Annotated in this window: 54 protein-coding genes and 3 pseudogenes (1 of these 57 running past the window's edge); 33 read left to right on the top strand and 24 right to left on the bottom strand. The window is 60.1% G+C overall.

Going from position 1 to position 56948, the window contains the following annotated elements; translation table 11 throughout:
* Positions 1-246: the 5' end (the start) of a glutathione S-transferase family protein gene (locus ACLKMW_RS16955; RefSeq protein WP_415725663.1), read on the bottom strand. 405 nt of this gene lie to the left of the window's left edge; only the first 246 of its 651 coding nucleotides appear in the window; the start codon lies at positions 244-246; the stop codon falls past the left edge of the window.
* A 464-nt stretch (positions 247-710) separates the two neighbouring features.
* Here ACLKMW_RS16955 and ACLKMW_RS16950 point away from each other — a divergent pair, with 464 nt between their 5' ends.
* The 17 genes from ACLKMW_RS16950 (at position 711) to ACLKMW_RS16870 (ending at position 17852) form a co-directional block, all read left to right on the top strand.
* Positions 711-2855 (top strand): ParB/RepB/Spo0J family partition protein, encoded by a 2145-nt coding sequence (locus tag ACLKMW_RS16950; RefSeq protein WP_415725662.1) that lies wholly within the window; start codon positions 711-713, stop codon positions 2853-2855.
* A gap of 209 nt (positions 2856-3064) precedes the next feature.
* On the top strand, positions 3065-3406 hold the full coding sequence (locus tag ACLKMW_RS16945) for a hypothetical protein (protein WP_415725661.1): 342 nt from the start codon (positions 3065-3067) through the stop codon (positions 3404-3406).
* Between the two features lie 88 nt (positions 3407-3494).
* Positions 3495-3887, top strand: coding sequence for a hypothetical protein (locus ACLKMW_RS16940; protein WP_415725660.1), 393 nt, complete (start codon positions 3495-3497; stop codon positions 3885-3887).
* An 86-nt stretch (positions 3888-3973) separates the two neighbouring features.
* A complete protein-coding gene (locus ACLKMW_RS16935; protein ID WP_415725659.1) occupies positions 3974-4603 on the top strand; it encodes a DUF1419 domain-containing protein in 630 nt (209 codons plus the stop codon).
* Complete coding sequence (locus ACLKMW_RS16930; protein WP_415725658.1) at positions 4587-5024, top strand: hypothetical protein; 438 nt, start codon at positions 4587-4589, stop codon at positions 5022-5024. Before ACLKMW_RS16935 ends, ACLKMW_RS16930 begins: the two co-directional genes overlap by 17 nt.
* A 139-nt stretch (positions 5025-5163) precedes the next feature.
* Positions 5164-5946, top strand: coding sequence for a hypothetical protein (locus ACLKMW_RS16925; RefSeq protein WP_415725657.1), 783 nt, complete (start codon positions 5164-5166; stop codon positions 5944-5946).
* A 105-nt stretch (positions 5947-6051) separates the two neighbouring features.
* Positions 6052-6444 (top strand): hypothetical protein, encoded by a 393-nt coding sequence (locus ACLKMW_RS16920; RefSeq protein WP_415725656.1) that lies wholly within the window; start codon positions 6052-6054, stop codon positions 6442-6444.
* A gap of 1 nt (position 6445) precedes the next feature.
* Positions 6446-6850 (top strand): hypothetical protein, encoded by a 405-nt coding sequence (locus ACLKMW_RS16915; protein WP_415725655.1) that lies wholly within the window; start codon positions 6446-6448, stop codon positions 6848-6850.
* A 211-nt stretch (positions 6851-7061) separates the two neighbouring features.
* The gene (locus ACLKMW_RS16910; RefSeq protein ID WP_415725654.1) at positions 7062-7640 is read left to right on the top strand and encodes a hypothetical protein; all 579 of its coding nucleotides are present in this window, start codon (positions 7062-7064) and stop codon (positions 7638-7640) included.
* A 518-nt stretch (positions 7641-8158) separates the two neighbouring features.
* Entirely contained in the window at positions 8159-12610 is a 4452-nt protein-coding gene (locus ACLKMW_RS16905) for a strawberry notch-like NTP hydrolase domain-containing protein (RefSeq protein WP_415725653.1), read from the top strand.
* 12 nt (positions 12611-12622) lie between these two features.
* Positions 12623-13681: a DUF7146 domain-containing protein gene (locus ACLKMW_RS16900; RefSeq protein ID WP_415725652.1), complete on the top strand. Its 1059-nt coding sequence runs from the start codon at positions 12623-12625 to the stop codon at positions 13679-13681.
* A gap of 249 nt (positions 13682-13930) precedes the next feature.
* Complete coding sequence (locus ACLKMW_RS16895) at positions 13931-14872, top strand: DUF2493 domain-containing protein (RefSeq protein WP_415725651.1); 942 nt, start codon at positions 13931-13933, stop codon at positions 14870-14872.
* A gap of 63 nt (positions 14873-14935) precedes the next feature.
* Positions 14936-15196: a type II toxin-antitoxin system prevent-host-death family antitoxin gene (locus tag ACLKMW_RS16890; RefSeq protein ID WP_352443212.1), complete on the top strand. Its 261-nt coding sequence runs from the start codon at positions 14936-14938 to the stop codon at positions 15194-15196.
* Positions 15186-15605: a hypothetical protein gene (locus tag ACLKMW_RS16885; protein WP_415725712.1), complete on the top strand. Its 420-nt coding sequence runs from the start codon at positions 15186-15188 to the stop codon at positions 15603-15605. The genes ACLKMW_RS16890 and ACLKMW_RS16885 overlap by 11 nt, the downstream gene beginning before the upstream one ends.
* A gap of 288 nt (positions 15606-15893) precedes the next feature.
* Positions 15894-16427: a hypothetical protein gene (locus ACLKMW_RS16880; protein WP_415725650.1), complete on the top strand. Its 534-nt coding sequence runs from the start codon at positions 15894-15896 to the stop codon at positions 16425-16427.
* A 702-nt stretch (positions 16428-17129) separates the two neighbouring features.
* The gene (locus tag ACLKMW_RS16875; protein ID WP_006205585.1) at positions 17130-17453 is read left to right on the top strand and encodes a DUF736 domain-containing protein; all 324 of its coding nucleotides are present in this window, start codon (positions 17130-17132) and stop codon (positions 17451-17453) included.
* A 57-nt stretch (positions 17454-17510) separates the two neighbouring features.
* Positions 17511-17852 carry a hypothetical protein gene (locus tag ACLKMW_RS16870; RefSeq protein ID WP_128304909.1) on the top strand — a complete coding sequence of 114 codons (342 nt, stop codon included), beginning with the start codon at positions 17511-17513 and terminating at the stop codon, positions 17850-17852.
* A gap of 118 nt (positions 17853-17970) precedes the next feature.
* Here ACLKMW_RS16870 and ACLKMW_RS16865 read toward each other — a convergent pair whose 3' ends face one another.
* Positions 17971-18378, bottom strand: a complete 408-nt coding sequence (locus ACLKMW_RS16865; RefSeq protein ID WP_352442679.1) for a hypothetical protein — start codon at positions 18376-18378, stop codon at positions 17971-17973.
* Positions 18375-19055, bottom strand: coding sequence for a ParA family protein (locus tag ACLKMW_RS16860; protein WP_352442680.1), 681 nt, complete (start codon positions 19053-19055; stop codon positions 18375-18377). Before ACLKMW_RS16860 ends, ACLKMW_RS16865 begins: the two co-directional genes overlap by 4 nt.
* Positions 19056-19546: 491 nt before the next feature.
* Here ACLKMW_RS16860 and ACLKMW_RS16855 point away from each other — a divergent pair, with 491 nt between their 5' ends.
* The 4 genes and pseudogenes from ACLKMW_RS16855 to ACLKMW_RS16840 form a co-directional block, all read left to right on the top strand.
* Positions 19547-19954: a hypothetical protein gene (locus tag ACLKMW_RS16855; protein ID WP_415725649.1), complete on the top strand. Its 408-nt coding sequence runs from the start codon at positions 19547-19549 to the stop codon at positions 19952-19954.
* On the top strand, positions 19951-22188 hold the full coding sequence (locus tag ACLKMW_RS16850) for a relaxase/mobilization nuclease domain-containing protein (RefSeq protein WP_415725648.1): 2238 nt from the start codon (positions 19951-19953) through the stop codon (positions 22186-22188). The genes ACLKMW_RS16855 and ACLKMW_RS16850 overlap by 4 nt, the downstream gene beginning before the upstream one ends.
* 411 nt (positions 22189-22599) lie before the next feature.
* Positions 22600-23028, top strand: coding sequence for an HNH endonuclease (locus ACLKMW_RS16845; RefSeq protein ID WP_415725646.1), 429 nt, complete (start codon positions 22600-22602; stop codon positions 23026-23028).
* 607 nt (positions 23029-23635) lie between these two features.
* Positions 23636-23929: pseudogene (locus ACLKMW_RS16840) on the top strand (hypothetical protein); the annotation flags it as partial.
* Between the two features lie 21 nt (positions 23930-23950).
* Here ACLKMW_RS16840 and ACLKMW_RS16835 read toward each other — a convergent pair.
* Positions 23951-25612: a PHP domain-containing protein gene (locus ACLKMW_RS16835; RefSeq protein ID WP_415725711.1), complete on the bottom strand. Its 1662-nt coding sequence runs from the start codon at positions 25610-25612 to the stop codon at positions 23951-23953.
* 102 nt (positions 25613-25714) lie between these two features.
* Positions 25715-27613: a DNA ligase D gene (gene ligD / locus ACLKMW_RS16830; RefSeq protein WP_415725645.1), complete on the bottom strand. Its 1899-nt coding sequence runs from the start codon at positions 27611-27613 to the stop codon at positions 25715-25717.
* A gap of 432 nt (positions 27614-28045) precedes the next feature.
* Between ligD and ACLKMW_RS16825 the strand changes: the two genes are divergently transcribed.
* Positions 28046-28747, top strand: coding sequence for a Crp/Fnr family transcriptional regulator (locus ACLKMW_RS16825; RefSeq protein ID WP_415725644.1), 702 nt, complete (start codon positions 28046-28048; stop codon positions 28745-28747).
* Between the two features lie 86 nt (positions 28748-28833).
* The gene (locus ACLKMW_RS16820) at positions 28834-29079 is read left to right on the top strand and encodes a hypothetical protein (protein WP_415725643.1); all 246 of its coding nucleotides are present in this window, start codon (positions 28834-28836) and stop codon (positions 29077-29079) included.
* A gap of 398 nt (positions 29080-29477) precedes the next feature.
* On the opposite strand, the gene ACLKMW_RS16815 is transcribed toward ACLKMW_RS16820, so the two are convergent.
* The 12 genes from ACLKMW_RS16815 to ACLKMW_RS16760 all read right to left on the bottom strand — a co-directional run bounded on the left by ACLKMW_RS16815 (position 29478) and on the right by ACLKMW_RS16760 (position 42485).
* The gene (locus ACLKMW_RS16815; protein WP_415725642.1) at positions 29478-31619 is read right to left on the bottom strand and encodes a type IV secretory system conjugative DNA transfer family protein; all 2142 of its coding nucleotides are present in this window, start codon (positions 31617-31619) and stop codon (positions 29478-29480) included.
* 12 nt (positions 31620-31631) lie between these two features.
* Positions 31632-32657, bottom strand: coding sequence for a P-type DNA transfer ATPase VirB11 (virB11, locus tag ACLKMW_RS16810; protein ID WP_415725641.1), 1026 nt, complete (start codon positions 32655-32657; stop codon positions 31632-31634).
* Complete coding sequence (gene virB10, locus ACLKMW_RS16805) at positions 32654-34117, bottom strand: type IV secretion system protein VirB10 (RefSeq protein ID WP_415725640.1); 1464 nt, start codon at positions 34115-34117, stop codon at positions 32654-32656. Before virB10 ends, virB11 begins: the two co-directional genes overlap by 4 nt.
* Entirely contained in the window at positions 34117-34914 is a 798-nt protein-coding gene (locus ACLKMW_RS16800; RefSeq protein WP_023758693.1) for a TrbG/VirB9 family P-type conjugative transfer protein, read from the bottom strand. The genes virB10 and ACLKMW_RS16800 overlap by 1 nt, the downstream gene beginning before the upstream one ends.
* Positions 34911-35660 (bottom strand): VirB8 family type IV secretion system protein, encoded by a 750-nt coding sequence (locus ACLKMW_RS16795; protein ID WP_415725639.1) that lies wholly within the window; start codon positions 35658-35660, stop codon positions 34911-34913. The genes ACLKMW_RS16800 and ACLKMW_RS16795 overlap by 4 nt, the downstream gene beginning before the upstream one ends.
* 36 nt (positions 35661-35696) lie before the next feature.
* Entirely contained in the window at positions 35697-36740 is a 1044-nt protein-coding gene (locus ACLKMW_RS16790; RefSeq protein WP_352442693.1) for a TrbL/VirB6 family protein, read from the bottom strand.
* A gap of 183 nt (positions 36741-36923) precedes the next feature.
* Positions 36924-37658: a type IV secretion system protein gene (locus tag ACLKMW_RS16785; protein ID WP_023785080.1), complete on the bottom strand. Its 735-nt coding sequence runs from the start codon at positions 37656-37658 to the stop codon at positions 36924-36926.
* 9 nt (positions 37659-37667) lie between these two features.
* The gene (locus ACLKMW_RS16780) at positions 37668-38825 is read right to left on the bottom strand and encodes a transglycosylase SLT domain-containing protein (protein WP_415725637.1); all 1158 of its coding nucleotides are present in this window, start codon (positions 38823-38825) and stop codon (positions 37668-37670) included.
* On the bottom strand, positions 38809-41211 hold the full coding sequence (locus ACLKMW_RS16775; RefSeq protein WP_352442695.1) for a VirB4 family type IV secretion system protein: 2403 nt from the start codon (positions 41209-41211) through the stop codon (positions 38809-38811). Before ACLKMW_RS16775 ends, ACLKMW_RS16780 begins: the two co-directional genes overlap by 17 nt.
* On the bottom strand, positions 41208-41501 hold the full coding sequence (locus ACLKMW_RS16770) for a VirB3 family type IV secretion system protein (protein ID WP_023720449.1): 294 nt from the start codon (positions 41499-41501) through the stop codon (positions 41208-41210). The genes ACLKMW_RS16775 and ACLKMW_RS16770 overlap by 4 nt, the downstream gene beginning before the upstream one ends.
* A gap of 3 nt (positions 41502-41504) precedes the next feature.
* Positions 41505-41819 (bottom strand): TrbC/VirB2 family type IV secretion system protein, encoded by a 315-nt coding sequence (locus ACLKMW_RS16765; RefSeq protein ID WP_023720448.1) that lies wholly within the window; start codon positions 41817-41819, stop codon positions 41505-41507.
* 12 nt (positions 41820-41831) lie between these two features.
* Entirely contained in the window at positions 41832-42485 is a 654-nt protein-coding gene (locus ACLKMW_RS16760; protein WP_415725636.1) for a lytic transglycosylase domain-containing protein, read from the bottom strand.
* Positions 42486-42572: 87 nt separating this feature from the next.
* Here ACLKMW_RS16760 and ACLKMW_RS16755 point away from each other — a divergent pair, with 87 nt between their 5' ends.
* Genes ACLKMW_RS16755 through ACLKMW_RS16745 form a run of 3 tightly spaced genes read left to right on the top strand, consistent with a single transcriptional unit; the run spans position 42573 to position 43875 of the window.
* Positions 42573-43175, top strand: a complete 603-nt coding sequence (locus tag ACLKMW_RS16755) for a hypothetical protein (RefSeq protein ID WP_352656906.1) — start codon at positions 42573-42575, stop codon at positions 43173-43175.
* Positions 43172-43714 (top strand): thermonuclease family protein, encoded by a 543-nt coding sequence (locus ACLKMW_RS16750; protein ID WP_352656903.1) that lies wholly within the window; start codon positions 43172-43174, stop codon positions 43712-43714. Before ACLKMW_RS16755 ends, ACLKMW_RS16750 begins: the two co-directional genes overlap by 4 nt.
* Positions 43711-43875, top strand: coding sequence for a hypothetical protein (locus ACLKMW_RS16745; protein ID WP_023774993.1), 165 nt, complete (start codon positions 43711-43713; stop codon positions 43873-43875). Before ACLKMW_RS16750 ends, ACLKMW_RS16745 begins: the two co-directional genes overlap by 4 nt.
* Here ACLKMW_RS16745 and ACLKMW_RS16740 read toward each other — a convergent pair.
* Together ACLKMW_RS16740 and ACLKMW_RS16735 are read right to left on the bottom strand one after the other, a co-directional pair.
* Complete coding sequence (locus ACLKMW_RS16740) at positions 43872-44183, bottom strand: hypothetical protein (RefSeq protein ID WP_415725635.1); 312 nt, start codon at positions 44181-44183, stop codon at positions 43872-43874. The two genes, ACLKMW_RS16745 and ACLKMW_RS16740, sit on opposite strands and share 4 nt — an antisense overlap.
* Positions 44184-44342: 159 nt before the next feature.
* A complete protein-coding gene (locus ACLKMW_RS16735; protein ID WP_415725634.1) occupies positions 44343-44465 on the bottom strand; it encodes a hypothetical protein in 123 nt (40 codons plus the stop codon).
* A 114-nt stretch (positions 44466-44579) separates the two neighbouring features.
* Here ACLKMW_RS16735 and ACLKMW_RS16730 point away from each other — a divergent pair, with 114 nt between their 5' ends.
* Both ACLKMW_RS16730 and ACLKMW_RS16725 read left to right on the top strand, forming a co-directional pair.
* Positions 44580-46193 (top strand): RcgA family putative transporter, encoded by a 1614-nt coding sequence (locus ACLKMW_RS16730; protein ID WP_415725710.1) that lies wholly within the window; start codon positions 44580-44582, stop codon positions 46191-46193.
* Positions 46183-47208: an RcgR family putative quorum lactone hydrolase gene (locus ACLKMW_RS16725; RefSeq protein WP_415725633.1), complete on the top strand. Its 1026-nt coding sequence runs from the start codon at positions 46183-46185 to the stop codon at positions 47206-47208. The genes ACLKMW_RS16730 and ACLKMW_RS16725 overlap by 11 nt, the downstream gene beginning before the upstream one ends.
* Positions 47209-47368: 160 nt before the next feature.
* On the opposite strand, the gene ACLKMW_RS16720 is transcribed toward ACLKMW_RS16725, so the two are convergent.
* Positions 47369-47905: a helix-turn-helix domain-containing protein gene (locus ACLKMW_RS16720; RefSeq protein WP_415725632.1), complete on the bottom strand. Its 537-nt coding sequence runs from the start codon at positions 47903-47905 to the stop codon at positions 47369-47371.
* Positions 47906-48021: 116 nt separating this feature from the next.
* Between ACLKMW_RS16720 and ACLKMW_RS16715 the strand changes: the two genes are divergently transcribed.
* The 4 genes from ACLKMW_RS16715 (at position 48022) to ACLKMW_RS16700 (ending at position 51326) form a co-directional block, all read left to right on the top strand.
* Complete coding sequence (locus tag ACLKMW_RS16715) at positions 48022-48624, top strand: hypothetical protein (protein ID WP_415725631.1); 603 nt, start codon at positions 48022-48024, stop codon at positions 48622-48624.
* A gap of 57 nt (positions 48625-48681) precedes the next feature.
* Positions 48682-49140: a hypothetical protein gene (locus ACLKMW_RS16710; RefSeq protein ID WP_415725630.1), complete on the top strand. Its 459-nt coding sequence runs from the start codon at positions 48682-48684 to the stop codon at positions 49138-49140.
* 335 nt (positions 49141-49475) lie between these two features.
* Entirely contained in the window at positions 49476-49772 is a 297-nt protein-coding gene (locus tag ACLKMW_RS16705; RefSeq protein ID WP_415725709.1) for a dehydroquinate synthase/iron-containing alcohol dehydrogenase family protein, read from the top strand.
* Between the two features lie 132 nt (positions 49773-49904).
* Positions 49905-51326, top strand: a complete 1422-nt coding sequence (locus ACLKMW_RS16700; RefSeq protein ID WP_415725628.1) for an aldehyde dehydrogenase family protein — start codon at positions 49905-49907, stop codon at positions 51324-51326.
* Between the two features lie 282 nt (positions 51327-51608).
* Here ACLKMW_RS16700 and ACLKMW_RS16695 read toward each other — a convergent pair.
* Both ACLKMW_RS16695 and ACLKMW_RS16690 read right to left on the bottom strand, forming a co-directional pair.
* A pseudogene (locus ACLKMW_RS16695) lies at positions 51609-52791 on the bottom strand (tyrosine-type recombinase/integrase); the annotation flags it as partial.
* Positions 52792-53025: 234 nt separating this feature from the next.
* Positions 53026-53157, bottom strand: coding sequence for a hypothetical protein (locus ACLKMW_RS16690; RefSeq protein ID WP_415725627.1), 132 nt, complete (start codon positions 53155-53157; stop codon positions 53026-53028).
* A 157-nt stretch (positions 53158-53314) separates the two neighbouring features.
* Between ACLKMW_RS16690 and ACLKMW_RS16685 the strand changes: the two are divergent.
* Positions 53315-53860, top strand: a pseudogene (locus ACLKMW_RS16685) (Na/Pi cotransporter family protein); the annotation flags it as partial.
* Between the two features lie 708 nt (positions 53861-54568).
* Here ACLKMW_RS16685 and ACLKMW_RS16680 read toward each other — a convergent pair.
* Both ACLKMW_RS16680 and ACLKMW_RS16675 read right to left on the bottom strand, forming a co-directional pair.
* Positions 54569-55735, bottom strand: coding sequence for a porin (locus ACLKMW_RS16680; protein ID WP_415725626.1), 1167 nt, complete (start codon positions 55733-55735; stop codon positions 54569-54571).
* Positions 55736-56124: 389 nt separating this feature from the next.
* Positions 56125-56948, bottom strand: an 824-nt coding sequence (locus tag ACLKMW_RS16675; protein WP_458575173.1) for an antitoxin Xre/MbcA/ParS-like domain-containing protein, incomplete at its 5' end; no start/stop codon positions are given.

Genomic DNA, 56948 nt, shown 5'->3' with positions numbered 1-56948 from the left:
CTCTGCGATATGAAGCACGATCGCGCCGGACTCGAACAGCGTGAGATCACCTTCCTCATAAGTCGGTATCTGCCCGAATGGGTTGCGCGCCAAATGCGCGGGCTCCCTGAATGTGCTCCACGGAGCGAGCCGCACTTCGTAAGGCTGGCCCACCTCCTCCAGCGCCCAGCGCACGCGCATGTCCCTCGCCAGCCCCTGGCCGCGATCCGGCGAGCTATCATCAAAGGCAGTGATCGTAATAGTCACCGCGTTTCTCCTTTCTCGCTCTGGGGGCGAGCCAAACTCGACGCCTTTGCTGCCAGTACGGAGCTTCCCGCTGCGCTAAAATGCTCTAGTTTAGCATAGCATCCGATGAACAAGACGAACGACACCGACGCCAGCCGACATATGCCTTGAATTTTTTTTGGCGTCCGACGCTTTCCGGTCTTGTCGAAAAATCCCAAAACATGCGCCAGCCTCAGCCATCTTAGCGTCTGTTTTAAGGGGCATCATTCATAGCGATAAGCGGCCGCAATTAAGGTCGGAAGCTGCCGTTTCCGTGGTGAACAGCACCACGATGCTTGACTTAGTCTTGGTGCCTCTTGCGAGTGGTGAAGCCGTTGGTTGGCCGGGAGTGCGGCCGCGAGAGGCAGAGGGCGGAGGGGAGGGTTCCTGACGGGTTTGGAGGTCCGGGGAGAGACCCTGGGCCGCCCGTCATGGAGACCCTGACCATGGCAAAAAGCGCCATTCAGAAGATCGCAATGAACCCCTCGGAGAACATCGCCTACGACAAGCTTGTCCTGTCGCAGGAAAATGTGCGCCGGGTGAAGGACGGCGTCACCATCGAGCAACTCGCCGAGGATATCGGCCGGCGCAAGCTCCTGCAGAGCCTGAACGTCCGGCCCGTTCTTGACGGAGGCGGCGAGGAGACCGGCGCCTTCGAAGTGCCCGCCGGCGGCCGCCGCTATCTCGCGCTCGGCCTTCTGGTTAAGCAGAAGCGCCTGGCGAAAAACGAGCCGATCCCCTGCATCGTCAATCGCAGCGGAACGACGTCGGCGGAAGAGGACTCGCTTGCCGAAAATGTACATCGCGAGAACCTGCATCCGCTCGATCAGTTCCGCGCGTTCAAGACACTGAGAGAGCAAGGTCTTGACGTCGAGGAGATCGCTGCTCGCTTCTTCGTTTCGGCAGCAACCGTCAAACAGCGGCTGCGGCTCGCCTCGGTGTCGCCAAAACTGCTCGAACTCTACGAGAAGGACGAAATCCGCCTCGAGCAGATCATGGCGTTCTCGATCTCCGACGACCATGCCCGGCAGGAACAGGTCTGGGAGCGCATCGCGGGCAACCCGCACATGCACGAGCCGTACTACATCCGGCGCCTGCTGACGGAGACGACGGTTCGCGCCGACGATCGTCGCGCCGTCTATGTCGGCGCCGAGGCTTATGAAGCCGCCGGCGGTATCATCCTGCGCGACCTGTTCGAGCAGGATTCCGGTGGCTGGTTCCAGGATGCGGCCCTTCTTGAGCAACTGGTCTTCGACAAGCTCAAGCTCGACGCCGAAACCATCCGCGCCGACGGCTGGAAGTGGGTCGAAGCGGCGATCAGCTTTCCGTACGGCCATACGTCCGGCATGCGGCGCATCTATGCCGAACCGGCGGAGATGAGCGCCGACGAGATCGCCCGATACGATGCGGTCAAGGCCGAGTACGATGCACTCGACGCAAAATATGCCGAGATGGAGGAGGCCGACCAGGAAATCGAGGACAAGCTGGATCAGCTCGGGACCGAACTTGACGGTTTTGGCGATCGTCCTCAGGTCTACGATCCGGTGCAGAAAGCCATCGCCGGTGCGTTCCTTACGCTCGGTGCCAACGGCCAGCTGCAGGTCGAAGCCGGCTTTGTCCGTCCCGGTGACGAGCCCCGGGAAGAAGTGGACGATGACGAGGAGGCCGACGCCGGAGATCGCGACGCTCCGCAGTCCGACGAGGACGGTGATGACCGAGTCGTCGTCAACGGTCGGTCCATGAACGGCGGATCCGATGCGGTCGAAGAGCCCGAGGAAGAAGGCATCAAGCCGCTGCCCGAACGGCTTGTCTTCGATCTGACCGCACAGAAGACCCTCGCGCTGCGTAACGCGCTGGCGAGTGACGTCGACATCGCCTTCGTCACGGTCCTCCACGTTCTCGTGCTGCAGGTGTTCTACCGATTCGGCAAGGACAGCTGCCTCGAGATCAACCTGACCAGCAACAGCTTCGGCCAGGTCCAGGGTCTCGGGGAGACCTCTTGGGCAAAGGAGATCGCCGAGCGTCAGGAGGCCTGGGACCGGGATATGCCGGACGACGCAACCGATCTTTGGGAGTTCCTGTTGGGTCTCGACGAAGCTAGCCGCAAGGCATTGTTCGCGCACTGTGCCTCGCTCTCGCTCAACGCCGTCGTCGAGCCCTGGAACAAGCGTCTGGGCGCTCTTGCCCATGCCGATGCGCTTGCCGCAACACTCGGCTTCAACATGGTTGAAGCAGGGTGGTCACCGACCGTCGACAACTATCTCGGACGCGTCACCAAGGCCCGGATCGTGCAGGCGGTGCGCGAGGCCCGCGGCGAGGACTCTGCGCAGCTGATCGACCACATGAAGAAGGACCTGATGGCCCGCGAGGCCGCCCGTCTTCTCGAAGGATCGAACTGGCTGGCCGAGCCGCTGCGACTTGCTGGTGACGACACGTCGGTCAACTCGGGTGAGACACTATCCGAGGATATGACGGACGAAGCAGCTCTCGACGGCGATGCCGCCGAGCTGCCCGCCTTCCTCGCCGACCCAGCGTCGGAGGAACCGTCCGTGGCCGAAGGGGACACAGACCGCCTCGAGGCCGCCGAGTAATCTGCCCTCCCGCTTCGCACGGGGCCCGGCATCACCGCCGGGCCCTTTCATTTTCGACATAGATGGAGATCCGTATGTCCGCTCATCTCGTTTACGATAACGCTCCGTTGGGGAGCATCATCCGATACTTTGATTCAACGCCCAAACCGCCTTCCCGCTTCATAAAGAAGCCCTCCGTGTAGGAGACCCGCAACGGCACCGGGTGCCTGGTGAAGAAGGAGCCGCCAAAAGCGCGCGCCACCTATAGCGCGCCGGCGTATTTCACACTGCATGAAGGCGATTTTGGAGAATCCGGCGTTGTCGTTGTCTCTGTCCGTCGGACCTACTCTGTTGAGAGCGACCTCCGTTTCGAGATCGTCGAACGTCCTTCGATCGGCATGATCCGTGTCCTGAAGGATCTCGGCGACAGCCCGGAATTGTTGCATCTTGCCAGGGACCGCGAGGCGGCCGAACGCTGGCTCGCCAACAATCCGTACAGCCGCGCCTATCTCGAAGAGGTCTCCGCCAACGAAGTCGGCGCCGACATCATCGAGGGCCGCTCGGCCGCCTGACTTCCACATCGCATAAACCCAACCACCCAGGACAGGCCCGGGATCGCGCAAGCGATCGCCGGGCCTGTTCCGTTTCATGGAGATCGACATGTTCGACTGGACCAGGAGCTGCTCCTATGACGAGCAGCAGAAGAGACGCTTTCACACGACGGCGCGCTCACGGCTGAAGAAGCTTGCCGCAGAACTTGCCCTGCCGCCGGGCAGCTATGACGTTCGTTCAAATAAGGCGGGCATCGCCGTTTCCGGCGAAGTGACCCTGCACCACACCGCCGTTTACATCCAGGTCGGTCAGTTCGGTATGTCCTCCGGCCACGGCATCCTGATCCGCACCTGCAAGGGGCGCAAGGACTATACCGGCGGGGCCAACCACTTCGTCGCGCTGAGCATGCTCGACGACATTCCGGCGCTCGCTGCGGCCGTCCGCGCCATCACCGGTGTCGGGTGCGACGCCGCACAGTCCCCCCATCGCCGCGCCGCCTGAAGAAGCCCACCGTTCCCGCACCCGCCGACCGTCTTCCGCCGCGCGCCACCGCACGGCGGGAGGCTCGGCTATTCCGGAGACATGCCATGCTTATCCATCCTCCGTTCCGAAAAGTTTTCGAGGGCGTCGCGACGCGGTCGCAAATGTTTGCCCTCTTCAATCGCCATAGCGATGCGCCCAAAGTCGATCCCCTATCCGGCACGCCATATGCTTCGGAGTGGTTCGAGATTCAGGCTAGCGAATACCATTTCATGCTCGGCCTGTTACCGCCGCTCTTCCAGAGAACCGGCATGTTCGGGATGTCCGAATACAAAGCGGGCAACGTCACCAGCGTCTTCTTCGCGATCAGGATCCGCGGCCGCGAACGCTGGTACCACGGCTTCTGCGATCTCACCGACAGGAGCAGTCCCGACGCCATGCGGGCGGCGATCATCGCCCATGAGACCGGCGCGGTCGATAGCATGACACGCGAAGAAAAGCTCGAGGCTATCTGGTCAGCGACACACGCCGACTTCAAAGGCATCGCCGGCGAGACCAACCCCGATGCGCGGCCGCCACAGCATCATGGCAAGCGGACCATCCTTACCTACGTCGCCGGGCAGGGCACCACCCTCAAGCTTCTGGACGATCTGACCGACGAAGAGATCGACAGCCGCATGCCCGACGTCCGCGCGCGGCCACGGAAAGGACGGGGCAACGATGCTGAACCATCGTAAACCGTCGCCACCGGCAGAGAAGCCGACCGGGGAGGCGCACTCAACCTATACGGCCGATCTTGGCGTTCCGGATAGCCTCCGATACCGGCGCACACCGCCGGGCTCCCCGACGGTCGCCGATCTGGTGCGACCTGGAGATATGGTCTCGACTTCCTATAGCACCGGCGGCATTGTCACCGAGGTGAAGGAATATTTCTATGCCGCGCCGACCGGCGAGACCCTGTCCCATTTTACCATAGTCTACGTGCCGCCGGAGCGCGCCGCAAAATACCGCGATAGCGATCGACACTGGATCAACGAGTGTGTCGCGGTCGGCGACCGCATCCTGAAGCTGTTCGAGGCGAATGAGGACGAGGTCTTCGTTGTCGACCGTGCCCGATCGGTCGAGACCCCTCCTTTCCGTACCATCCTGATCGGCTAGAACCACCGATCAGAACTCATGGCAAACCGCCGCTTACGGCTTGCCGGCACCACTCCCAGCACTCATCGCGACGTCAAGCCGATCGATGCCCATTCGACGAGTACGATAGGGCGCCGATCTCATCATGAAAGGAAATACCATGGTCAGAAAAGCATTCTTTGCCGCCTTCATCATCGATGAAGAGAGCTATACGCCCGAGCCCGGACCCGTAGACTATCACTTCGTCGCCGCTGATCTCGCCCAGTCTGGCTTCGGCGAGCAGCCCGGCGTTTCGCACATCGTCGTCTGGAATTCCGCCGCCGACCTGATCGCCGATCATTGTCAGCGAGGTCCGATAACGGTCGACTACCTCTCTGGCGATCAATCCGCACCGCACCCGCGATTCCTGCACACGCCAGAAACCTGCCCCTCCAACCACAGCAACTATGCGGACGACATCGGCGCTGACCGCGGTGCCGATGTTAGCGCGACGTCGACTGTCGTCGCCAAACCGCCTGCGGGTGACGCACCATCGTTCCGTGACCAGCTCTTTCCCACGATGCGCGAAACGCTGGCCTTCGAATATTACGAGGTGAGACCCTGCATCGAGCGTGATCGTCAGGTGACTTCCTACCGCGACGAGGACGAGTTCGAAGCTGAACTTGCCAGGTCACCGCAGGCAGGGCGAGAGTTCCGTGCATTCTGGTCCCTCTATGGGGTGGACCGGAACACCACCTCCGCGATCGGCGACTTCGTCTCGAAGGATGCCGCTCATGAGGTGATGAACGCGATTCTCGCGATCCCGGCCGCGGCCCGCAAGGCTCTTCAGGCTGCACGACCGGCAGGCGGCGGGAGAAGCGATAGCATCGACCGGGCAATACGCTCCGCGACCGACTGGCTCGAGGACATGATCAACCAGTCCTCGAACGATCAGCGGATCTGACCTCAAACGTGACGTTTCCCTGCGCCATCGCCCGAAGCCCGGTCCCGCCGGGCTTTTCCATTTTTCGAGCCACCTCACGAAGACCTCCAACAAGGGAGAAACCCAATGTCACGCCTCAACGATCCGGAGAATTTCCGCGGTCGCGTCAATTACGCCGCTCAGGTCATCGCTTACGGACGACGTCCGACCCGTGCTTTCGACAATTGCTTCGAAAACTATGACGGAGACGAAGTCGCGACGGTGATCCTGCGCCGCTCGAAAAAGAACGCCCGTCTGGCCGCCAATCTTCATCGCTATCTCAACATGGCCTCCATCGAGGCCGCCGCAGACCGGCTCGCCGATGTTCCGACCCGCGGCTTGCCCGAAGTCGCCCGACAAACGCGGACCCGCCAGAAGGCCGAGTTCGATGCTTGGCTCGGAAAATCCGATGCCGTCGAGGCTGCCCGCCCAACCATGATGTCGGAAACGCCGACAACCGAAGAACATCGGAGCCAGTGAGATGATCGACACGACAGCTGAGCAAACCCGCTTCGAAGGCAAAATCTTCTGCTACGTCGCCATTCATTCGCCGATCAGCCGTGACGACCGGTTCGCCATCGGCATAGCGGTTCTTGGCGAGCCAGGCTATTCCTTCGCGTTGGAGCTGGAACTCTTCGCGACTTACAAAGAGGCTTCCATGCGCGCCGAGGAACTCAACGGCGTCTTCCGTTACAGCTTGGACGCCTGTGTGGCGATCGTCGCGGACACGATGATCCGCCAAAGGGAGCGCAGGCCTACTCTCCATCGACTTGGCGATCTTCTGCTCGACGCTGAGAAGGACGGGACGCTCGACCGTCTGGCCAAAGACGTGAGGCAGTCCGAGACGATCGCCGATTTCTGCGATGCCGTCCACATGTTGCGATGAGTCGAAACAATCCTGCAGGGCTGGTTGGAGAATGCGAGGCCCGACGAGCGCGTCGGTGGTGGCGGGAGATCAATACCTCGACCTGATCAGCCGCCGCTCGACGTGTCGCCCTGACGACGACACCCTTCTTCGACGAGAACGAAACCGCCGCCTTCCTTTCCCTGCCCGGCGCCTGCGTCGGGCATCGCTTTTTCATGATCGGAACAAGACCATGCCGAGATTCACCATCGAAACCACCTACCGAATGCCCTACTACCGACACGCCGTCTACAATGCCGCCACGTCCGAGGAAGCATGTCGCCTTGCCATCGAGGACGACGACTGGTCGTGTGAACTGCCGGACCATGAATGCGCTGGGCCCACCTATGTCACGGGGATCTGGAAAGGCGGTGGCGCCGCCTACGAGGGTAAGAACATCCCAGTGCCATCGCAATTCGACGAGACCATCCAACGCAAGGCCGACCACTTCACAGAACTGCTCGACCAGCTCGCTTTCGTCGCTCGACCCACGGGCGCTTCGGTAGTGGATTTCGAGCGTTGGCTGCCGAGGGCGATGGCGGCCGTGGAGAAGGCAAGGGGAACGCCGGGATCCCGAGCAGGACCAGCTGTCCACCTAGGGCCGCAACGCCTTTGGAAGACGTCGTTTCCAACGCTGCCCACGCGGCCATGTCTTTTCATTACGGCGGCTGGCCCATCTACGCGATGTAGCTGCCGGATGTTGCTGAGTGACCTCCGTCATGGCGACGGCCGGAGGCTGTTCGACCTGCTCCCTTTCGCAGTCCTGCAATGAATCGCTCTTTGCCGAGATGGCCGTTTCTGCAACTTCATCAGGTCGCGCTCGCGCGATTGTGACCTCAGGTTCCATCTCGTTTTGCGGAAGCTCTGGCTCGGCAACATCCGGAACAGCGGCAGACCGATCGTTCGCGATAACGGCAAAGTCTAGGTCGCCCCAGATCAAATGTCGTTTTGCGACATTGCCACGCTTCTTCTTCACTTCCACGACGAAAGGTCGGGCAGGCCGTCTCATAGATTTGGTCCTCGGTGAGAGCCGATCCGGTCAACGAATCGAAGTTCGTTTACTTCGATCACGCCCGGGGGTCCAGCAGCGCTCGACAAGCTGGACGCAGGCTTCAACGGCCTGCCTCGCGTAACCGTCAATGCGCTGAGCGTGGCGGCACACTGTAAGTGACGTGCCCGCCGTCTTTGGCGAAACAGCGGAGGGCGAGTGGGGGCCGGGAGGAGTGCGGCCTTGCCGGGCGGAGAGAGTGCGCCGGCTGGGCAGACACTCTCGCTCGAAGGACATCTCCCATGAACATTGTTACGAATACATCGACCGTTTCCCACACGGCCGCTCCCCTCACCGCGTCGGCACCCCGCGCCGTCGACGCCTCCCAGGCGATTTACCAGGCGGCGGCCCAGCTTCTGCCGTTCCTTGAACAGGGCAAACCCATCAGCACCGCAGTCCTTAGCGGCGCCATGACGGACAGCTTCGGCGGCACGGATGCGCAAGGTTTCTGGGTCTGGAAGCACGCCTACGAGGCGCTCGAAGCCGCCCAGGTTCAATTCCTCCGCCGCTTCGGCTCGGCGATCCTCTCTCGCTCATCTTCGCCGCAGGCGGCCCTGGCGATGATGAAACGCATCGCAGAGCTCGTTCCCACGCACACGCGGCGCTCCGACGAGAGTCAGGCCATGCAGCAGCTGTCGACCCCGCTGCCGCTCGCCTTTATCGCCGCACACGCTGCCGCGATTTCCTGTTCAGACCTCGTTCTCGAACCGTCGGCTGGCACCGGCCTTCTCGCCGTCCATGCCAACATCGCCCGGGCTTCGCTCGTGCTCAACGAGCTTGCCGCGACACGCGCCGATCTGCTCGGCCTGCTATTCCCCGATGGTGCGGTCTCCCGGCACGATGCAGCGCATATCGACGATCATCTCGATCCAGCGGTCGAACCCTCCGTCGTGCTGATGAACCCGCCCTTTACGGTGGGAGCCTATGTCGACGGCCATGTCGCCGATGCGGCTTGGCGGCATCTGTCGTCCGCCTTTGCGCGACTGCGCGCTGGCGGTCGCCTGGTCGCCATCACAGGCACCGGCCTTTCTCCCGAAAACCCCAAATGGCGGCCCGCCTTCGAACGGCTGCAGCAGCAGGGCAGGGTCCTTTTCACCGCTGCAATCGACGGGCGTGTTTATGCCCGTCATGGGACTACGGCAGAAACCCGCCTGACCATCATCGACAAGAGTCCGGCGCCCGACCCGACCTCATTCCCGGCATCACCGGGGAAGGCGCTGGATGTCGAGACGCTGCTCTCCTGGATCTCCGACCTCCCACCCCGCACGCCGGGCGGGTTCCCGGATTCGATCGGCGCACTGTCGAGCGGGATCCTGCGCCATGCCACCATGCAGATGGCGGCACGCGTAGCAGCGGGAGCGTCTATCGCTGCCACGGCCTCGGACCCCAAGCCGCGGCCAGTCCCCACGATTGCCCGGGCGAAGCCCGCCCGTCCGGCTATCCCGGTTAGCACCTCCGTCGTTCCACTCGCTTACGAACTGCGCGACTGGATGCCGGAAGAGGGCGGGCGGCTTTCCGACACGATCTACGAGCCCTACGCGCTCCAGTCGATCGACATCCCACGTACCAAACCTCATCCGACGCCGCTGGTCCAGTCGGCGGCAATGGCCGCGGTAGCGCCGCCAAAACCATCCTACCGGCCGCTCCTGCCTGATGGAGTCATCGACGAGGGCCTGCTGTCGGACGCCCAGATCGAAAGCGTCATCTATGCCGGTGAAGCCCATTCCGGCCATCTCGCCGGTGCCTGGAGCGTCAATGAGACCTGCGACGTCGTCTCCGCCGCACCGGATGGTGCGGAGAACGCCGTCCGTTTCCGCCGTGGATGGTTTCTGGGCGACGGCACGGGCTGCGGCAAGGGACGGCAGGTCGCCGGCATCATCCTCGACAACTGGCTGCAAGGCCGCCGCCGTGCGATCTGGATTTCGAAGTCGGACAAGCTGCTGGAGGACGCTCAGCGTGACTGGTCCGCACTCGGCCAGGAACGCCTGCTTGTCCAGCCGCTCTCGCGCTATCGGCAGGGGACACCGATCCGCCTTGCCGAAGGCATCCTGTTCACGACCTACGCCACGCTGCGCTCCCAGGAGCGCGACGGCAAAAAGTCCCGCATCGCACAAATTATCGACTGGGTCGGCAAGGGTTTTGATGGCGTCATTGTCTTTGACGAAGCTCACGCCATGGCGAACGCCGCCGGCGGCAAAAGCGAGCGCGGCGACGTCGCGCCCTCGCAGCAGGGTCGAGCAGGATTACGGATCCAGCATGCACTGCCCGATGCCCGCATCGTCTATGTCTCGGCCACGGGTGCTACCGCCGTCGAAAATCTGGCCTATGCCCAGCGCCTCGGCATCTGGGGCAGCGAGGATTTCCCGTTCGCCAACCGCGCCGAATTCGTCTCTGCGATCGAGGATGGCGGTGTCGCCGCCATGGAAGTTCTCGCCCGCGATCTGAAGTCGCTCGGGCTCTACACGTCACGCTCGCTTTCCTATGACGGCGTTGAATACGACCTGCTCGAGCATGAACTCACCGAAGAACAGATCCGCATCTACAATGCCTATGCGGACGCCTTCCAGGTCATCCACAACAATCTGACCGCCGCGCTCGAGGCGGCCAACATCACCAGCGAGACCGGCACGCTGAACCGCAACGCCAAGGCGGCGGCGCGATCGGCCTTCGAAAGCACCAAGCAGCGGTTCTTTTCTCACCTCATCACCTCGATGATGACGCCGACGCTCATCGGCGCGATCGAGCAGGACCGCACCGACGGTCATTCATCGGTGGTGCAGATCGTCTCCACCGGCGAGGCGCTGATGGAACGCCGGCTGGCCGAGATACCAACCGAGGAGTGGTCCGACCTCCACGTTGATGTCACTCCGAGGGAGTATGTAGCAGAGTATCTGATGCACTCCTTCCCGACGCAGTTGTTCGAGGAATATTCGGACGCGGAGGGAAACGTCTATTCGCGGCCTGTGCATGATGCCGACGGCAACCCCGTCCAATGCCGCGAGGCTGTGCGCCGCCGCGACGAGATGGTCGAAAAGCTCGCCATATTGCCATCGGTTGGCAGCGCGCTCGACCAGATACTCCACCACTTCGGCACCGACATCGTTGCGGAGGTAACCGGCCGCTCCCGCCGCATTGTCAGGAAGACTGGCCGCGACGGCATCGACCGGCTCGCCGTCGAGAACCGGCCGGGCTCAGCCAATCTCGCCGAGACGCAGAGTTTCATGGATGACGACAAGTCCGTGCTGATCTTTTCCGATGCCGGCGGCACCGGCCGCTCCTACCACGCCGATCTCGGTGCGAGGAACCAGAGGCTGCGCAAGCACTATCTGCTCGAAGCCGGCTGGCGCGCCGACAACGCCATCCAGGGACTCGGCCGGACCCATCGCACGAACCAGGCGCAGCCGCCGCTGTTCCGGCCGATGGCCGCTAATGTGAAGGCCGGCAAACGCTTCCTGTCGACCATTGCGCGGCGGCTCGACACGCTGGGTGCGATCACACGCGGCCAGCGCCAGACCGGTGGGGCAGGGCTGTTCCGCTCCGAGGACAATCTGGAAAGCTCCTATGCCCGCGCAGCACTGCGCCAGTTCCACTATCTGCTGCATCAGGGCAAGATCGAGGGCTGCTCGCTCACCACCTTCGAGACGGTGACCGGGCTGTCGCTGACCACCGACGAGGGCGGGCTGCGCGACGAGCTGCCGCCGATCACCACCTGGCTCAACCGGCTGCTCGCGCTGCGCATCGAAACTCAGAACCTGCTGTTCGAGGTCTTTGAGCAGCTGATGGCTGCGAAGGTCGAAGGCGCCATCGCCGCTGGCACCTTCGACAAGGGGCTTGAGACGATCACGGCCGAGAGCATCGTCGTCACCGATCGCCGGATAATCTACACGCATCCGGTCTCCGGCGCGCAGTCGCATGTTCTGACTGTTGCGCGCAAGGATCGTACCCGACCCCTCGGCCTGGCGGACGCACTTGCCATTGTCCGGGCAGAGCCGCAATCGCTGCTGCTGGTCAATACCAGGTCGAGCCGGGCAGCGATCCAGCTGCCGACCGCCAGCCTCATGCTCGACGACGGTACGATCGAGCACCGCGCACGTCTGCTGCGCCCGACCGACGAGGTGCGCTTCGGTCTTGACGCCCTTGCCGAAACCCATTGGCAGGCGGCCGACCGCAAACTGTTCAGCGAACTGTGGCAGGCGGAGGTCGCCGCGGTGCCGGAGTTCACCACCAGCACATTCCACATTGTCACCGGCCTGCTGCTGCCGATCTGGCGACGCCTGCCCGACCATGATTGCCAAGTCTACCGCATCCAGACCGATGCGGGCGAACGCATCATCGGCCGCCACATCGCGCCGACGCTGGTCGCGACCATGTTGCGCAATCTTGGCATCGACCATGTGCCGACACTGACGCCTGATGAGGCCTGGACCGGCCTGGTCGACGGTCGGATCGGCCTTCAGCTTGCCGACGGTCTGGTCTTACGCCGTAGCCGCGTCATGAATGACTGGCGCGTCGAGCTGATCGGCTTCACCGAGGCGATGGTACCACGGCTCAAGGCCCTGGGCCTGATCTCCGAAATCATCTCCTGGAAGCTGAGGCTGTTCATTCCAACAGGCGGGCAGGGTTCCGCCGTGCTCGCCTCGCTTCTCGAGCGCCACCCCTTGGTCGCCGTCACCGATCGCACGGCGGCGGCTTGAGGGGAGGCGATCATGACCGGCTCGGCCTCCGAGCTGGCGCGCCGCCTTGGCGACCATGCCGAGGCGGTGTGCCGCGAATATCTCTCCAATGGCCGACGCGTTGGCAACCATTGGATCATCGGCGACGCGCGCAACACCCGCGGCCGCTCAATGCACGTGCGGCTGAAAGCCAACGCCAAGGGTGCGGCAGGCAAATGGGTGGACGAAGCGACGTCCGAGTTCGGCGATCTGCTCGATGTCATCCGCGAAAGCTGCGGTCTTATCGAGTTTCGCGATGTCGCGGACGAGGCCCGCCGGTTTCTCGCAATGCCGCGACCGCAGTCGCAAATCTCTGGCGCCGACCGCCAGTCTGCCGCGGTGCGCGGCTCCTCCGATGCCGCACGCCGTCTGTTCGCCATGGCGCAGCGGGTCGCCGGCACGCTGGCCGAACGCTATCTTGCCAGCCGCGGCATCCTCTTGACCGCGCGCGAGCGCGCCCTGCGCTTCCACCCCGGCTGCTATTACCGCGATCTCGTCACCGGCGAGACGCAGACGCTCCCCGCGCTGATCGCGGCCGTCACTTCTCTCGACGGGCGTATCACCGGTCTGCAGCGCACTTACCTGTCCTCTGGGCTGGATCCGAACGGCAAGATCGGCAAGGCGCAACTGGCCGATCCACGCCGCTCGCTTGGCAATCTTCTCGGCAACGCCATCTGGCTTGGCCTCGAGCCTGGCACACCCGTTCCGGTCATGGCCGCTGGTGAGGGTTTCGAGACGATGGCGTCGCTCCGCACGGTGATGCCGGCGCTGCCGGTGGCCGCCGCCACCTCTGCCAATCACCTCTCCGGCCTGACCTTCCCGCCTGGTTGCCGTCGTCTCTACATCGCCGCCGATGCGGACGCCGCCGGCAGGAATGGCATCCGCCGTCTCAGTCAGCGCGCAGGCGAGGCCGGCATCCTCGCCATGGTGCTGCGCCCGCAGCTTGGCGACTTCAACGACGATCTGCGCCATCTCGGCCCGCGCCATCTCGTGGCACGGCTCGGCGATCAGCTCGCCCCGGACGATGCCCGTCGCTTCCTGCCGCCCGGATGACCGGGGACGGGCCGGCAAGCGGGCAGGGGCGCCCTCACCGGAAGCCTCGCAGGCACATGGCCGGGGCTCCATCGGAGAGGCCGCGCCCGCGGCCTGCCTGAGAGGCGATCCCTGCCACCCCCCGGTCACGGCCGCAACGGCTGCGCCGTCCTCCGCTTCGCTCCGGCCTTCGGTGCAGCCGCGCCCGGGGCGCGGCCGGGTTTCGCGGTCAGGCCGCGGTGGGCGCGGCCACAACCGACGGAGACAGCCATGACCTACGAACTTCCTTTCGATGAGGGCTACGAGCCCTACCACGCCTCATCGCCGACCGACCGCGTCATCCTCGAGCTGCAGATGTACGGGCATCGCCCGCATCAGGACGAACCCGATCCCCGGCCGCTGCCCGACGACGAAGTGATCAGGGCCGGCCTTGCCGGGATCGTAGAAACCTTCGCCGGCATGCTCGGGGACACCAGGCTCGAACCCGATCTCGACGACCTGCTCTGGTCGTTCGCAAACGTCTTCCACCGTGCCGCCGAGCGTGTCGCCCGCAGCCTCGACCGCAACGAGGAGGCGCAGCGCTCGAGTCAGCAGGAGCAGGACGGCTCGGAGGTGAAGTCGGTCGAGCTGGAGCGGCTGACCGCGGAAGGCATCAGCTATATCGAGCGCCGCAACGTGCTCGAAATCATGCGCGATGAGGCCGCCGATCTCTACGAGGCACAAACCGGATCGGCATGGCGACCGCGCACCGGCTCCAAGGTCAGCCACCAGGCGATGACCGCTTCGGTGATCGACAGCCGCGACTTCCTCGCCGCCCGCCGACACGCCGAAACCGAGGTGCTCGTTCCAGCAGGGACCAAGATCGCCTTCGCCGGCGGCCTCGACTGCAACGATCACGACAGGATCTGGGACGCGCTCGACAAGGCTCGCGAGAAGCATCCCGACATGGTCCTGCTCCACGGCGGCAGCCCGCGCGGCGCCGAACGCATCGCCGCCTGCTGGGCCGAGAACCGCAAGGTCACCCAGATCGCCTTCAAGCCGGACTGGACCCGGCACGCCAAGGCAGCCCCGTTCCGCCGCAACGACCAGCTTCTCTCCGTGGTGCCCTACGGCCTGATCGTCTTTCCCGGCTCCGGCATTACCGACAACCTTGCCGACAAGGCCCGTCGGCTCGGCATCCCCGTCTGGCGGTTCGCGGAGGGCGGCGCGTGAGCGCCGTTTTCTTGCAAATCTGGCGAATCCAGATAATATGGCGATCGATCAAGGAGTCTAGCCATGCGCCAGTTCACGACGGGGGATCTCAACAAGCAGGTTGGCGACGTCACCGACGTTGCCAGCCGCGAACCCGTTATTCTTACCAAGCACCGGAAACCCCGGTTCGTGCTGATGAGTTACGAGCACTACGAACGGATGCGCATCGGCGGCGATCCCCGCCGCGCATACCATGTCGCCGAGATGCCGGAGGAACACACGGAACTCTTCGCCGCCGAGATCGACCGATTGGCGCGCGGGGAAGGATACGATGATGAGCGGTAGATTTCTGCCCGGTCAGGTGATCTCCTATCCTTATCTTTGGGCATGGCAATACGAGCGCGGCGAAACGGAAGGCCGCAAGAGCCGGCCGACCTGCGTGGTCATCGCTGTCCACGGCGCAAGAGATGGCCTGACCCATCTCGCGCTCCTGGCTATAACCACCCAGCCACCGACCAGCGATCGGGTCGGTTTGGAGGTCTCCGCTATCGAGTGCCGCCGCGCCGGTCTGACCGATCTCAAACGCTGCTGGATAGTGGTTGACGAATACAACTACGATATTGCCGAACGCTCCTGGTACATCGAAGCCGACGGTAAGCCCCTCGGTCGTTTCAGCAAGGCATTCATGATGAAGATCGCAGGCGCCTTTATCGAAGCGCGCAGCGAGGGCCGCCGCGTCAGCCGTCTGGATTGACGTTCTCTTTTCGCGGCCATGCGCTCGATCCAGGACGGGAGCTCTGGCTGGCCGACAAGACCACTAGCTCCAGCGCGAAGCGCCACTAGCCAGATGCGCGTAGCGCCTCCGGCAGCTGCAGGATCCGGGCGCGCCGGCCTGCGGCCGACCGGGCTCTCGTCGCGGCGTCCCGCCGCTTCCCGAGCCGGCTTTGCCGTCTCGGCCTTCGGGTGACGATCCCTCGCGCAGGGCCAGGGGAGAGGGCGGCCGGCGCGGGGCGGGGGACGCGGGAGAGAAGGGAAAGTCACCATGTCGATGATATTCATAGGTGGATCACGCGAGATATTCGAGCTGCCGGAACCTGCCATCGCTCGCATCGGCGCAATCGTTGCTGCCGAGCACGGCGTGCTGATTGGCGACGCGCCTGGAGCCGATGCCGAGGCGCAGGGCCTCCTCGCCGGCTACAAGTACGAGCATGTCGGGGTCTTCCATGCCGGCAAGGAACCCCGCAACAATCTGGGCGACTGGGCCGCCTACCATGTCCCGTCACCTGGAGGCACGCATGGATCTTGGTACGACGCCGCCAAGGACCGGGAGATGGCGCGGCGCGCCGACTTTGGCATGATGGTCTGGAACGGCGCATCACCCGGTACGGCCGTCAACGTGCTTCGGCTCGCCATCGCAAACAAGCCGTGCGTCATTTACGATCTGGCCAGGGGCCGGATGGCAACGACCTACAATGTGGAGGACTGGTGCGCCATGCTCCGCCATGCCGGTTCGGACATTCGCCGCCAAGCCGAAGCCCGCATGATGCCGGAGGAGCGTCTAACGTTGCCAGGATGATGGCTGCCGACAGCCCGGCGGGTTCAATCCGATATGTTGATCCGGCTCCGCGCCGCCTAATCCACTGTATGTGCGGACGGAGCCGGCCCCTTTCGAAACCGGTCCACGCGCAGAGCCGCGGGGCGTTGTGCGGATGATCATCTTGACGCTTCTCACCTCTGAAGCGGGTGCAAGCGTGCCAAACAACATCCTGGCTTGCCGGGTCATCCAACCTGACTGCGCGGTATCGTCCCCGAGGGGCGTGAAGGCCGCTGCCAGCCGGCTCCGATCTCGAAACCACTCTGCCGCGAGACCGAACATGCAAGGCGGCCACGCGCCGGGCTGCTGTTCGATGTGTTGGCGATGCCGACGACATGACCCGAGAGGCTGCAGCATGTTCCTGCGATCCGGCAGCGTTGCGTCGGCGCTCTAGCGATGGCGGCCTGAGTTCTTTTCCTTCGGTCGCATCCGGGGCCATTCCCGTTTCATGTCGCCTTTGTAGACGACCGCCTGCTTTGTGCGGTCAACCCCCGTTGGGGGTACACTCGGCGAATATTCAGGAAAATTCGATTTCTGTTTTTGTCTGCGGGCAGGCGAAGGGCCTGCCCGCAATTTTTCGGCAAATAGAATTTTCCAGAATTTTCGCCGAGATGACCGCAGCAGGACGGCCCTCTCCTTTGGCGCCATCGGGAATGGTCCCGATGCAACCGAAGGAGAACTACCATGGCCACCACGATCGCAAACCTCACCACCAAGGCCGACGGCTCGATGGAAGGCGTCTTCGCCACGCTCCGGGTCAACGCCCCGATCACCCTGATCCCGAACACCAACAAGTCGCGCGAGGACGCCCCCGACTACCGGATCGTCAACAAGCGCACGGGCTTCGAGATCGGAGCCGGCTGGCACCGCATCTCCCAGCGCTCGGGCGAGGAGTACCTCTCGGTCAAGCTGGAAGCCCCCGAGATCGGCGTGATCTTCGGCAATCTCGCTCCCGCCCCGGGTGGCGAGGAAAACAAGAAGGTCATCCTCTGGAACAACCCCCAGTGAGGCATCGGTGGCCGGCCCCGCAAGGGGCCGGCTCCCCACCGGCAAAAGGAGGTTGCAATGAGCCGCTACACCATCACTGTCACTGGCACCGTCACCGGACAGGGCCGCTCGGACCCAGACGCTGTCATCGGCTACGATCCACCACTTCGGACCTACTTCCTGCAAGCGTTCCCGCACGAAGAAACCGACGAGCCCGGTCTTTGGCTCGGCACCCACGATCGCGCGTTCGAAACGCTTGAGGATCTTCACCGCGCAGCCATCTCACACGGCTACGACTTCATCCCGCTGTCGCCCAAACTGGCCGCAAAGCTGGTCGACGACAAAGCGGCAGCCAGCGGGCGTCCGGTGCGAGACACAATCCTAGGCCAAGTGCTAAAACACCTCAACCATCCCAAGTAGGCAACACATCTCAGGGCCCGCGACGGAGTGTTCCGTCGCGGGCCCTTTTTTTGCACGTTGCAAAGGAGCCACTAACATCACCCGTCACGGCATGCGAGAGCGACTCCAAAACCGCCGATTATTCCTTCGGCAGTTTGTGCTTATGTATGCGGATATAATCCTGCACGGCCTTACGCAGCAGTTCGGTCATGCTGTGCCCGTTGCTGATCGCCAGCAATTTGAACTGGCGCTGCTCCACGGCCGTCAGATAGTATCCGCAGCGGATCATCTCCTCCTCGCGAATCTTCTTTCCGGCGATGGGGTCCTTTTTCTGACCCTGCCGCAGCAGCTTGCGGAAATCGGGCCCGACTGCCGGGGATGGCTTTGTCGGTTCCTGCATCTGGGGCGTAGCTTGCTCCTTGATCCCTGATGGCTCGGCCTTCTGTGGGATGAACATGCTGGGCAGCGCCGGCGGCTGCGTGGAGATCGCCTTCATCATGCGGGCTTTCTTGTCGTCACCGGCTTTAGGTGCGGTTTCTTCACTCATGCCGCGTTCCTTGTGGCTTCGATGAAGGTTTGCAGAAGGTCGTCGAAGACCCCTTCGCTCTCGGCAATCGCCTTCGCGTCGGGCACCTCGGGGCTGTAAAGGGTCTGCCCGGTCTGAAGGTCGCGGTAGGCAACGCGATTGTGCAGGACGTGTTCCGCAATCGGTGTCCCGTTGGCCTGGATGATGGCGCGCAGTTCTGTCAGGGCTCGCGCCCTGCCATCGATGATGGTCTGCTTGGTCAGCACGAATATCGCAGGCAGCGGTCTACCCCGGCTCTCGACCGCCAGCGGGATGTAGTGGTCGGTGATCTGGATGGCGGCGGTCACATCGTCGAGGGCAAAATAGACCGGCACGACGACAATGTCGGCCGCGAAGAGCCCGGCCATGAGGTTGTCATTTGTGGTGCCTTCCGTATCGATCAAGACGACCGAGCGTTCTCCGTTGTGAGTGGCTGCCGCGCGAAGGATTTCCTGCGGCGTCATCGCGCTCACCATCGTAAGTTTGTCAGGACGATTGCCAGCTTCGCCGAGCATCTGGAACCAGCGGTTCATGTTCTGCCGCCGGTCGCCATCGATAAGAGTGACCGAGTACCCTCTATGCAGCGCGACGGATGCCAGGGTGCGCAGCATCGTCGATTTGCCAGTGCCGCCCTTTGGGATCGCAGCGGAGATGATCATGGGGCCTCCTTCCGGCGTTGTCTCCTTGTTTCCATGTTAACATGGAAACAAGTCATCATGGATGGATAGAATAATGTCACGGTCGAAACATGGTGACATTGTCGACGGGGAAGGCTGGTTTGGCAACCCAGGCGCGCATCAATAAGGGCTCGCTAAAGGGGCAGTTTTTGCCCAGCTGCTATCTTCAGCAAAGAAGGGGTCCGGTGGCCCATCGAATGCGCATTTCCGACCAAGCTTTTCCGGCCGCGCATAGTGCCGGTGTATCCATGTTAACATGGATACAAGTCGTCAACGCATCATAGACACATCGCATCAAATCACGATGGGCACATTTCGCCCGCGCCGCTGCCGCTGACAACTGCGCCTGTGAGGAGAGGCGCGCGCCCGAAAATCGTTCCTCTTCCTATTGGCAGGATAGCCTGTTTTGTGATACACACAAAACAGGCGGCGCGGCCCTGGCGGGCCTTAGCGCCCGCAAGCGGGCTTGAGAGATGGATGCAGACGTCCAGAAAGCAGCGGTAAAGAACGCGTCACGGCGCTACGGCGAGGTGACACACATCCGGTTTTCGGCTGACGAGCTGGCCAGCCTCAAAGCCATTGCGGAGCGGGACGGCGTGACCGTAAGCGAGGTCGTGCGGCGTCTTGTGCGGGCAGAGGCCGGGCATCTGCCTATTGCGTCGGAGGCGTTGCGGCCGGCGATCGTGGACATGACCGATCAACTGCGGCGCGTCGGTGTCAATTTCAATCAGGCTGTGCGCGCCATGAACGACGGCCGTGTTGCCCATGATGAGGATCTTGAGCAGGCGCTGATCGCCGTGGGCAACCTGGTGCGGCAGTTTCGCGAGGAACTGAAGGCGATGACTGGCGGGTCACGCAAGGCGAGGGAAGCCAGGCCATGAGCGGTCGTCTTGCTGGCTACGCGGCCGAAATCGAACGCTATCTGCGGGGCGAGTCCGACGTGAAGCGTGAGGAGCTCCACGACGACAAGTCCGTGACGGGCGCCCGACGCGAGGCCGGTGAATTCCAGGCGATGAAGAGTTATGGGCGAACCGGTGGCGGCGGACGCCTCGGGCAAGGACAGGCCGGGTCGACGCTAGGTGACGGCAGCAACACCCCTCGTTCGTCGCCGGGAGGATTGGGGGCTTCGGGGAGTTCCATGTCCAGCAGGGCACCGAAGTCTACTGCTGCTGCGAGTTCGCCCAGAGCCCCTAGCGCGCCGATCATGGTCTATGGCGCCACGCTCGCCGGTTTCCGGCCGGAAGAGGAGGAGGAAGACTGGAAGCGGCGCGGCGGCGGCGGTGGCCGTGGCGCGGGTCGCGCGAGCGCTACAGGGCGAGCGGCGCGGGCGGGTTATCAGGCGCGGGCTGTGGCGGCGAGGGCAGGCTATGCGGCGGGCGCGCAGCCTGCCGTGTTCAAGGTCATGCCCAATCCTCCGTCGACCAGGGAAGCCGCCGCGCGGCTGCTCAATTACATCGGCAAGCGCGAGGACGAAAAGGGCGAGAAACACGACATCGAGATTTTCGACGAGGATGGGCAGATGCTTGCGACAGGCGGCGCAAGAAAGGCGTTCCTGGAGACGTTTTGCGAGACGTTCGAGCCGCCCCTGGAAAATACCAATTTTCTGGAGGTTCGTTTCGAGCTCGCCAGCGAGGTCACCGATGCCGCCGTGAGCGAGGCGCTGAACAAGGCATTCGGTGCAAAACCGTTCATCTATGCGCAGGACGGACAGACGGTGGAGGTTTACGCGCACACCGATGTGCGGGCTGGACCGCTCGCCAAGGTCCTGGCCGGCGGTCGGGAGAATTCGCGCAGCAAGGCGCTCGACAAGATCGAGGCGCGGTTGTCTGAAACCATGGGCGCGGCGGGGGTGGTCGCCAGGGCAGAGGTAACGGCGGCTGTGAGCCGTGAACCCAAAGCAAAATATTTCCTGCAGAAGTTCATCCGCACCCACAGTCACGTCCGTCACGCAAATGGCGAGCCGGTGCCTTGGGTGAAGAACTCCACGAAGGCTGCGGCTTCAGTCTACGAACAATGGCGCCCGCAGTTTTCGGGGCGTGAGCGCCGCAATGCCTATCACCTGCTTTTCTCGGCAAGGGCCGGCACCGATGCCAACGCCGTCATGGCCGCGGCGCGCGCCGTGCTCGAGGAGCGAGCGCCAGGATACAAGTTCGTCCTGGCGCATCACAAGGACACCAAGCACGTCCATATCCATGCGATGGTGCAGGCGCGCTCTGCCGACGGCGAGCGCCTGAAATTCTACAAGCCTGATCTCGCAGCCTGGCGCGAGACTTTTGCGGAAAAAGCACGCGAGAACGGCATTGCGATGGTGGCGACGCGGCGCATGGATCATGCGATGACGCGGCCATTCACGAAGGAGCATGCCGGAGCCTACAGCCGCGCCCAGAGCGATCCGCGCTACCAAGTCAGCGCCAGGACGATCGAGCGCGTGGAGGCCAAACGGCAACGCCGTTTCGATGTGCAATCCCTTGTCGTGAACGGCGATGCAATCGCAGCCGCATGGCAAAAGACTGTGACGACGATGCGGACCGCGGGGATAGTCGGTCAGGCTCTCACGGCGGCGGAGTCGATCGGCAACAATTTTCTCCAGTTCCGCGGCGATCGGACAGGGGAGGGGCAGCCAGGTCCTGCGGGTCGCGGAGCTGATCAATTAGGGCAGAAGTCTTTCCTGTCCCATCCCGGTATGAGAGAATTGAATGCACTGATAGGAGATTTGAACATGGCGCACACCCCCTTGGAAATGCGACGTCAGATGGCCCGCGTCAATCAGGCTCTGGACAATATGCGCGAGACGCTGCCGCCGGCGCATCAAGGACAGTTCGAACAGTATCGTGAAGAGGTCAACGACAAGATGCACGACCGTCTGGCGCGACTGCAATTCGAGCGGCAGCAACAGCGTCGTGGTGGTGGCGGTGAGGAGCCAATTCCCGAGCGCGAGGCGCGAGGGCGAGATCTTCCAACGCGGGACGATCCCCGCCAGCCGGGCGAGCCGCGCACAGGCACCGAGCAGGAGCAGGTGAGAGCCAAGCAGAAGGACAACAAACAGAAGGCGGGGCAGTCGGAAGAGCAGGACCGGAAGACCCAGCGCTCAAACGATAACGATTACGAGCGTTGAGCAAGGCCAACCTAGCGTCCTGAGGTCTATCAAAACGACGCATCGTCACAGAATGATCAAGTTGGATGGCAGCAATGCGCCTGATGTCGGTCGTTGATGAGGCAGGAGCCTCGACCTGAAAGCAGACATTGCCGGCACCTGGCTGCGCGCTAGTTTACACTTTGCTCCAGGCGCTCGCGAAGGGCCGAAACAATTTCCCGCAGCAGATTTCGTGCTCCCGTCATCGCCCTGATTTCTGCGTCCAATGGTGCGCCCTGCGCCCATATGTTCGAGGCGTAACGAATGCCCTAAGCCTTGAGCATTGCCGGAGGCACGGCAATGGCGGAGGCTACTACCTAGCTAGACGCATTCGTTTCGCCGGCCCCGTAAAGGGGGCTTTTTTCATTTCCGCATTTGCACTATGTGGCGGCGATGGCGAAGACCAACTTCACGCAGGCGCAAAGGTACGCGATTTTCACCGCCCACGGTGAAAAGTGCTGGATTTGCCGCGAGCCGGTCAGCTTGGCCGAAATGGAAGTCGACCACGTTATCCCGGAAAGCCTGGCAGAGCATCCGGCCCTGAAAAACATCCTGAAGGCGATGGGGTTGCCGGAAGACTTCGACCTAAATTCATGGGCGAATTTGCGGCCGTCGCACCGCGACTGCAACCGCGACAAGGGTGCCCATCGATTCAAGCCGTCGCCCATGTTCATTATGATTTTGGAAAAGGGGATCGAGAAGTCTGACCACGTGCAGGAGCTACACGACACGTTCCTTTCAGATCGCAAGCTCAACACGTCCTTCAGCCGGGTTCTGGCCGCTGCCCAGGAGGGCAAGCTGTCGCCCGAACAAATGAGGTAGCTTGCCGCCGCTTTCGCCCTTGAGCATGAGCCACAGCGCGAGCCGGAAATGCGTGGCAGGCCACTTCTCATCGGCCCCGGGCTCCAGGTGGTGGGTCAAGACGATCGTTTCTACTATCTGAGGGGGCCCGGTGGGATGACAGGCTATAGGCCAAAGGGCGAGAACGTGCACAGCTCCTACGACTGCCCAAACTGCGGTCCTACTGGCTGGAACGGCACCCGCTGCATTCTGTGCGGGATGTTCATCGATCCGGACTGATCCGCCGAAACCGCTAGAAATCTTTCGCTTGAATCCGAATCATTTCGGTGAGCGCCTGCGGCGACGCAGCCAATAACCGATCGCTACAAACGCCGTCGCGACGCTCACGAAGTTTGCGCTATCCGCCAGGAAGTCGCGGAAAATCTGATACATAGGTTAGCTCCTGCGATGTGCCTTTCAAATGCCGACGACGCACACGGTGCCTTGAGATGGTTGTCGTGGTGTTAACCTTTACATGCTTGCGCTTAATAATTTGTTCATGCTTGAGACTTGGATTTGGAGCTTCCGACCGTCCCTCAAGTCTGACAGGAGCTTGAATGCCGGCCGTCGTTAACGAATTGGGCTATATGCCGGGACGAAAACGGTGAAACTCCGCGGACGGGCAAGGAACATCACCTTTCACGTGTTCGACCCGCAGCGCGTGGAGGATGTGCTTGACCGCGACCTGGTCACGGTATGGCGCGAACAGGATGCAGCGACAGCTGCAGAGAACAGGCGGCGAGCCGCGGAGAAGGCCGCTATGAAACGTGTTCAAAGAAGCGGTCGCGCAACTGCAGCTTCAACTGGCCATGGCCCCGATGAGAACTCGCATTCCAGTTTGCGCGGCTGGGAAGATTTTGAGAATGACGGACTCCTCCGCTGAGAGGCCGGGCGCACAAGCAGGTCAGAACGTTTGCCTGCGGCGTGCGAGATGAGCAAGGAGAGCCGTCAAACGCATTGTATTCAAGACCCGCTTCGCAGGGACTCCGCCCTTGCGCGCCATCTCGACACCCCAATGCATGTGGTCGAGCTCGCGGATCGAATGAGCGTCCGGATTGATGCTGAAGATGCAGCCCTGATCGAGTGCCTTTTGATGCCAGCGCCAGTCGAGGTCGAGTCGCCACGGATGTGCATTGATTTCGACAGCGACGCCGTTTTTCGCACACGCTTTGAGCACTTTGTCGACGTCGAGATCATAACCGGGCCGGCGCAACAGCTGGCGACCGGTCATGTGCCCGATGATTGTCGTCCGAGGATTTCCGATCGCTTCAATGATACGCTCCGTCTGCTCCTTCTTGGGCAAGTTGAAGCGGCTGTGCACGCTCGCGACGACGAAATCGAACTGCTCCAGGATATCATTCGGGTAATCGAGCGAGCCATCCGCCAGGATGTCCGCCTCGATGCCCTTCAGGATGCGAAATTTTCCATTGTATGCCTTGTTCAGCCGGTCAGCTTCGCGGTGCTGTTCAGCAATCTCCTGCACCGAAAGGCCGCCGGCGTAGTGAGCGGACTGCGAATGATCGGCGACACCATAGTATTCGAAACCGCGCTTGCGCGTGGCTTCAGCCATTGCCTCAAGCGTTTCGATGCCATCGGATGCGGTCGTGTGAGAATGCAGGATGCCATGCAGATCTTCATCCCGGATCAGGGCGGGTAGCTTCTGCTTTGCCGCTCGCTCGATCTCGCCCCTGCCTTCGCGCAGTTCAGGCTCAATAAACTGCAAGCCTAGCGCTTGGTAGATCTCTTCTTCTGTCGCTGACGCGATCAGCTTTCTCCCGCGATGAAGCCCGTCCGCATTTAGGGTGAATCCCCTGTCGGCCGCAAACGTCTTCAGTTGCTCAAGGTGGTCTGCCGAACCGGTTGCTTCGAGCAGGCTCGCCCCAAAGTGCTTCCTGTCAGAGACAACAAGCCTGAGGGTCGTATCCTCGGATCCAGTCGACTTTCTGCCCTGCGCTACCAGGGCGAAGTCGGAAACGAGCTCGCAACCGCGCCGAAAGTCACCTGCAATTTCGACGCGCGAAAACTCTGGATGCTCTTGTTTCACCGATATGACCGCATGTTCGAGATGCGCGGCGGCCTTGTGCAGGTGAAGTTGTGTTTCGCCGCTTCGCACGATGGCCAGGTTCTGCAGGAGTTTTACCTGAAGCGCGGCGCCGAGGCCTTTCACTGGGCGTATGCGGTCTTCTCTTGCTGCGGCCTCGAGCTCCGCCAGCGAGTTCACGCCGAGCGCCTGATGAAGCTTCAGTATCTTATCGGGACGAAGCCCAGGTATGGCAAACAGCTCCATCACGCCCGCTGGAACATCCTCGCGCAGTTTCTCGAGGCTTGGGTGCGTGCCGGTTTGGTAGAGCTTGGTCACGATGTCTGCGATCGCGTCACCGATCCCCGGGATCTTGGTGAGGGCGCCGGCGGCGATGATGCGATCAAGCGGCTGCGACAGCGCCGTCAGACTGTCTGCCGCGCGCATGTAAGCCTTTATGCGATACGGATTGTCGTCGCGCATGGACGATCGTTGCGCGTATTCCCTCAAAAGACTGGCGACGGTCCTCGGATCGATTTTTGCCATGGCTTCAGCCAAACGACGCCGGTCTCCGCAGGTTCCAATCAGGCAAGGCCATGAGCGCCGCGTTGCCCTTTGAATCCCGGCTTTAACTTCCCGCGCCGGAGGCTACAGATTGGGCAAGGATTGGTCAGCGCGACCCCATCCCGCCATAGTTTTGGAGGCCGCGCGTTTCTCTAATTCAGGAGCATCGCCCACGTGGAAATGAGAGGGCGCATCTATTGTCTTCATTTCCGCCCAGGTGATCGGTGCGGCGACAGGAGCACCCGGACGTGATCTTGCGCTGTAGGGCATGATCGCGGTCGCCCCGCGTTGATTGCGTAGATAGTCCACAAAGATGCGACCCTTGCGGCGCGCCTTTGACAACACGGCCGTGAAATGGGCCGGATCGCTCTGGACGACCGCCTGCGCCAGGCGAGACGCGAAGTCCTTCACCTCTGGCCACTCGGCGCCAGGGGTGAGGGGCGCGATGACGTGCACTCCTTTGCCTCCCGTCAGCATCGGGAAAGTAGTAAGCCCGAGCGATTTAAGTATAGCGCGGAACTGAAAGGCAGCCGCGCGGACAGCCTCAAAATCCAGGCCTTCGTCGGGGTCGAGGTCGAATACGAGGCGGTCGGCCTTTTCGACATCCTCGATCCGAGCCCCCCATCCATGCAGCTCAATCGTTCCCATCTGGACGCACGTCATCAATCCGTCGGCATCGTCGACATAGAGATATGGTTCCTCGTGCCCGTCCTTCTCCGTGATGCCAACTTGGTGGACTTTGCCGCCAAAGCTGCCGGCGTCGTGTTTTTGGAAGAAGCACTTCTTCGCGCGGCCCTGTGGGCATCGAACCAGGCTGATCGGCCGGCTGCCAACCCAAGGAAGCATGATCGCCGCGACCGCTGCGTAATGGTCGGCGAGCTGTCCCTTGGTGATGTTGGACTCCGGATAGATGACGCGGTCACGGTTGCTTATCGCGATGGCGGTCGTCGCAGATGCCGCGAGGTCGCTTGCATGACGTTCCGTCTCGAGCACGACCGCCTCCGGCTTCTTGTCTTCGCGGAGACCAAGATAGCTCGGATGTCGTAACGTCCCTTCATTTGTCATTTCGGTGAACGCAATCTCAGCGACCAGTTTGGGACGCAGCCAGTGTGCGCCGCGCACTTCGGCGCGTGGTGCGTCGACCGTCGCGGCCTTCTGCTCAAGCGGCGCCATGATCTTCAAGAGGCGAAGAAGTTCGGCGGTATCGAAGCCGGTGCCGACTTTACCGGCGTAACGCAGCTTGCCGCCGTCATGAACGCCAAGGATCAAGGACCGAAACGCGCGGACCTTGTCGGACGGCGTCCAGCCGACAATCACAAATTCCTGCCGCCTGATGCATTTGATCTTTAGCCAGCTTGCGCTTCGGGCCCCCACATAACTCGAATCCGCGAGCTTTGAGATGACGCCCTCAAGGCCGGCTGCGCAGAACCGATCAAGCAGCTCTTCTCCGCGACCGAGGATATGGTCGGAGTAACGAAGGACCGGATTCTTCGCTGGCAACATCGCCTCCAGTTTCGCCTTGCGCTCAAGAAGAGAAAGTCTTGTCAGATCTTCCCCGTCGAGCTGCAGCAGATCGAACGCATAAAAGTCGATAGTCGGCGGCGCACCCTTCAATGCCTTCTGAAGCGCCTGAAAACTAGATCTTCCTTCCGCATCGACAACTACAGCCTCGCCGTCAATCAGGGCGGAGCGCACCTTGAGCTTGCGAGCCTCGAGGAGGATCGAGGGAAAACGGCTAGACCAATCCAGACCAGATCGTGTGTAGGCTCGCGCCTCGCCACCGCCGACGGCAACGAGAACGCGATAGCCGTCGTATTTCATCTCATGGATCCAACGATCGCCGGCAGGGACCCTGTCCACCAGCGTTGCGAGCTGGACCGGCCGGAAAGCAGGCGGCGCTAAAGTGACCTCGTCACGAGCGGGCGACTTCGCTCGACTAGCGCTCGACCCACTGAATGCCTTACGCAACGTTGGCTTGACCACTCTGACCTAAACCATACTCAGAGACGAATAGCGTTCCGCGTCCAACGCGCGACTACTTCTTTAGTTTCCTTGCAGGGCGTATTGAGCTTTTCGCGATCTTTGTCGGCTCGCTTGATTAGCGCCTCGGCCTGAGGCCGTGATTCCTGGGTCCGGCCCCTTCCATCTTCCCAATTTGCGCGCACAGCTCACTGGCCATAATCAAGCGCAGGAACGTGCCCTCAAATGCCGCCTCAGCGTATCCGCTTTGTGCCATCGGCTTTAGAAGCCCGTTGGGCCTACCACCGAGGGAGCCGACTTTCCCCAGCTTTTCGCCAGCGACGGATCCTTTGCTAATCGCGCATTTGAAGCCTATGCTTTTACATCGGCCGCCAAATCCTTCGGATGCAGCCGACAGTAAGAGGGTACCTGCTCTTGCCCGTCAGGGAGAGAGCCATGCCCCAATCCCTTCTTCGCAACCATGTATTGAAAGCCCTCTCTTCAGAGGATTTCGCGCTATTGCAGCCGTCAATGCATCACATCGAACTGAACATCAGAGCCCAGCTTGAGGTCTCATATCAGCCGATCGAGCGTGTGTATTTTCCAGAGATGGGCATCGCGTCGGTGGTCGCCACCATGACCGGTGGGCGGCAAAGCGAAGTCGGGATCGTCGGCCACGATGGCATGACAGGGGTTGCCGTTATTCTCGGCCAAGACAGGTCTCCCAATGAGACCTATATCCAAGTCGCAGGTCATGGCTGGATCCTCCCGGTAGAAAACCTTCGCTCAGCGATTGCAGAAAGCCTGTCCCTTCGTGAGTCACTGCTTCGCTATGCCCACGCGTTTCTTATCCAGTCGTCCCGGACCGCACTCGTCAACGGCCATTCGAAAATCGAGGAGCGGCTGGCACGCTGGCTGCTGATGGTTCAAGACCGCGCCGAAGGAAACAAGATCTACCTGACGCATGAGTTTCTGGCGACCATGCTTGGCGCTCGGCGCCCCGGGGTTACCACCGCCCTCCAGATGCTTGAATATCGGGGGCTGGTTCACGCCAAGCGCGGCGAGATCACGATTGTCGACCGCGTTGGAATGATAAAACTCACACATGGTGCTTACGGCGAGGAGGAGCAAAGTCGTTTCGGCCTAGCTCCGGCCTAATTGTCCGGAATCAGACATAACCTTGAAGGCTGCTGAGTTCCTGCTGTAAAATCGTGTTGGTCAGGGTTTCAGGGAGGAAATTCTCGATGACCCACACTTTTCACACAGTCACGGTTGAAAGAGCCGCCGAAGCCTATGTGCTTTCTAGAGGCAAGGCCCACTTCCTCTCCATCGAACAGGCAATCCGCGCCATCCGAACACTCATGCCGGTATGCAAGGCTACCGACCGCGACCTGGAGGAGTTGCTGGCGGCAGCATCCATTATTCACGGTGTGCCCGTCGCGTTCGACTTAAAAACAGCCGTGGCCGCAGAACCACGGCTCCATTCATAGGGCCGGTGATGCCTGCGCTCGCGCAGACGCCTACCTTATCGGACGTTCGCCAAGCGATTGTCCGCCACCTGATCGACAACATCGGCAGTCCGAGCATTTCGATATCCGAGGTTAGCCGGAACGTGAGGAGAATGCTTCCGCTCTGCGAACTCACGGATTGGGAACTTGGCGATGTCATTGCGCGAAGCGCGGTCGATGCGGGATTTGCGATTGAACTTGACGGGGTGGGTCCCTGAAACGCCTGTCTAGGCCCAGTATCGTCGACGTTTTCGCGCCGTATGATCTTCTCGATTGAGACATGGTACTGCTCGAAGCGCGCGGCAATGTCCTCCGCCGCCATGACGTGTGCGACAAGGTCACGGTAGACAATGACCTCTCCGCCGCATGGGAGTGCTAGCCTACCCATCGACTACATCTGGCAACGTATCTTCGACGATGCTCAGATTTCGATCGAAAGTCTCGGCGTCGGATGCGTTGGCGCGCAGAGAACGCACCTTGTTCAGAATGGCGGCAACCGCCGCTTCTTTGTCGGGCGCTATGCGCGTTGTCACCGCTTTGGCCGCCAAGGCGGAAAAATCTATGGCGGCATAGACCGGTACCGCTGCTGTTGCTTTCAACCGGTCTTTTACGATTGCGCGCCGGCCCGGCGTCGGAGCTATACGGCCTGCCTTTGCGGCAAATGTTGCGCCGCGCCGCAGCCGGATCTGCAAGAGGCCTGAGCGGTACGCGGGTGCTTTCGGCACAATCGTCGGGAGCGCAGGAGATGGAACCGCCGCGGAAGCGTCCAATGCAGGGCTTTTCGTGAGCGAGGGGTCGGTAGAGGCGGGCAGGGGCATGAACGCGCGTTTGGCGAGCTGGCCGTCGGCGAAATAGAAATTGCGCGTGCCGAGGATTGGCAGTTCGCCGCGCGGCAATATGATGACCTTGTTCTTGTCGAGCGTACGGATTTCGTCCGGCCGCATGAGGGGCCGCCGCACTTCCTTGCGGTGCTCCGAGCGCGTGTAATAAGTGTCGAACAACGTTGCCTTGGTGCGCGTCACGTCCTTTTGCACGTCCGACGTTTCGCCAAGCTGCTCGGAAACGTAGCGCAGATCGTCAGCGTCCTGCGCACCGAAAAAGATCTGCACGCGAGCGGCGTTGATAAGTGTCTTGCGCCCCTCCTGGCGATAGATCTCGTCCACAGCCTTCAGCGACTGCACGAAAAACCACATCGAAACGCCGTTGCCGCCGAGCACGCTTGCCATTTCGGTCACGTTCTCGAGCTTGCCGAGGTTCTGGAACTCGTCGAGCAGCACAAGCACCGGATGCTCTTCCGGACGCGGCATGGTTTCCGACATGAAGTTCATCATCTGCGTGATCAGGACGTTGAACAACGGTCCAAGCGACGTAATCTGCTCGCGCCGTACGTCGAGATAAAGAGAGATCCGGTCGCGCTTGAGTTTGCGAATATCGAACGTGCTGCGCGAGGTAGCTCGCATCAGGCGCTCGTTGAGAAAGGGGGCCATGCCGGTCCGCACACCGGCATAGATTCCGGAAAACTGCCGCTCAGACATTTCGAAATATGGCAACAGGGTTTGCAGCGTGAAATGCGAACATTCGCGGCGGCGTTCCTCGCGCAGCGAGCCGATGAATTCGAGGAGCGGCTGCTCGGCGCCGTTCATGATCTCGAGGATTTTGGCAAAGGTCTTCTTCTCGTTCGGGATCGCAGGCGATTCCATGACGAAGGACGCGATGCCGGTAAAAAGCAGCCGGGCGTCGTTGACCCAGTAGGGATCCGCGTTCGAAGGGGGGCGCGGAAACAATGCCGCAGCGATGTTGCGAAGGTCGATGTCGCGCTGCGCCGAATCCAGCGAGATGAAGTCCATCGGATTGTAGCAAGCGGTATTGCCGTCCGGATCAGCCGGCGCAAAACGCACCACGCGGCTCATGGTCGAGCGGTAGCCTGCGGTCGCCGCATAGGTCTCGCCGCGTAGGTCGAGAACCACGAGCGAATGCGGCCAGGTCAAGGCGTTCGGTATGATGAGAGACGTGCCTTTCCCGGAGCGCGGCGGCCCTATGACGAAGCCGCCGACATCATCGCCATCAATCCACAGTTTCTTGCCGCCGATCAGCTTGCGCTGCGTCAAGCGGATCTTGCCGGTGCGCTGATCGCGGCCGGGCGACAGAATTTCGGCAAGCCTGCCGCCAGCTCGACCGACGAAGACGCCGCCTTTCGTCAGGCCGGTTTTCGATACGTCGCTCATCGTCATGAAGCGAGAGTCATGGCGCTTTCTCGGACGCATGAGAAACAGGCTGACCAGTGGCAAGAGAAACCCCAATGCTCCTGCCGCAACGGCGTATTGTATCCGGCCAAAATTCCTCGCCATCGTGTCCGCCCAGGCCTGACGAACGACCGGCAACGGATTGGCGTTCAGCTGGTCGAACAGGACGTGGGAGCCAGTCCGGTACCAATCCGTCGCGGCATAGGCGACGGTGAAGACCAGGGCGCCCAGGGCCATCGCCATGAGCACCATGAAAATTGCTGTTGCGATTTTCTGCATGGATGGGCCTCGCTAGATCGTCTCCGCCTTGGTGAACTTGATCTCGCTGATGCCGCGTCGTCCGCCTTCGGCGCGGACCATCTGGACGACCACCGGAATGACCTCGCGCAAGTAGTCGAGGATTTCGCCTCGTGAGAGGCCCGAACTGCCCTGCATGACCATCAGCGCCAGCCGCTCGTAGGCGGACCGGGCGGAATTGGCATGAACGGTGGTGAGCGAACCAGGATGGCCAGTGTTGATCGCCTGGAGAAATGCGAAGGTTTCAGCGCCGCGCAACTCGCCCAACAGCAGTCGGTCGGGCCGCATGCGAAGCGAGGCCTCGAGCAGCTGTTGGGCGGAGACTTTGGCAAGGCCCTGGTCGCCCTTTGAGGCTATCAGGGTGACGTTGTTGGGAGCCGGCAGCCGCAGTTCGCGGGTGTCTTCGATCGTGATGACCCGTTCATGGGCCGGGATCTCCTTCAGGAGCGCATTCAAAAACGTCGTCTTGCCGGTCGACGTACCGCCTGAAACGACGATGGAGACACGGTTGCGCACCGCATATTGCAGGAAGTCCATCGGCGACGTGTCATGGAGCATTTCGACAAGTCGCTTTTCTTCGGCCGACAGCGCCAGGCCGCTGCCCATCGCCGTGTTCTCGAAGGCGCCGAGATCTTTGTAGGCATCAAGGCTCATATCCATGATGACCTGCTTGCGGATTGAGATCGCCCCGCCTTCGGGGGCTGCCGGCGGCAAGATGCATTGGATGCGCTCGCCCGAGGGCAAAGCAGCCGACAGGACCGGCTTTTCTTCGTTGATGACCTGATTTGTCGCCGAGGCAACGCCAGTCGAGATGTTTCGGATCCAGCCGGGCGTGACCTCGCGCTTGACGACCTGCTCCATTTCCTTCGCGCCGAGGCGTTCGATGAACAATTCACCCGGCCTGTTGATCGCAATCTCGGAAACAGAATCTTCGTTCAAATAGGACCATATCGGTTCCAGATGAGCGCGCAGGACCGGGGCTCTCGTCCAAGGGTCGGGGAGGGGATGCACGGCATTCATTTCACCGGGCTCCCATAGCCGGGATAAAAATGATCCGTCGGGGTCGCGTATATAGGTGTCGGATCGATCACCGTCTTCGGCCGCCCACCCGCCTTCAGGCGTGCAACTTCTTCCTGGACGGGATCGGCGTACAAATCCGAGAAATCGAGATCTCGCCGCACCAGCACGACAATCGATGTGCCCTGGTCGACGTAGACTGTCGGGCCAATGTTCTGCGTGTCGCGAAACGCCTCTTGCGCGAGTTGCTGCAGGGCGGTCGATGACTTATCGAAGGCGATGCTACGCGCGTCGCGCTGCGAGCCATTGCCACCATAAGTTACGGTCGTGGTCTCACCAGTCACGGGATCGATCGTCGACACCTGGCGCTGTTGTCCATTCTGGCTGCTATCGGAAAGCGAGGACAGATATTCAGAGACACCGCCAACGACGGAAAGCATGATCGCGTTGCCGTAGCGTTCAAGCCAATGCGTATCGACACGGCCGCCCATGCCGCCGCGGCCGAGCGCATCTGCACCAGGCGACTTGATATCGACGGAAATGCCGTCCGAGCGGATTACCCTGCTCCAGACGATGAAAACACGCTTTTGACCGCGCGCGAGCCCCGAGCGATATTCTCCCGTCAGGCGCGAGCCCTTCGGAATGAGGATCCGCCGGCCATCGAGCGAGAAGACATCCTCACGCACCACAGCCCGCACGGCACCGGGAAGGTCGGTGTTGATCGCGGTTTCCAAATAGCCGCGAAGGATCGTTCCTTCAGGGATCAACGCATCGGTGCGTCGGAATGCCCTGGCTTTGACGATGCCGGAAGAACTTGCCTCAGACTGCGCCAGGAATGCCTTGTTGGGATCACTGTCGGCGCCGGGGACCGGAATGATCTGACCGTCGGGCGCGATTTCGACTTGCGCCGCCTGGGCGCCGGCATCTGTCGAGCCGGTTTGATCATTCGTCACCATCTGGTTCGACCGCAGGCGTTCCCACACCGCCTTTTCATGCTCGGCCGCCTCCGCTTTGCGACGAGCCTCGTCCTCAGCCGCCACCTTGCGGCGGGCTTCTTCCGCCTCGGCCTTGCGGCGTGCCTCCTCGGCCGCCATTTGCGCCTCCAGCGTGCGTCGCTGCGCAGCAAGGTTGGCGCCCTCCTGAACGGTCTGATCGACATTATCGGCTTGTTGCGTGCCGTTCTGGACGTCAGCCGGTGGCGGCACCACGATCTGGTCGATCGTGCCGTCGGCAGGTTGCGGCGGCTCGTTCAACGTCGGCGCGCGGAACTCGGGCGGGTTGAAGTTTTCCTCGCCATCGCTGCGAACATCGCGCGATACAGGCTCCCTGGGCCAGTTCAGCCATATCAGCGCGCCTACGAGCACTACGCCGAGCCCGACCAGGGCGATCCTGGTACCCACGCCCGCACCACGGCGCGCGACCGTCGGGCTGCCGTCCAGTTGGTTATAATCGATCTGGGTCATCACCGCCCTCCGCTGGATCCGAACAGGGTGGAACCACCCGTCAGTTTCGTTGGACCGTAGACCTGCTCGACTGGATCGATAGCGTTGGGTCGCGCCCGGTTGTAGAGGCAGAGCGTCTTGCCATCGGCCCGCAAGGTGAATTGCCGTGCGACCTTGTCGATGACTGTGTATTTGCCCTGAGTACGAACGTTGACCAGCGACTCATGGCGCTTGTCGTCGACAACGAAAATCGCCGGAATGTCGCCCTTGAACTCCAGAAACAGCTTGGTGCCGTCGTCGAATACGGTGCGCGGCTTCAGGCTGTCGTCGCCCTTGTAGGCGTAGTCGTAATTGAGATCGGCATAGTTCAGGTCCTTCAAATCCGGATCGGTTGCGCTCTCCTTGGCCTGTGAGAGCAGGCGCGCGTTGATATCCTCGTCCGGGTATTTGAACCGGACCTGGAAGGATGCCCGGTCACGGCTATTGTCAGTGGCCTGCAGCAGCAGGGAATAGACGCGCCGGTTGGTGACCACGTTGACGTTGGTCCAGGCATCGCGCTCCAGCGGCTTGACGAACAGAAACCGCGATCCGCGTTTGGGGATGATCGACCAGCCTTTCGTGTCGCCAGCCGACACGGTTTCGATGACTTCGGTCGGACTGAGTTCGACCATCGTGGAAATCCCAAGAGCGGCGCGCACCGACGTCACGTCGTCATTGTTGAAGGTGACATATCGGATGCGGCCGTCGCGTGCGGCCGCGCTGTGCATCGCGCCGAGCAGAAGGGCGGCCGATAGGACGAGGCCCGCGCGCCGTCTCATTGCAGGCTCCCCGCGGCCGGGGCCGATTCCTGGTCGCGGCGGTAATCCGTAACCTGAAATCCCAACGGGTTGTCGAAACGCCATTCGTTCTTGAGCGGCGTTGAGGTGTAGCGGAATTTTATCACCGCCACCCAATTGTCGGCTGTGGACGAATTGTCCCGCCGCGTCGTCGTGGCAAAGCGCACCGAGGCTGTGTTGCGATTGAGCAGGGAAACCGACTTGATCTCGACCGAGACAGTGACATTGCGGCCAAAAATCTTGTCCAGCGATTGTGGGTTTGCTGGCGTATAAAGCCATGTCAAATCCTTGGACGCGGCGTCGGTCGAGTAGAGCTGTGCCAGGTCGTAATTCTGTTTCAGTTCACGCGAATCGTAGGTTTCGCGGGCCCGAATGTAGCGCACCAGATTGGCCGCCGTGACGGCCTCGTTCTGGGATAAATCTCCAGGCTTCAGCGCGCGCATGATCTCGAGGTAGCCCGTCGATTTGTCGACCTCGACAACATACGGTTCGAACTGCCGGAGCGGCAGGATCAGCACGAGCGCCAGCAGCGACAGCACCGCCACCAGTCCGGAAACGCCGCTGACGATCCAGGCCAATGTACGCGATCGACGCATTGACCTGTGCGTGTCGTCTTCCCAGGTCGCGCCCGCCCTGTAATAGCGCTTGTCGACGAGTTCGCTGCTGCTGTTAGCAGCTGTTTCCATTGGAATTGCCACTTTACTATTGCCTCGTTTTTCGCGACGCATCTGATCCAGCACCGCGATCGGTGATCATTGTGTGGTCTAGGCCAGAGGCCTGGAGTTATCGCGCGCACCTTGCTGGATAGCGGTCCGGGTTGCGGCATCCGCCCTGGCTGCTCGCGAAGATCGAAAACTGTTTGTCGCGAGCTGCCGGGCGCCCCGAGCGGCGCGGCCTGCGGCCCATCGCGCGCCGGAGTAGCGCACGGCATTCCTGCCGAACGTCCCATATGAGTAGCGAGCGCCCATGGTGCTGAGATACCCGCCGCCATTCAGGATCGAAGCAATCGAGGGTATCTGCATGAGAACGTAGATGCCGATGATCGTCACCAGCACCAAGGGCAACACCAGCGACATTTTGCTGTCCATGGTCGCTCCGCTGGACGTGGCGGTGTTCAGCGCCGCATTGACGAGCGAGAAGTAGAAACCGAGAAAGCCGTAGATCAGAATTTGCTGGATCATCAGAAAGGTGGTCAGCGAAAGAAAGCCTTCGCTCATGCGTGAGGACCATCGGTAAAGCCAAAGGATGATCCATATCGGCGCCAAGGCCAGCGTGATGAACAACATCACTTTGGCGGCGATGATCGCGGCAATGGCAAGCGCTGCGAAGATGATGGCAGACAGCAGGACGAGCAGCGACAAGAGCGCACCAAAAATGTCATAGAAGGATCCGCTGTAGACCTGATTGGCGACGTCCTGGGCCCCTTGGTACAGATTGTCGATCAGCGCTGGAATTGCCGCTTGGTCGCTAAGCTGATTGCCGGTGGCCCGCGACACGGCGCCGACGATCACCTTGCCGACCTCGTCTGGAATGCTTTGCACGAGCTGATAGATCGTTGACGAAAATGTGCCCCATCCGGTCAACAGCAGATAGATGATGACGGCGCGGCCGAGGCGATAGGCCGCTTCGATTGGCGAAATCGACTCACGCCCGCTCAGGATCGAATAGCCCCACCACAAGATATAGAGGGTCAGCATGAGGGTGAAGACGTTGCCCATCGCATTACCCAACTGCATATAGACGGTGCGAACGAAGTCCTCGCCGATGTTGTCAATGCCACCGAGGATGCTTGCGGCGAGACCGTTCATGGATCCTCATCAATGATGCTGGCGAACGGCGTTGAATTGACCGGCTTTAGCGCGCCGCATTCGTCGGCGTGGGCATACGCCAAAGGCCCGCACGGAGCTTTCAGTTCGCGATTTGCGCATCCAAAAAGCCCTGCGCCGAGCCCAATCACAACGCATATGCGCAGGACTCGCCCCGACAAGCGTTCAGCCCCCGCTCTTGCCGAATTCCGCGAACGGATTGACGGTGCGCGGTGTCATCATCTTCTGCACCTGGCTCTGGCGAAGAAGATCTCCCTTCAGCTTCTCATTCAGGGCCGCGACCGCGCCGTTCTGGACGCCGATCAGTTCGTTGACCGCACGCGCGTTTTCCAGCTGCATTCGCGTGTTCTGGTCCACCGAACCCTTAACGTCCTGCGACTGCCCGATCTGGCCGCTCGCTGACTGCAGAGACTGTTGGCGCTGGGTAACGCCCTGCGAAGCCTGCGAGGTCAATGCGCTTAGCAGCGAGGCCACATTGACGCTGCCGCCATAGGCGGTGTTGACGGCGCTCGTCTCCTTGCCGGCAATCTGCTGGAGCTGCTTCACCAGCTGGAGCCCATTGATGACCGCGCCGGCGATTTTCTGGATTTCGGGCGAAAGGCCGCCAAACGAAAGAGCCCCGCCGTTCAGGATCGATCCGAACGACGGCGCCTGGGCAATCGACATATTGCCGCCAAGGCCCATCTGCCCGATCCCGAGCGAACCGTCACGACTGCCGCTGAGAGCCTGCAGGATCTCCTCGCTCTTTTTCAGGATATCCTTGTTCGAATCCATGATGGAGTTGGTGTTGTCCGCATTCTTGCGGGCGACATCGAGATTGGCGCCATCAATGACGGCAATCTGTGCGTGGGCCGTGCTTGCCCAAAGCGCCAGACTGGCAGCAATCGCGAATTTTTTCATGTCAGCCTCCTATTGCTGTAGAGAATTGATCACGCTGGCAGCGCCGGCAGGATCACTGGTGATGATCATCGAGCGGCTGTCGGCCGAGCTTGCCCCCGCGTTCTCAAGTGCGCATGGTAGCCACCGGCCGCGATCGATCCTCAACCGCTCCAATTCCGCGGGATCACAAGAGAACGGGTTTGGAGAGCCGCTCTTCGGCTGTTGCACCAGCTTGGACGACTGCGATGCCTGAACATTCTGCAACGATAGAAGTTGGGCCAGCAACGTCGTAAAATCCCCCGCCTGAGCGAGGTACTGGTTGGTGACATCGGCGTTGATCCCACGAGCCGACGAGTTCAGCTCCCAGGCGTCCTTGTATTCGGTCACCTGGACAACGTTGCCCGCCAGCGCGTCGATTGCCGCGCCGTTGGCGCCGATCTGCGATGAGCTTGCATCAAGGCCGCCAGCCGCCTTCCTCACCGTGCCCATGGCCGCGTCCTGAGCCGTGCCGCCTGCGCCGTCGGCCGTTACGATCGAGAATGGCGGCGGCGCGGCGGCCGGAGCCTTGCCGCTCGACACATAGTCGTTGAAGTAGCTGTTCCAGCGGCCGACGCCGCCGGCCCATTGGTTCTGCTCGCCTGCGTTCGATCCGTTGTAGAAGGAGGCGAGACAGCTGTAGTTCGTCGCCCCGCATTGCTTCACGCCCATTCCGAGGTATTTGACGCCGCCTTCGACATTTTGCTCGTTCACGTCGCGGTCCAGTCCCATGGACTTGCCGGTGCCCTTGGTCAGCTGCATGACGCCTTTGACGCCGGTGTGGCTCCCGGCGCATGTGTCGAAGCGCGATTCCTGATAGGCGACGGACAGTGCTAGGCCTTCGGGCACGCCGTATTTTTGCGAATAATAGCGGATCATCTTCACGTTGCCCGCGTCGCGCTGCAACGCTTCGGCAGGCGACCGGCGAAACATCTGTGAGCGGTATTTGTTCGAATAGGTGCAGACGACGCTTTTCTTCTTGTCGGTTTCGTCCTTCTTGGCCTCATCCGACTTCGTGCTGTGCTGCTCGTCCTCTTGCCGCTTCTCGAGGTTCGGCCCGTCGATCACCGCGATCTGAGCGACCGCCACGCTCATGCTTTCCGCCGTAGCGAGAGCCATGACCAGACAAGCGCTGCTAAGCCGCTTCGTCATGCTCGTTCTCCCATCCGCAGAAGTATGGCAGCCACATCTCTGGCTCGTCGCCGAAGGTCTCCCGGAGCCGTGCGCATTCCTTGCTGTTGGCTTCGTTCGAGGACAGGACCTTGATGAGATCGGGCATCGCCGACAAATCGAGCTTGGCCACGATCGAGTCGCTGTCGTGCTTGACGAGGAAGGTGCGCGTCTCCTTCGCGGTTCGGCGCACGAACTCGAATTCCTTCGCTGTCAGCGAGAAGCGCTCCATGTAGGATTCTTTGCTCGCCTTCGGGTTGGGGAAGAAAATGTTGGTCTTCGTTTGCTCGATCAGTGACGACGAGATGGAGGAATTGACGACGTCTTCCGCTGTCTGCGTGCCGAAGCCCACCACGCCGTTGCGGCGACGAATGGTCTTCAGTGTCTCGTTGATGAAAGCGGCGAAAACCTCGTCGTCCAGCAGCTTCCAGCCTTCATCGAGGAAGAGCATGATCGGCGAGCCATCAATGACTTCTTCAAGACGGTGGAAGATGTAGAGCAACGCCGCCGAACGCAGCTTTCGGTCACTCAGGATCTTGGTCATATCGAACCCGACAACCGGCTTCGAAAAATCGATGAGATCGACGGGATTGTTGAAAAGCCAGCCTTTGTCCTTCGGGTCGAGCCAGGGCTGTATCCGTGCGGCCAGATCGTTCATGCCGGGCATGAGCGAGCCGCGCAGCACTTCGGGTAGCAGGTCGAAGGTGCGCTGTTCGCGCGGGATCTTGTAGATCATGTCGACGGCGGCGTTGATGACGCGCATCTCCGCCACATCAAGCGTGCCGCCTTCCGGGGTCAGAATGTAGAGGAGCAAATCTTCCAGGAAAGAACGGTTTTCTGCCGTGTCATCAAGCTGCAATGGCGCGAACCCGGTCGGCTGGGAAGGTTCCATCACCTCGTAGCGACCGCCGAGCGCCCGAACGAAAATTTCAGCACCGCGCATATAGTCAAAATAAACACATCGCGGCCGCGGCATGATGCGCATGGCCTGCGCCATCAGGAACGACAGCACCACGGTCTTGCCCGATCCGGTCGGGCCGAACACCGTGAAGTGCCCGACATCGTGAACGTGGAAATTGAAATAGTATGCCGTCTGGCTGGTCGTTTCGAGCAAAGCGATGGGCCGTTTCCAGTGCAGCCGCTCACGTTGGCCGGAGGGGAAATTGTGTCCAGAGAAAAGGCCGGCGAAGTTAAGCGACGAGATCAACGCACGTCGCGCGATGTAGCTGAAATTTCCCGGCAATTGCGCCCAGAAGGCCAGTTCCGTGTTCAGTGTCTCGCGAACCGGCACGATCGACATCCGCGAAAGCTCGGCCGTGATGTCGGATAGCGCACGGTTGAGCCCGGTCATGTCCGGCGCCAAGGCCATGACGCTCATGTGATGTTGCCCGAAGACCACTTCGCCGCCGGCCAGCTTGTCGGCGCCGTCGTGGACGGAGTCCTCGACCGTCGTGCCCGCCTCGTCTGAACCCTCGACCTGGTTGGCGATGGTGTTGATCCTGCGCATCGCCGTTACACGGTCCTCGATCGCGAAACTCTGCGTCAGGACAAACTCATGTGGCAGGCGCAAGAGACCGTCCAATGAGCCCGGAGCTGTGAACGGTGGGTATTCCTTGATCGACACCATGGCGCCGAGCTTGCCTGCGTCCGGCCCGCGAAGTTCCAGCGCGGATTTGCCGAAAAACAGCTGTCGTGTCGCCAGCACATCGCCAAGGCTCATGCGCGGCAAAGGCATTTCCACGTCGACGCCGCCGGCGAGGATCTTCGCCAAGAATTCCGCCGGCTCGGAAAAGAAGCTTTCGCGGCGCTTCACGACGCCGAGAAGACGCGCACCATAAGCCGTGAAATCCTTGACGACGCCGTCGAGAACGTCACGCAATTCGGCCATCGCCTCTTCGCGGGTTTCCTCGCCCGCGGTACTTATGCGAAACGCATTGAGCGCCTTGTCCACCCAGCCGACGCGGCCGACCATCGGTCGGCGTATGACAGTCAGATACGCCTCGTTGACGAAAAGGTTTTTCGCCCCAAGCTCATCCATGTAGCGGGCGTCGAGCTCGGCCACGAAAGGATTGTCAAAGTCGCCTTCGATCTCAGGCGTCACGTGGCGGCGGATGATCGTCGTGTAGACCGCAAAGCGAGACGTCGAGAGATTGCGGAACGTCGTGTTGCGGTTGAACATTCGGCTGTTCAGCTCGGCCTGGTCCATCGTCTGGAACGGCAGGCCACTAAGCTGGATGACGCCGACAAGAAAGCCGCTCTTCGTCACGATCAGATTGTCATCGGCATGGCGAAGGTAAGGGATGTGCATCGCCGCGGGCTTTTCGCGGCGGCGCTCACGGCCAAATTTCAGGTCGGCATCGAGGCTCATGGCGAATAGCTCCTCGCCCCCCAGAAAGTAAGGTTCGCCACCGCTCCGCGTTTGGAGACGCGCCGCTCGAAAATATGAAACATGTAGGGGTCGCGCTGGCACAGATATGCGCTGACCAGATGCACTACGCCGAACACGCCAAGGCCGAGCATGAAGCTGCTCGTGGCGATAAAACCGATCACCGCCAGGATGCCGTTCAGGGCAAAAACCTCATATCGCACCCCCCATTTCATCGGGGGGCGTGTCAGTGGCAGGCTGACCGGCTCGACATAGACTTCCTCGTCGTCCATGTCTCAGCTGCCTCCAGCGGTCGCGCGAACCGCATCCACCAGTTGGGCAGCGCCGAAGATGAGAGCGATGCCAATGATGATGGAAAAAGCCATCATCCACGCCAGCCGGCCCGTCATGGCGAGGAAGCCGAGAAAACAGACCGCGATGATGGCGAATGAGCGCGCGATGTTGCCCTGCAGAACTCCGACGAACCACTCCAGCACGTTTTCGACTGGCGCCGCCGACTGGGCATACGCAGTGGCTGGCGCGAGAGCTATTCCGACCGCCGAGGCCAAGGCCAGTTTCAGGGCAAATTTGCCCGCTTTCCTGTATTCCACACTTGGCTCCTTTCAGTTGCCGAGATCCATGACATGACCATCCTGCCAAGCGTCCTCGCTTGCTGGCGGAGCGGCCGCGAGCGTCTCGGATTTGGTCAGGGCGGACTTCTTCACCACACCGCCGAACTTCCAGCGGTTCAGTATTTTCACGATGTATTCCGCCGTCTCCGGATTCACCGGAATGCCCTGCGCCTTGTAGACGCTGTTGGGCCCGGAGTTGTATGCCGCCAGCATCAGCAGCGGATCCCCGAATTCGTCATAGAGCGACTTCAGGTAGCGAAGGCCAGCCCGGACATTTGCCAGTGTATCGCAACGGTCGCTGACCCCTAGATCGGCCGCCGTGCCTGGCATCAGCTGCATGATTCCCAGGGCTCCGGCTTTTGAGGGACCCTGACTGGAGCCGAGATCGCTTTCGGCCCATGCAATTGTCTCGGCCAGATCGGCGTCGAAGCCTTCCTCTTGCGCGATTGAACGCACAAGTCGGGAGACCTCGGTCCGATTTACGGTCTTACACTCCCCCGGCCTTTGCGCCCCGGCCGCGGCAAGACCTTGCGCCGGCGTTGCAAAGGCGATTGCCACGCGGTCTGATGCCAGGTCCCGGCCGTGCGCTTGCAACGGCAACGTGGCGCCAAAGAGCGTGAGCAGAAGAGCGGATCGAGTGTTCATACTGTCGCCAAAATTTAACACTTTACTATGGCTACACGCAGCCCTAGTAAAGTGTCAACACGATATCGATCACAAGGACGGATTTCGATGAAACAGACGGCCCTTTGCACGGTCTTGCTGCTCCAGGGCACCCTGGCTTATGCTGCTGGCGCCGACGCCCCGAGCGCCTTCGCACAGCCGTCGGAGCACTATCTGCTCCAGTTTGCGAAGCCGGGCGAAAAGGTGTTCGTCTATGAACGCTACGATGGGAAAGGCGCGCTCTTTCAGCGCGACGCGGCCGCTCTCATCGGGCCAGTTAAAGTGCCGTCGGCGACCGAGCGCGTCGTCAACGGCGTGACGTACCGGCTGCGCGGCCTTGCCGCCTGCCCAAAACCGAAGATTGCGTACAAGACGCAGCAGTGGGACTGCACGAAAGCCGCGCAGGACTACGAAGAGGCGATCTACAACGATCGTGCATCCGTCGTGCTTTGCAAAACACTCGTGCTGCAAAGCAGGAAGGGTGAACCCGACGCTGTCTCGTGCTTCTCGCTCGTGGGTGCGGGTAACGCAAACGACCCGTACAACGTCGCCTACGACGACGACGAAATGGTTTTTTTCGACATGGCGGCGATCGGACGCAACAAGGACGGCAAGTCGCTGCGCCCGGATCTCGAGCATTCCGCCGAACTCGGTGGACAGTTCCAGGAATGAAGCGGGCGAGCTTCGCAGTGCTGGCCGCATTTCGGTTGTGTGCATCGGCACAGGCCCAGGATGCATCGGAGTCTGCCGTGCCCCTCGCGGTATCGAAATCAGCTCAACTGCTGACTGGAGATACATGGCGTGACGGAGATCACCTTTTCCGCCTCTATGGCGTCCAGTCATGTCTTCGAGGCACATCAGCCGAAGAGCCAAATGGGAACAAAATCGATTGCGGGAACACCTCGCTGGCGCATCTGGCAGCGCTGTTCGACAGCGCGGCGGTTACGTGCCAGCCAATCGGCCACGCCCTGGACAAGGCGGTTTTTGTCGTGTGCGGTGCGCAGCTCAATGGCGAAACAATTGACGTTGGCACCGCGCTCATAGCGACCGGATATGCGTTTGCCGCAACGACAGCAAAGGGCAAAGCCGTCAATGAGAACTACCTCGTCGCGGAAATCAACGCTAAGATGAAACGTGCGGGTTTGTGGGGCACGACGTTTCAGCATCCTGTGCAGCTGCTGCTAAACAAGCGTTCGGAGAGACAACAATGAAGCACGACGATGATGCGCACAGATATTACTATCCCGTGGAAGGACGCACTGACGGCGCCATCGGCGATGCTGTCGCTCTCATCGCAATCATCTTGGTGCCGGCAGGAATCTATGCGGCCTGGAATACCGTGGCCTCATGGATTTCAGCGCTCTTCTCCTAGGACTGCAGTTTCGCAAAAGAACCGAGCAACGCGCGAAAATCGTCGACATCAACCTCGCACCAGTCGTTCCCCAACAACCGCCGGAAATAAGCTGCCTTCATTTTCATCTCAACGACATCGGCCACCGGCGCAGCGGCGGCGCGCCGACGCGCGATAGCCTCCTCCGCCATGACCGAATCCAATCGCCGGCCGATCAGAGTCGCGTCCGGCCCTTCGGCCCTCAGCCATCGCTTGCCGAGACGTTCAACCATGGCGACTGCATGACGATGCGCCGCGAGCAGATTCGCGACCCCATCGGGCTCTTCCATCACTCCGTTGTTACAGACCACTTGAATGGGCATCGACCGGCTCCACGCGCATGACAATTCGTAAATGATACCTGGGGAGGCGAGAAAAATAGGGATGGGTTCATCCTCTGCTTCTCGGGCTCCCGAAGCCCTGGCTACCGCTACTTTTCGCTCATGCGGTCACACTACCCTGCCACCAGACAAACGTTTCAGATTGTAGTCGAAATTGCCCTTGGCCGGCGGTTTGCGAAACATTTCCCACGCAGCAACCGCGTTCAGCCTCTCCAGCGGGACACCCGTCATCCGATCTTCTCCCTTGCCGGCCAAAATCGAGTTGATAAAAACGTTGATTGAGGACGAAGGCACGATAGGATACGAAGCCTAGCGAAACGGAACGAAACTAGAGCCTATAAGTTGTTGTTTAGGAACGGAAAGTTATTTCTCCCTCCGCCGAGAGACGGGAGTGATTTCAAAGAATTATTCAAACGACTGGCGGCGGCGGGTGCGGGTCGACTGTTGGCCAAAGACGGGTTTCCTGCTGGCCCATGGACGCCCGAGCTCCTTGCAGAGGCGATTTCACTGATTGATTCCAACCGGGTTGGGGTCGATCTGCGAACGGTGCAGCTTTGGTTTCAAGAGAACGAGAAGGGAATTAGCATTGCCAACATTCGTTGGCTGGCCAGGATTTTTGGATGCGATGATCCGGTCGCAACTAGCGAATGGCAGATTGAGCTTAGTGAGGCGCAATCGCGGTTATCGGCCAAGAGACGAGAATGGAGGAGGGCCGGAAGCAGCGTTGCACAGGAGATTCCAGGTACGGCACCGACTGCGCCCTTCGACGACGAGACAGACTCCCCGGTAGAGCTGACACTGGATACTGACCCCAAGGGGCCGAGCCGGCGTTTTAGTTTGGCGAGGAAATCGGAGGCGTTTTTTAGTCGCGGATCTCCCCTGAATTTACCGACGTCGGTGTTTGCGGGCGTCACCGCTCTTGGGTTTTTGTCGTATCTTACGGGGATTCACAGCGTGACGTATGACCGGGCGGATGGCGTCGTCAAGCAGGTTGGGTTTCTTTGGACGGCGAATTGGACATTCGTCTTCATGGTATTTTTGCCACTGTTTTTTGCCTTCGTGACCGAGCTGGTGACCTTTTGGAAAGACGAAGGCCGCCCAAAGCTTGTAGCGCAGGGCGACAAGATGAAAAGCGATGATGCCTGGGCTCGCACCGTACAAGCTTCTTCGTATTCATATTGGGCGGTTTTTTTGATTTGTGTGGTGTTCGCCGGTCTTTTTCAGTGGATCGGCGTGTCTTTAATCCCGTTGCTCAAAGGTGGTGGCAACTATGCGACGGATTGGGGCTCGTTAGCGATTGTGCGCCCTGAGGTTATATCGGTGCCGGAAGCAATCGTTTTCACGGGGCTCGCTTACCTGTATATGTGCCTCTGTTTTTATCTGTTCTTCGTAGGCCTCATTTTGCTTTATACGGTGATCCATGATCTTTGGAGAATTGGAGAAGCAGCGAGTAATCGGCCGGAGGTGGATTATCAACACGAGCTCCATGAAGCCAGCCTCAGGGTTATGCGTGCGATTTTTCGGTGTACTGTTTTGGGGCTTCTGATCGCCATAGTAATGAAGCTCCAGAGTGCTTACCTGACATCGCGTGGAGAGAATATTGTGTCTTGGTTGGTCGGCGATATGTCTTCCGCCGTTTATGAGCGCAATGATGTGAGCGCCGGGATCATCTACCGTAGGCCGACCCATTACAGTAGCCTTCTTATCGCTATTTCGACCTGTGTTGTATTTCTGTACGGCTCCATCCGTTTAGGTGTCGAGCGTCGGTTTTGTATGTATTTGTGGAGGATGTCAGTGATCGTAGCGTTACTCGTGGCTAGCTATTTGCTGATCGATGCATTTTCTGGCTTTTCGATCCTTCTGGGCGTTGGAGTGCTGTTCGCAATATACGGCCTGTTTGATCCAGGGTTGGGGCGAGGGCAAGCGAGTAAGTTAGGAAACAATCAGAGTGTATCATAGTTGGCTTGATCGTTGGGATGAGCGGCGGGCGCGACGCGGTGAGGAAGGGAAGAAACCAACGGATTTCGCCCTTGACGCGGAACGCGCCTTTCCAGGTGCGAAGAAGATAAAAAGTATCGAGGAATTCTGTGCCCTTGCGGACCAGGCCGTAGCTGATCCAGCCTTTTTCGATGACCCGAATGTGAGTGATCAGGGGTTTGAAAAGCTAGATGGGTGGCTCAAATTTCCATCGGACATTTCTACTGATATCGAACAGAACAATGTCGTCTCGGCGAAAATCACAGAAAGCCGGTCGTTCGATCAGGCGTTGGTGATTTTTCACCATTGGAATGCAAGCTCCCGGAATCGTCAGATTGCCAATTTTTTCTCGCAGCGTGGCATCACGGTTGTCGAGATTGCTATGCCTTATCACTTCGAACGCAGCCGTCCCGGCTCCGTGCACGCCGACTATATGCTTAGCCCTAATCTCGGTCGAACGATCCAATCTGTAAGGCAGGCAGTGTTGGATGGGCGAAAACTCATACGTTGGTTGAAGATCGAAGGCTATCGAGAGATTTCGGTTCTCGGTATGAGCTTAGGCTCCTGGGTTGCGGGGATGGTCGCGGCGCACGACTCGGCTGTGTCAAAAGCCTCGTTGTTTCTGACGGCCGGGAGTCTAGCGGATATGGTTTGGACGGGTCGCGCGACACGATTGATACGTGATAGCCTTGAGCCTGAGATTGAGCTGACCGATCTCAGAAGGGCCTGGGGTCCACTTAACTTGGAGAATTACGCACATAGTTTGGCGCGGCCTGATCTCGATCTTCATGTCGTGTTGGCTAAGAGAGACAAAGTGGTGTTGCCAGAGCTATCGGAGAGGTTCATGCAGAGGCTGAAGGACGCCGGAGCTAGGCCAAATATTTTGAAATTAAACTGTGGTCACTATTCGCTCGCCATGTCGCCTTACATTTTATTGGCCGGTTTGAGCTTGAAACGGTTTCTGTCGCGTGCTGACAAGTCGGCCCGGCGAGCATGAGTTTGGCTTTGGCCGGTCGTCATCTTGTCAAAGTCCTGTTATCATTCCCGCCGCTAACAGCCGACGCTGACAGCAGCGGCCCGACAGCCGCGGCGGGGGGCGCTAGTCGGCCGCCGGGCCTGACCGGCAGGGCAAAGGAGCGACGCCGGCGCTGGGCGAATTATGGCCCTTTAGGAACACTCGTGGGGGGCGAGGTGTCGGCTCTGCCAGGCGGGTTCTTTTCGGAAAAGAGGAAGGTCGCCGGATCAAGTTTCAACGCCTTGGCGATCGCCGCAATCGTGTCCACGCTGATATTGCCACTCGCGCGTTCGAGTTTCATGTATGTCGCCTCCGCTACGCCGATGAGCTCGGCCATCTCATAGCGGTGCAAATTACGTCGTTGTCGCTCAAAATCGATGATGTGCGCCAGCCGCTTGCGGATCGCATTGTCGTCCAACCGATGCGCCCGATCCGGAACTTTCTTACTGCCGGCGAGCAGTCCTGCGAAAGACACTTGCAAGCCGTTTGCCATGATCTGTAGCGTCGTCAATGTGACATTATTTTTCTGACGCACAGTCTGAATGTAGGTTCGATAGGCCAGTTTTTCGCCCTCGGCGGTCCGAAACAGTTCGGCCATGTGCATATGGGATAGGCCGCGTCTGGCTCTCTCCCGCTCAAGCGTCAATGCAATGTTGGCGCGCAACGGGTTGTTGACCACGCCTCCGTCGTCTCGTTTCATAAATCGATGTAGTCGCACAAACCTGCCTTTTCGACCTGTCCTTTTTCGCGCGGATCATCCATAGTAAACTGTCAAATCTGCAGCGAGGAAAGGCTATGACCATACTCAAATACCTACTAGGGGGTGCCGTCGCCATCGCGGGCGCCTCAGCTCTTCCATCCCAATCGAAAGCGTCGGAATGGGGCTGTCAGGTCCTCCTATGTCTTTCCGGCGACTGGCAAGGCACCCCCTCGTGCCACCCGCCAATTTACAAGTTGATTGCGGCGATGGAAGCCCCGGGTTTTAATTGGCCGACCTGCCCGCAAGCCAACTCCAGCGCGGCGAGATTTGAGAAGTATGAGGATTGTCCGTCTGGCTGGCAAGCAGTTGGCAATTCCGAATCCGATCGGCCGGGCTTAGGTCAAGAACGGAACATCTGCCGCATCGCGGCCGATAGGCTCTCCTTGCCCGTTGTTTTCAAAAACAACGCCCTCGGCGGGTATCATGGAGACGGATCCCGTTCGTTCCTAATCGAAATCGACGGTAAGGTGGTTGCGGCAACAATCCAGACCGCGGGAAACGATCGAGGGCATTCCCTTGGTAATGGCCCCACCTACTTCACCATCCCTCGACCGATGCGCGGAAAGCACTGGTTCATCGAGTATGATGACACGAACGGCGTGCGCCAGAAAAGCTGGTTCAATCTCAACATGCCCTAAGCCAGGCGATCGAGCAGGACGAGGCAATATCACGGTCACAATTCTGGGAGGTTTGTAGTGTTTAAGGTACTTCTCCTGTCCACTGTGATTTTGAACACAGGCGCTGTGTTGATGGCGGCTGGTCAGAGCGACAAGCCGCGATCAAACGTGGACAATCCTATGTGGCCCGCTTCACTGAAATGGGACTGCAAGACCGCTGCCAAAATCGTGTGTGAGCGTGATGGCAGTTGCTCAGTGACTGAGGACCACACTCGATTTGTGCTGAACTACGGCAGCAACGAAGCTGAGTTTCAGGCCAGCAATGTCAGGATCAAACGCCACTATCAGCAGACCGTGCAGGGGAGCCCTTTGCAGCAGGAAGTTAAAGTTGAACTGGCCGACAATCGCGTTCTTTGGTTGACGGCCGTGGATGCCAGCCGCACTTATTCGCAAGCGTGGGTCGGCGCACTGAGCGAATTGAAGGGTGGCGCGGTACTGATGGAATCCGAGGGGGTCTATTGCATGCCCCACAAGTGAGCGCGCCGAGAGGGGAGGCGGGCGAAGGCCGATATGGTCCCACTTGGGACGCCGGCGGTGCAGAAGTCCCCCGTCCAGTTTTAATGGGACGGTGAGGGGGGTGTTAATAATATCGTTCTGTCGAACCGACAATGAGAGTAACCCTTACTGCTAAAGCACTGATCGGTTGCGTCTCGGAGATAAATAATACTTGCAATCTCCATTCATACGTTGTAATATTAAGAAATATTTACTTCGACTGGTGAAGATCGCGTAAGATATATTATGGAACCGCTATTTGTACGGTCATCTTAGATAATGAACTCGAGCTGCATTTATGAGGCGCAAATTCCGTGATGGTTCTGCAAAGCCTTCGCTTCAATTTCGAGGCAGCGCATGGCCGCCTTGTAGAGATGGCACAGGCTACTGGCATCGCTGCTGACGGGGACGAACATCCGGCGCGCCTGCTTATCGCGAGGATCGAACAACTGGCCGACAGTCTTGGAACACCCAAAACCCTTTCGGCGATCGGCCTGCCGGAAGGCCAGTTCGAGCAAATCGCCCAAGATGTGCTGGGCGATCCTCAAACGTATTGGAATCCCCGCCCAGCGAGAAAAAACGAGATCGTCGCCTGGCTCAAATCAGCTTGGTAGGATTAATCTGAATATGCCTAGAGACATCATGACGTCCGGCGCGGTGATCCCGCTTGCCCTGCGAAAAGAGCGGCTTTCGGCTTGCTGGCCGGAGGGTTTCGGGCCTGTCGCTTCCCTTTGGATCGATGGCGCGTGGCGGCCATCCTCCTCCGGCACGACGATGCCGTGCATCGACCCAACTGTTGGCGAAGCCTTGATCGATGTACGGTTGCGTCGACGCAAGATCTTGAAATCGCCGTCGAAGCGGCACGGCGTGCGCAACAGGCATGGTGGTTATCCGATGACCAAGACCGGGCCCGAATACTGCGCAGGATCGCCGATGAGATCAGGCTGCATGCGAACGCGCTCGGCACGCTGGACACGCTGGATTCAGGACGGCCCATTCGTGACACGGCCACGCGTGACGTTGAACGGGCCGCGCGAATTTTTGAGTTCTTTGCCGGAACCACCGACCGTTTGCGAGGCGCTGTTGTTCCTGTTCAGCCCAGCCGCACCAACCTAGTCGAATATGAGCCGATAGGCATAGTCGGTGCGATAACGCCGTGGAACTACCCGCTGACCAACGCCATAGGCAAAATCGCGCCGGCTTTGGCCACCGGCAATGCGGTCATCCTGAAGCCGGCTGAAGCCTCGCCGCTGTCGGCTTTGCTTCTAGCCTGGATCGCGCACAAAGCGGGACTGCCCGCTGGATTGCTGAATGTACTCAACGGCAGCGGCGCCACCATAGGTGAAATGATCGTGCGCCATCCAGATATCGGCAAGATCACGTTCACAGGCTCCACTCCCACCGGCCGCCACATCGGCTCCATAACTGGCGATCTGCTCAAGTCTGTTACCCTCGAACTTGGAGGAAAGACCGGCTTCATCCTTTTCGCCGATGCCGATCTTGATCGTGCTGCCGATGCCCTCGTCTTCTCGGCATTCAACAATGCGGGGCAGACCTGCACCGCCGGCTCGCGACCCCTCGTCGAGGCTTCAATAGCCAAGGATTTTGTCGACAGGATCGCCAGCCGCCTGAACGACATCGTCATCGGGGACCCGCTCGACCTCGAGACCAGGATCGGACCGGTCATATCGGCTCGCCACCGCAACATGATCCTTGCCCATCTGGCGGGGCCATCCACGACGGGACTGAAACGCTTGGAACTTCCGTCAAGATCGCTTCCCGAGGCTGGATTTTATGTCAGCCCATCAATCTTCCTCGATGTGAGCCCGACTGCTGCGATCGCACAAGAAGAGGTGTTTGGTCCCATGATAACCGTGACCTCGTTCACCAGCGATGACGAAGCCATTGAGATGGCCAACGCGACCCGCCACGGCCTCGCGACGACGGTGTGGACAAGCAGCTTTCAGCGCGCGCGCCGCGTATCGCGCGAGGCCCGCTCGGGCCTGGTGTGGATCAACACAGCGCACAGCCTTCATCCCGGCTCGCCTTATGGTGGCTACAAGCAAAGCGGTGTTGGAGTGGAGATGGGCCAGGAAGCCGTTCAGCAGCACATGAAAATCAAAAGTGTGTGGATGGAAGACAATGTCTGGCAAAGCCCGTGGGGCTAAAGAGCACTCGGCTGTGAGCAAGGCGTTTCTTGCAACATCGCCAAGCAAGTGGCTGGTCCACCGCCTTCGACGCGAAGCCAATTGCCTGTCCTCCTGGCTGACGAGGACGCGTCGCGAGTTTCACGCTCATCCCGAGTTGGGCTGGCGCGAGATCGAAACCACTCGTCGCATCGCGGCGGAACCTACGGCTCTCGGATACAAGGTCGTGGTCGGCGCCGAGATGTTTGGTGGAGCGGCAAGACTTGGCATGAGCAGCCAGCCCGTGCCCGGTGAAGGGGACACTGGCTGCATCGCCGTCTTCGACAGCAACGGGGGGATGAGCGTCGGGATGAACTTCTTGCCGCCGACCCAGGCATCGATGATGTCTGACCATTCCTGCATCATGTGGCGGCGTTGCATCTCATATTCGGCCTTGTTGTAGACACCACGCGACGAGCGCCCATCCTCATGCGCCAGGCACTTTTCGATCCAATCGCTGTTGAAGCCAAGTTCATTCAACAGGGTCGAGCCCGTTCGCCGCAGGTCATGAACCGTAAACGGCTCCAGAGGTAGCCCTACCGCCCTCGCCCGTTCGACAACTGCGTAAGTGATCCGATTAAACGTGGCGCGCGACATCGGAGCATCCGCATCGTACCGCGATGGAAGAAGGTATCTGGAATTTCCTGCACAGGTCTTCAGGGCGATCATGATGTCGCGCACCTGGCGTGACAGGTAGACGTTATGCGCCTTCGATCGCTTCATACGTTCCTTCAGGATCGTCCAGACCGCATTCTCGAAATCGACCTCGTCCCATACCGCGTCCTGCAACTCGCTCTTGCGCACCATCGTGAGCAGGTAAAGCTGCATTCCCAAACGGATCGTGGGAAGTGTGGCGACGTGTTCCAGCTGCTTCAGCATCACGCGAATTTCCGAGGGCGAAAGCGAGCGGTCCTTTGGCACGAAAGTACCAATTGACGCGGGCCCAACTTCATCAGCCGGATTGGCCACCTTCTCCCCGTGCAGGATCGCGAAGCAGTAAATCTGCTTCAAGATTTTTCTTACGTGGATAGCGGTCGCAGGAGCACCACGTTCAACTATCGCGCCACAGTGGGCCCTAAGATCGTCCGGAGTGATCTCCGTCAGGAGGTGATTGCGCCAGGCCGGAAGAAGCTCCCGCACGAAGATGGAGCGCCGCATAGCGCGTGTGCTGTCGGCCATCGGCGCGGCTGTGAGCCATTTCTCCCCGAACTCGCCAAAACTCTTTGCCTCTTTCAGGCGGCGCTTGTCACGCTGCTTCTCGATCGCGAGATACCGTCTCTCCCATATCTGCCTAGGTAGACCGTCTCGCGACGTCCATTGAGCATGTAGTCAAGCCGAAACGAGATCGCACCACTGGGCATGACGCGGACATACATGCCGTCACGGTCAGCAAGTTTGTAGGTTTCTCTGTTGGTTTCAGTGCTTTAAGGGCGGTGTCCGTCAACATTCCTGTTTGTTTCATGGAAAGTACCGTCAGTACAATTTTGAGGCTTCTCGGCTGTAAATTCGTTTTTTCTTCAATGCCTTAAGGCATAAAAAAGTACCGTCAAAGCCTCATTGGATCCGACGGTTCGAAAAATTCGAGCGAGCAATATGGGGAAGGGCCGTCAACCGGTCCGTCAGATCCAATCTCTGCGCACCGATTGCCGCTGATTGTCTCTGAATGGATTTATATTTGTTATCAGATGGTTACGGCGAACAGTGGCATATTTTCGGTGGCGATTGGGTAGGCCTGAATCATTCCCATGAAACATTCGCAGGTCTTGCTGGCCTTGATGGCGTCTCTGAACGCCGCGCCGGTGCTTGCAGTCATCGTCGCCGCGGTGCTGGCAATTGCGTCGTCGTCCAGCCTCGCGGTTGTCCTTCTCGCGTGTCAATGGCCGCCAGCGGGACTGTGGGACCGGGTCTTGGCATCGCTCTTGTACTTGGCGCCAATCTGGGAGGAGCGATACCGCCGGTGATTGCCACCTATGGGCAGGGGGCCTTTCGCTCGACGGGTCACTGTCGGCAATCTCCTCGTCCGCCTGATCGGCAGCGGGATTGTACTACCCTTCTCCGAACAGGCGACTTCCGCCCTCCTGACCATTAGCAACAACCCCGCCCAACTCGTCGTCGATGCCCACATCGCCTTCAATCTAATCCTCGCTGCGGTAGTGTTGCCGTTGCTTAGCCCGTTTTGCTTGCTCATGCGCCGCATCTTGCCCGAAGCCGTATTGCCTGACCACGGTACGTGCCATCTCGATGCCGGCATCTTGGACAAGCCGACCATGGCGCCTGCGGCTGCGGCACGAGAAACACTGCGAATTGGCGATTGCGTGGCTTCTATGCTGGAGACCAATCTCGAAGCGCTGCGAAAGAACGACACCAAGCGAAGCGCCGCCTTGGACGACGAGGTCGATCGTCTGAACAGCGCTGTAAAGCTCTATCTTGCCAAGCTCAATCGCACGGCACTTGCCAGCAAGGACCAACAGCGGTCGGCCGAGATCATCTCATACGCCATCAACCTTGAGCATGTCGGCGACATTGTTGACCGGAATCTTCGTCAATTGGTCGAGAAGAAGATCTGCACCCTGCCGACTAATTCGAGGCCTTCAGTAAGCTTCACGACGAACGCGGATGGGGTGCGAAGGAAATCGCCGCTCGCTTCGGCATTACCGCGCATGTCGTGCGGCAGCGCCTGCGGTTGGGCGCGGTCAGCCTCAGGCTGATACAGGTCTACCGCGACGGTGACCAGGAAGCGCCCGAGACAGGTCCAGGACGGTGCAGTCATGTTCACGGCGCGGATGATGCTCGATCGTAGTGATTATCGCATCTGCGGAAGGGCCATAGGGCGAAAGCATACGCCGGGCTTTGACGATGCGACTTAAGGGGACATCGCAGTTCGCACCTAGAAAAACGGATTGGTCTCACTACGTCCGGGTACACACTCCAGTCTTCATCGATGGGCGGCTTTCGGCTGGAGTATCGATGGTTGACATGATGGAGGAAATGGAATCGGCGGCCTTGGCGGTCTGATATGAGGCGCATTGCGGTCCGGCAGCTTTCAGCAGACAGCGCAATGATGGCTTCGGCGGGCACGGATGGGCTACAGGGCTAGCCCGCGTGTTTGCTGAAAGGCATGATGGAGAGTGCGGCGCGATACCATTAGTGCACCGGCCGATCGATCTCCACTTCATCGAGTGCCCGCGGCTGCACCGCGGGCACCCTTTCAATTGGTCAATCCGTCAGAACGAACGCTGGAAGCGGACGATGCCGCCGATGCCGTCCTTCTTGTTAGCCTTGGTCCAGTTGCCATAGAGGGAGCCGTTGCCGAAATTACCGTAGTGATCCCAGTCGACTTCGGTCGTGACCGTGAAGCCCGGGACGATGGTGTAGGCGACGTTCGCCGCAAGAGCGATGTTCTTGTCGTCGTCAGCCGAAGCCTGGACGTTGAACGAGGTCCTGTCGTTGAACTTGTAGGTGCCGCCGCCCCAGACAGCCCAGTTGCCCCCCCACGGCTTGTATTGGCTACGGCCGTGAGCGTTGATGGCGTTGCTGGGGTCTGTTAGGTTGTCATCAGTGCCATAGCCGCCCATGACGAACAACGACAACTCCTTGGTAACGTTGACGTCCAGGCGAACCTTGCCGGTCACTTCCTCATAGTTGCTATCATACGCGACGACACCGGTGACCGCACCCCAGTCGGCCTTGTACTTCAAGCCGCCGACGACATGCGGAATATAGCTGTCGATCGTGTTTGCGCCGGTGCCTTCTTCTAGCGAGACAACGCCCGTGAACCCGCTACCGGCATCGAAGTAGTAGCTGATAAGATTGGTGTCCCTGATGCCATACGGGATGATCGTGTCCTGGACGACATTGCCGGCATAACCGATGAACGTATCATAGGCCGTTTCGTCCTTACCGACGCGCACACCACCAAGCTGGATCCAGGCAAAGTTGAGGGTGACGCTCTTGTTGGCGGCCTGCCAGCCGTTGTTGGCTGGAGTCTGGACGTCATAATCGCCAGAGGAGTTGCCGAATTGAAAGCGGGTCTCGGTGTAGGTCTTTAACGTGCCGAGGTCGGTTTCTTGGCCGGTCCAGGTCTTCAGTGTGAAGCGGGTGTTCTTGTAGTAGGTCGAGTGGTCCTCACCGGCATCCATGTGATCCGGAACGTGGTTGACGCCATCGAACGTGCCAGAGTCACCGACGCCCATGTCGTAACGGATGTAGCCGCCAATGCGCAAACAGGTCTCGGTGCCGGGAATATAGAAGTACCCCGCGCCATAGACATCGCAGATCTTGACGTATTCGGCCGGTTCCGGTTCGGCGGCAACGACAGCGTCGGCAGCGCGCGCACCGGAAACTGCGACCAAAGCCGCAGCGGAGCCGAAAAGAAGGCTCTTGATGTTCATTTTTGATCTCCACTCAAAAGATTAAAAAAAGGGTCAGGACATTTTTGCAGATGAGCAGCATCCCCTTCCCGTCCCCACGACCGAGAACGTAACGCATCGCGCTACCTTCTCGCATTTTTAAAATACGAGAGATGGAGAACAATTAAAACACAATTTGGACGATCTTCGAATACGGAATGTATTCCGTTGCTTATATATCACAACTTTACAATATACATGATACATCCTAGACAAATTATACAGTCTGTACAAACTGCACGGACTGCACAATATACTTATCATCGGATTCTATATCCGCGATATTACTCCAATATATTTTGACTCTGCAGGCGAATCTGCCGCCCAACCGATTGTCAGTGCGATTTTGCCGTACTTTCGTCAAAGCAGCCCTACCGCTTGGAGAAGGCTCGTGCGGCTGAAATGACATCCGCTACCAGGTCCTGTCTAAGCATTTCGACGGGAACTCGACCATTAAGAAGAGCCGATGGGCGGCTCAGCCAGAGCCACGCCAACCTGGGATTGGCGATCGAGGAGAGCACTTCCCGCAGTCCGGGAACAGGTCTTCCATCGACAAATTGGGCCAAGGGAAATACATGCTTGCGGGAGCCTTTTCGCAAAGCGACGACGTCGTTGCGACGCTGCCACCAATACAATGTCGATCGCGGTATGCGGAGGGTTTTTTCCAGATAGGTTGACCCGACGACTCGTCCGGCCCACTCTTCGATACCTACAGATGCGACAGTGCCCTCGCTATCGCGAGCATGCGGATCATGGGGTTCGTGCGCGCTTTCGTTTCGTGTCTCAAGACAGGGCACTTCATCGTTTTCGAGACCGCCGCTGAAACGGCGTGCCGCCTCAGCCGCGAGCGTGTGCAAAAATTCCGACGCCAAACCCGCCAAGTCACTATGAATGGCAACGCTGCCAGTCGAGATCAAACCATTCGTTTTTACGACCTGGTTGTACTGAGCCAGCACTCGTTCGACTTCCTTCGCGATGAAGCTTTCAAACTCATCCCGGTGAATTCCATTTGCAAAGTCCAAAGACTTAGTCATTTCGTGGCCCCCAAAGTCCTGAAATGCATGGGCAACGGCGCCTGTTGGCACCACGTGCGTGCTCTGCTGATCTAGTCCTCCGTTGCGCGTTCTTGTACCTGGCCTTCCCCCTGAGAACGGGTCCATTTTGAGAGTTAGAGTTTCGGCTATTTTGAGCTTTG

The sequence above is a fragment of the Borborobacter xinjiangensis genome (genome assembly GCF_047739745.1).
Taxonomy (GTDB): Bacteria; Pseudomonadota; Alphaproteobacteria; order Rhizobiales; family Rhizobiaceae; genus Pseudaminobacter.
This window is presented reverse-complemented; position numbering and strand designations above follow the sequence as displayed.

Bases quoted from the DNA above. Each gene is read 5' to 3' on its own strand.
- ACLKMW_RS16740 (WP_415725635.1), bottom strand. From the start codon at position 44,183: ATGGAAGAGCCCGATGGGGTCGCGAATCTGCTCGCGGCGCATCGTCAT.
- ACLKMW_RS16800 (WP_023758693.1), bottom strand. From the start codon at position 34,914: ATGAGACGGCGCGCGGGCCTCGTCCTATCGGCCGCCCTTCTGCTCGGC.
- ACLKMW_RS16925 (WP_415725657.1), top strand. From the start codon at position 5,164: ATGGTCAGAAAAGCATTCTTTGCCGCCTTCATCATCGATGAAGAGAGC.
- ACLKMW_RS16940 (WP_415725660.1), top strand. From the start codon at position 3,495: ATGTTCGACTGGACCAGGAGCTGCTCCTATGACGAGCAGCAGAAGAGA.
- ACLKMW_RS16760 (WP_415725636.1), bottom strand. From the start codon at position 42,485: ATGAACACTCGATCCGCTCTTCTGCTCACGCTCTTTGGCGCCACGTTG.
- ACLKMW_RS16680 (WP_415725626.1), bottom strand. From the start codon at position 55,735: ATGAACATCAAGAGCCTTCTTTTCGGCTCCGCTGCGGCTTTGGTCGCA.
- ACLKMW_RS16785 (WP_023785080.1), bottom strand. From the start codon at position 37,658: ATGAAAAAATTCGCGATTGCTGCCAGTCTGGCGCTTTGGGCAAGCACG.
- ACLKMW_RS16915 (WP_415725655.1), top strand. From the start codon at position 6,446: ATGATCGACACGACAGCTGAGCAAACCCGCTTCGAAGGCAAAATCTTC.
- ACLKMW_RS16820 (WP_415725643.1), top strand. From the start codon at position 28,834: ATGACCCACACTTTTCACACAGTCACGGTTGAAAGAGCCGCCGAAGCC.
- ACLKMW_RS16705 (WP_415725709.1), top strand. From the start codon at position 49,476: ATGGTTCTGCAAAGCCTTCGCTTCAATTTCGAGGCAGCGCATGGCCGC.
- ACLKMW_RS16795 (WP_415725639.1), bottom strand. From the start codon at position 35,660: ATGCGTCGCGAAAAACGAGGCAATAGTAAAGTGGCAATTCCAATGGAA.
- ACLKMW_RS16875 (WP_006205585.1), top strand. From the start codon at position 17,130: ATGGCCACCACGATCGCAAACCTCACCACCAAGGCCGACGGCTCGATG.
- ACLKMW_RS16880 (WP_415725650.1), top strand. From the start codon at position 15,894: ATGTCGATGATATTCATAGGTGGATCACGCGAGATATTCGAGCTGCCG.
- ACLKMW_RS16950 (WP_415725662.1), top strand. From the start codon at position 711: ATGGCAAAAAGCGCCATTCAGAAGATCGCAATGAACCCCTCGGAGAAC.
- ACLKMW_RS16790 (WP_352442693.1), bottom strand. From the start codon at position 36,740: ATGAACGGTCTCGCCGCAAGCATCCTCGGTGGCATTGACAACATCGGC.
- ACLKMW_RS16770 (WP_023720449.1), bottom strand. From the start codon at position 41,501: ATGGACGACGAGGAAGTCTATGTCGAGCCGGTCAGCCTGCCACTGACA.
- ACLKMW_RS16745 (WP_023774993.1), top strand. From the start codon at position 43,711: ATGAAGCACGACGATGATGCGCACAGATATTACTATCCCGTGGAAGGA.
- ACLKMW_RS16825 (WP_415725644.1), top strand. From the start codon at position 28,046: ATGCCCCAATCCCTTCTTCGCAACCATGTATTGAAAGCCCTCTCTTCA.
- ACLKMW_RS16845 (WP_415725646.1), top strand. From the start codon at position 22,600: ATGGCGAAGACCAACTTCACGCAGGCGCAAAGGTACGCGATTTTCACC.
- ACLKMW_RS16750 (WP_352656903.1), top strand. From the start codon at position 43,172: ATGAAGCGGGCGAGCTTCGCAGTGCTGGCCGCATTTCGGTTGTGTGCA.
- ACLKMW_RS16775 (WP_352442695.1), bottom strand. From the start codon at position 41,211: ATGAGCCTCGATGCCGACCTGAAATTTGGCCGTGAGCGCCGCCGCGAA.
- virB10 (WP_415725640.1), bottom strand. From the start codon at position 34,117: ATGACCCAGATCGATTATAACCAACTGGACGGCAGCCCGACGGTCGCG.
- ACLKMW_RS16780 (WP_415725637.1), bottom strand. From the start codon at position 38,825: ATGACGAAGCGGCTTAGCAGCGCTTGTCTGGTCATGGCTCTCGCTACG.
- ACLKMW_RS16895 (WP_415725651.1), top strand. From the start codon at position 13,931: ATGACCTACGAACTTCCTTTCGATGAGGGCTACGAGCCCTACCACGCC.
- ACLKMW_RS16815 (WP_415725642.1), bottom strand. From the start codon at position 31,619: ATGCAGAAAATCGCAACAGCAATTTTCATGGTGCTCATGGCGATGGCC.
- ACLKMW_RS16755 (WP_352656906.1), top strand. From the start codon at position 42,573: ATGAAACAGACGGCCCTTTGCACGGTCTTGCTGCTCCAGGGCACCCTG.
- ACLKMW_RS16865 (WP_352442679.1), bottom strand. From the start codon at position 18,378: ATGAGTGAAGAAACCGCACCTAAAGCCGGTGACGACAAGAAAGCCCGC.
- ACLKMW_RS16905 (WP_415725653.1), top strand. From the start codon at position 8,159: ATGAACATTGTTACGAATACATCGACCGTTTCCCACACGGCCGCTCCC.
- ACLKMW_RS16870 (WP_128304909.1), top strand. From the start codon at position 17,511: ATGAGCCGCTACACCATCACTGTCACTGGCACCGTCACCGGACAGGGC.
- ACLKMW_RS16930 (WP_415725658.1), top strand. From the start codon at position 4,587: ATGCTGAACCATCGTAAACCGTCGCCACCGGCAGAGAAGCCGACCGGG.
- ACLKMW_RS16935 (WP_415725659.1), top strand. From the start codon at position 3,974: ATGCTTATCCATCCTCCGTTCCGAAAAGTTTTCGAGGGCGTCGCGACG.
- ACLKMW_RS16715 (WP_415725631.1), top strand. From the start codon at position 48,022: ATGACCATACTCAAATACCTACTAGGGGGTGCCGTCGCCATCGCGGGC.
- ACLKMW_RS16890 (WP_352443212.1), top strand. From the start codon at position 14,936: ATGCGCCAGTTCACGACGGGGGATCTCAACAAGCAGGTTGGCGACGTC.
- ACLKMW_RS16920 (WP_415725656.1), top strand. From the start codon at position 6,052: ATGTCACGCCTCAACGATCCGGAGAATTTCCGCGGTCGCGTCAATTAC.
- ACLKMW_RS16835 (WP_415725711.1), bottom strand. From the start codon at position 25,612: ATGGCAAAAATCGATCCGAGGACCGTCGCCAGTCTTTTGAGGGAATAC.
- ACLKMW_RS16850 (WP_415725648.1), top strand. From the start codon at position 19,951: ATGAGCGGTCGTCTTGCTGGCTACGCGGCCGAAATCGAACGCTATCTG.
- virB11 (WP_415725641.1), bottom strand. From the start codon at position 32,657: ATGAATGCCGTGCATCCCCTCCCCGACCCTTGGACGAGAGCCCCGGTC.
- ACLKMW_RS16860 (WP_352442680.1), bottom strand. From the start codon at position 19,055: ATGATCATCTCCGCTGCGATCCCAAAGGGCGGCACTGGCAAATCGACG.
- ACLKMW_RS16900 (WP_415725652.1), top strand. From the start codon at position 12,623: ATGACCGGCTCGGCCTCCGAGCTGGCGCGCCGCCTTGGCGACCATGCC.
- ACLKMW_RS16910 (WP_415725654.1), top strand. From the start codon at position 7,062: ATGCCGAGATTCACCATCGAAACCACCTACCGAATGCCCTACTACCGA.
- ACLKMW_RS16855 (WP_415725649.1), top strand. From the start codon at position 19,547: ATGGATGCAGACGTCCAGAAAGCAGCGGTAAAGAACGCGTCACGGCGC.
- ACLKMW_RS16735 (WP_415725634.1), bottom strand. From the start codon at position 44,465: ATGACGGGTGTCCCGCTGGAGAGGCTGAACGCGGTTGCTGCGTGGGAA.
- ACLKMW_RS16885 (WP_415725712.1), top strand. From the start codon at position 15,186: ATGAGCGGTAGATTTCTGCCCGGTCAGGTGATCTCCTATCCTTATCTT.
- ACLKMW_RS16690 (WP_415725627.1), bottom strand. From the start codon at position 53,157: ATGACTGCAAGCACCGGCGCGGCGTTCAGAGACGCCATCAAGGCCAGC.